This is a genomic window from Enterococcus sp. DIV1315a (assembly GCF_051712325.1).
Taxonomy (GTDB): Bacteria; Bacillota; Bacilli; order Lactobacillales; family Enterococcaceae; genus Enterococcus; species Enterococcus faecalis.
Window position 1 is genome coordinate 749,085 of record NZ_JBIOOS010000001.1, and the last position, 57,671, is coordinate 806,755.

Here is a 57,671-nt window from a genome sequence, read left to right on the forward strand (position 1 = left end):
TATTCAGAGATGCGTAAAGGAGAGGAATTTATGTCAATTTTTAACAAGGATGCGTTATCGAGCTTTTTTGGCTTATCTGGCGAAGAAGATGATTATTATGATAACTACGAAGAATATGAAGAGCGCAAAGCAGTTAATGAACCACCGCGTCGTGCAGCTCGGCCTAAACCACAACGCCCTGTTCAACAACAGGAAAGTTACAATCAGCCAGCTTATACACAACAAAGTGAGCCTGTAGTTGAAAAACCTTCTGCACGCTATCGTTCTGCTGAAGCGCATCAAGAAAGAGACACACAACAAGCTGCTTACACAGAGAAAAAAGTGGTTTCTATGCGTAGTTCTAATCAATCAGCGACTACGAATACAAGACGAGCACAAGAAAGCACCGCCAATGCAAAAACACATAAAATTACTATTATTGAACCACGTGTGTATTCAGAAGCAATGAGCATTGCGAAACATTTATTTGCTGAAGAAGCTGTGCTAGTTAATTTTACATTAGTAGAAGAAGACCAAGCACGACGCATCGTTGATTTCTTAACTGGTACTGTGTATGCTTTAGACGGAGATATTCAGCGCGTTGGCAATGAAATCTTCTTATGCACACCAGCGAATATGGAAATTGATAGTGCGACAGCACAATCTTTAGCCAACAAACAATTCTTTGATTTCTAAGCCTTAGGGAGGTGTTATTATCGCAACACTGATTACTCTATTATACAAAGGCGTTCAAATCTATTCAGGATTACTAGTGATTTACGCGCTACTTTCATGGTTTCCAGGAGCATATGATTCTGCTTTCGGGCGTTTGCTCTCTAGAATTTGTGAACCATACTTAAGTTTGTTTGACCGTTTGAATTTAAGGATTGGAATGGTTGGATTTAACGTAATGGTAGGGATTATTGTCCTTAACCTAGCAGCGGGTGGCTTAGCAGTCATTTTACGAGCTATTGTTTATTAATAACTTTTAGAAAGGATGATTTATCTATGAACGCAAATGTGTATCAACATTTCCGCAAAGATGAACATCCTTTTATTGACACTGTCGGGGATTGGCTAGAGCAAGTGGAGATGCAATACGCGCCTTATTTGACAGACTTTCTTGATCCTAGACAGGCGTATATTTTGGAAACGTTGATTCGACAAAACAGTGATTTATCGTTTACTTTTTATGGTGGTTATGAGCAAGCAGAACGAAAACGCTGCTTGATTTATCCAGCGTATTACATACCAGAAGAGACAGATTTTGGTGTTGTATTATTTGAAATTATTTATCCATCTAAATTTGCGACATTATCTCATGGGAAAATTTTAGGCACCTTGATGAATGTTGGGGTTCGTAGGGAAGCCTTTGGAGATATTATTTCCGATGGTGATAAGTGGCAGGTTTTTATAGCACAAGAAGTAGCTGGCTTCGTTGTTAACCAAGTCGACAAAATTGGTAAAATTACTGTTCGTTTAGAAGAGCGTGATTATACACAAATTTTGATACCGAAGGATGGTTGGCAGGAAGAGCGAACGACTATGAGCTCTTTGCGGCTGGATAGTGTGATTTCCGCCGTATTTAATATTTCAAGGCAGCGATCAAAACAATTGATCGAATCTGGTAAAGTAAAAGTCAATTGGACAGAAACGACACGACCAGATTTTGCTTTAGACTTATTAGATATTGTTTCGATACGGGGATTTGGGCGCCTTCAGATTCAAGAATTAGAAGGAAAAACAAAGAAAGAAAAATTTCGTGTCCTCTTAGGGGTATTGAGAAAATAATCTCGAACTTTTGTTTAAGAAAACCATTTTGGCTGTTCATTCAGACGAAGTTGTGTATAATAAAAAAAGTAAGATATTTGCTATTTCAGGATTAGTATGAGAATGTGTTCATAAGGGGTTTTACAAAAATAATCCAAAGAGGTGAAGGAATATGGCATTAACTCCATTAGATATTCAAAACAAAGACTTCTCAACAAAAATGAGAGGCTATAACCAAGACGATGTAGATGACTTTTTAGATCAAGTCACACGTGATTATGAAGATGCATTACAAAAAAATCGTGAACTTGAGAAATCATTAAAACACGCAGAAGAAAAATTACAATACTTCAATGAATTGAAAGATGCATTGAACCAATCAATTATTGTTGCACAAGATACCGCTGATAAAGTGAAATCAAGTGCCAACAAAGAATCAGAAATGATTATCACTTCGGCAGATAACCAAGCCAAAGAAACCTTGGTAGAAGCTGAACGTAAATCAAATGCAATGATTGCAGATGCTGAAGCGAAATCAACACAAATCTTAGCAGAAGCAATTGAACGTGCTCGCCAATTAGCTGGGGAAACAGAAGACTTGAAGAAGAAAACACGTGTCTTCCATCAACGCTTAAGCTTAATGCTTGAAACTCAATTAGAGCAAGTGAAGAGTGAAGAGTGGGAAGAGATTTTAAAGCCTTTTTCTAGTTATGTCGGAGACAAACATACAGCAGTTAAGGAAATTCTTGATGAACAAGACCTTGACAACGAAAATGAAACTGTTGTAAACTCTGAAGAGAACACAGATGCTGTAGTAGAAAAAAAGCCTGTAATTGAAGTCACTGAAGAAACAATTGAAGAAGAATCAAAATAGATAGAACAGAACGTTTAATGTTTATTCTTAGCAGCGAGTCAATGATAGTGAAAGTTTGACAGACACTGGCATTAAACAGATCCTCTATCCTAGATGCAGTTCTGAACACTTGAGTAGGAACTGCCGGATAATTACCGTTATCAATTTCAGAGAAAGTAGGGGCAACTCTACTTTGAATTTGGGTGGTAACACGAGTACTTCGTCCCTTGGGATGGAGTACTCTTTTTTTATCTACTTTTATCAGCTATCGTTCATCTTTAGTATGAACTAACACAATTAAATCGATAAAATGAAAGCGAGGCAAATGCATATGAAAATGAAAGAAACATTGCAATTAGGAAAAACAGCTTTTCCAATGCGTGGGAACTTGCCAAACCGTGAAGCAGAATGGCAAAAAGACTGGGAAGAAAAAGGCTTATATGAACAACGTCAAAAATTAAACGAAGGAAAACCAACCTTTGTTTTACATGATGGCCCTCCGTATGCAAACGGAAATATTCATTTAGGACATTCTTTGAATAAAATCAGTAAAGATATTATTATTCGTTCAAAATCAATGTCTGGTTTCCGTTCTCCTTATGTGCCTGGTTGGGATACCCATGGTTTACCAATTGAGCAAGTGTTAACCAATAAAGGGGTTAAACGTAAAGAAATGACTGTCGCTGAGTATCGCGAAAAATGTAAAGAGTATGCCTTATCACAAGTCGATAAACAACGTAACGATTTTAAACGTTTAGGTGTGTCAGGCGATTGGGAACATCCATATATTACGTTAGATCCAGAGTATGAAGCAGCAGAAATTCGTGTTTTTGGTAAGATGGCAGAAAAAGGCTATATTTATAAAGGCTTAAAACCAATTTATTGGTCTCCTTCAAGTGAATCTTCTTTAGCAGAAGCAGAAATTGAATACAAAGATGTAAAATCACCTTCTATTTACGTAGCTTTTAATGTGGCCGATGGTAAAGGTCTTTTAGATAACGAGACAGCCTTCGTCATCTGGACGACAACCCCTTGGACATTACCAGCCAACTTAGGTATTTCAGTTAATCCTGATTTTACGTATGTTGAAGTGAAGGCAGACGGTCGTAAATTTGTAATTGCTAAAGATTTATTAGCAACAGTTAAAGAAGCGATTGGTTGGGAAGAAGTAGAAGTCTTGCGAGAATTTTCTGGTGAAAAATTAGATCGTATGACAGCTCAACATCCATTCTATGATCGAACATCACTTGTTATGCTAGGCGACCACGTGACGCTAGATGCCGGAACTGGCTTAGTTCATACCGCACCAGGACATGGTGAAGATGACTATATCGTTAGCCGTAAATATGATTTACCTGTTATTTCTCCTGTTGACAGTCGTGGGGTCTTTACAGATGAAGCACCTGGTTTTGAAGGAATTTTCTATGACAAAGCGAATCCAATGATTACTGAGTTATTAGAAGAAAAAGGCGCGTTATTAAAATTAGATTTCTTTACGCATAGTTATCCACATGATTGGCGTACCAAAAAACCAGTTATCTACCGTGCAACGCCACAATGGTTTGCTTCAATCTCTAAATTCCGTCAAGATATTTTAGATGAAGTTGAGAAAGTTGACTGGCTAATTCCTTGGGGAAAAACACGTTTGTATAATATGATTCGTGACCGTGGTGATTGGGTAATTTCTCGCCAAAGAGCGTGGGGTGTACCATTACCGATCTTCTATGCTGAAAATGGGGAAGCCATCATTACGCCAGAAACAATTGAACATGTAGCGAATTTATTTGCAGAACATGGATCAAATATCTGGTTTATGCGTGAAGCAAAAGAGTTACTACCAGCAGGCTTTACACATCCAGGTTCACCAAATGGCGAGTTTACCAAAGAAACAGATATCATGGACGTTTGGTTTGACTCAGGTTCTTCACATGAAGGAGTTTTACGAGAAAGAGAAGAGTTAACTTTCCCAGCAGATATGTATTTAGAAGGTTCTGACCAATATCGTGGTTGGTTTAACTCAAGTATTACAACAAGTGTTGCTATCAATGGGGTAGCGCCTTATAAATCAATCATTTCTCAAGGGATGGTTCTCGATGGCGAAGGCCGTAAGATGAGTAAATCGTTAGGCAATACCATCTTACCTGAAAAAGTTATTAACCAAATGGGGGCAGATATCTTACGCTTGTGGGTAAGTAGTGTTGACGCGGAAGCTGATGTGCGTGTCTCAATGGATATCTTAAACCAAGTATCTGAAGTGTACCGGAAAATCCGTAATACTATGCGTTTCTTGTTAGCGAATACGAGTGATTTTAATCCAGCTGAGCATACTGTAGCTTATGCTGATTTACGTTCTGTAGATAAATACATGACGGTTCGTTTAAATCAAGTCATTCAAGAAATCCGTGAAAATGGTTATGAAAAATATAATTTTATGCATATTTATCGGACAGTTATGAACTTCTTAACGGTAGATTTATCTTCTTTCTATTTAGACTTTGCGAAAGATGTCGTTTATATTGAAGCAGAAAACGATTATCAACGTCGTTGTATGCAGACTGTTTTCTATCAAACATTGGTTTCATTAACAAAATTATTGACACCAATTATTCCACATACAGCGGAAGAAATTTGGAGTTTCTTACAAGAAGAAGAAGAGTATGTGCAATTAGCTGAATTCCCAGGTTACGAAACGTTTACTAATGAAGAAGAATTGATGGATACATGGGCAGCCTTTATGGATTTCCGTGACAATGTCTTAAAAGCGTTGGAAGAAGCTCGTCATTCTAAATTAATCGGTAAATCGTTAGAAGCCAAAGTGACCGTTTATCCAAATGAACAAATTCGTCAATTAATGACAGCTGTTGATGCAGATATTGCTCAATTACTAATTGTTTCCGACTTTGAAGTATCAAAAGAAGTAGCACCTAGTGAAGCTGTTCAATTTGAAGACATGGCTATTTTAGTTGAAAAAGCAGAAGGCGAAACGTGTGACCGTTGTCGTTCCGTTCGTCAAGATGTCGGCTCAGATGAAAAATTACCAACACTTTGTGGCCGTTGCGCACACATTGTTGAAGAAAATTATCCAGAAGCGGTTGCTGAAGGATTCGAATAAACAAGAAAAAAGATCCGCTAGTTAACGACTAGCGGATCTTTTTTGGCTTATTTATTGATCAAGTTGACCGCGGTCACGGTACCAGTTATCTGGTTGCCATTCCCAAGTAAAGCCATCTTTTTCTAATAAGTCGAAGGCAGCTTGCGGGCCCATTGTGCCAGCGGCATAATTAGGGAAAGAAACGTCTGTTTTATCCCAAGCATGTCGAATAATGTCAACAATGCGCCAAGATTGGGCAACTTCGTCCCAATGAGAGAAGTTTGTACTATCGCCATTTAGGCAGTCTAATAGAAGTTTTTCGTATGCTTCTGGACTATTTTCAGTCATTTCAGCACTTTGACGGAAATCAAGTTTCACTGGAGTTGTATTGAACCCTTGACCGATTTCTTTTCCATTTAAGGTTAATGAAAATCCTTCAGTTGGTTGGATATAGATAGTTAAAACATTCGGTGGTAAATCGGTTTTATCGCATTCTTCACACGTATCATCTTTGAAGACATTAATAGGTACTTGTTTAAAGACGATGTTAATACGTGTGCCTTTTTCAGTTAATCGTTTACCTGTGCGAACATAGAAAGGGACGCCAGACCAACGGAAATTATCAATTAAAAATTTACCAGCAACAAAAGTTTCAGTGGATGAAGTTTCTGCCACATTCGGTTCATCACGATAGGCTGCAAATGTTTGATCAGCTAGCTGACCTTCGCCGTATTGTCCACGCACGAAATTTTGAAGGGCTTCTTCTTCAGAATAAAGGCGGATGGCACGTAAAGCTTTTACTTTTTCAGTCCGAATTTCTTTTTCAGAAAAAGCAACAGGAGGCTCCATAGAAAGCAATGCAACGACTTGTAAAATATGATTTTGAACCATATCTTTTAGTGCGCCACTGTGGTCATAATAGCCGCCACGATCCTCGACACCTAAGCTTTCAGCGAAGGTGATTTGGACATTATCAATGTAACGATTGTTCCATTGTGATTCAAAAATATTATTGGCAAAACGAATGGCTGAAATATTTTGGATCATTTCTTTGCCTAAGTAATGGTCAATTCGGAAAATATCTTGTTCAGGAAATGCAGCACGAATTTCTTCATTTAATTCGTAGGCAGATTCATAATCAGAACCAAATGGCTTTTCGATAATTAGACGATCAAAGCCTTCTTCCGAAATAATATGTTGTGATTTCAAGTGATTAACAATGGTTCCAAAGAATTGAGGGGCCATAGCTAGATAGTAAATGTGATTGCCTTCTAAGTGGTATTGTTCATTTAGGCGATCAGATAATTCTTTTAAGGTATTATAATGTTCCGTATCATTCACATTATGTGATTGGTAATAGAAATGACTAGAAAATTCAGTCGCCTCTTCGGCCGTGGGATTTAAGTCTTGAATGGTTTCACGAACGATTTCACGATAGTATTCGTCTGTCCATTCCCGACGTGCGGTACCAATCACCGCAAAACGCTCAGCTAATAATCCTTTTTTATATAAGCGGAACAGGGAAGGATACAATTTGCGTTTGGCAAGATCACCTGTCCCCCCGAAAATAGTAAATAATGCTACTTTTTCATTCATTAGTTTTCCTCACTTTCTCTAATCAACGGCTCAACAAAAATTGTGTTTGCTGCTTTAAAGCTGACGGATAATTCTTTGTTTTCATTATAAATGGTGATTGGTCCTTCATATGCAGCAATTTCTTTAATCGTATATTCTTCTTGAATATTTAAATCAATGGAAACTAAATAATCCAGTAATTCTTTTTCGTCTAAGACACGTGCAATCCGAATTTTTGTGCCAACAGGGTAGTCTGTTAACGTTTGGCGTTTCTCCTCATGAATGGGTTGATTATCTTCGGGAATAACACCACCGTGTGGACAAAATTCTGGATGATTTAAATAATCCGCTAAACGGTTCACAAGCGTCTGTGAAGTGACATGTTCTAAAACTTCTGCCTCTTCGTGCACATCATTCCAAGTGTAATTTAAGTGCTCTACTAAAAAGACTTCCCAGATTCGGTGTTTGCGAATTAACGTACTCGCTTTTTTTAAGCCTTTTTCAGTTAATTGTACCCCTTGATAAGGAGAATGCTCAACCAAATCTTCTTTTACTAACTTTGAAATCATCTCACTAACCGAAGCTGCCGAAACATCGAGTCCAGAAACAATTTGTTTATTATTCACTTTAACTTCGTCGCCACCTAATTCAAAAATTAATTTTAAATAGTCTTCGCGATTTGGTGTCATAGGGGCTCATCCTTTCAAAAAAACATCATCCTAAGTTTATCAGAAAAAGGCGCATTTGACTATTTAATAATATTCAAGTTGTAAGAAAACTTTCTGAATGCTTTTGCAAGGGATGTAAAAAAATAAATCACCCACCGCACATACTTCATTTTATGTGTCGTGGGTGATTTATTAATTGTAAATGGCCCGTTCTAGTGTGTAGGTTTCATCGTCGGCTTCATCGTAAAGCGTTGCAGGGACACCATTTTCACATTGAATGATTAAATGGTAACCTAACTTGTCTAAGATAACTAAGCGTTTAGGGGTTAATTCAACAAGCAAGGCATGCGTTTGTTTGCCATCAATGAAAACATTGAAAGATGAGGTGATTTCCAAGGTGTGTTGCGTGGCTTTCTTCACGTCTACAAACCACCAATGCCCAGTATAGTTGTGTTGAAGCTCCTGTGGGGAAGGGAGCTGTTTATTTTTTTTCCAGAGGATAGAGCCTGCTAATCCAGTAAGTAAAGATGCACCAACCAAGAAAGTCCAATGTTTTTTCAAAGAAATTCCTCCTAACCTTCATTTTCATTTATTCGTCTTCGTTACCTTTATTATATAGAACTTGTCTAAAATATTCGACTAAATCGCTGAGAATTGACAAATATTTAATGATTGACACAAGATAGTAAAATTGTTGGTTTTGGTCTATACTTTTCCTTGTTTTTTTATGGTATAGTGTGTAAGAAAGGAAGTCTGTGTATGAAGTACCCGAATGTCCAACTTGCTTATTTTATCGAACGACCCAATCGGTTTATTGCACACTGTCGTTTAATGGAAACGAATGAAGAAGTGGTCACACATGTCAAAAATACTGGCAGAGGGAAAGAAGTTTTTTTACCAGGTGCTATTGTGGCGCTTAGTTATCAACCATCGCCTAAAAGAAAAACAGATTACGATTTGATTGCAGTAAAAAAAGGTTCTTTTTGGATTAATATTGATAGTCAAGTACCGAATACATTAGTCAATGAAGCGTTAAAAAATGGTCAAATTGTGCTTCCTGGTTTAGTTGGTACGATCCAAACTGTTAAACGTGAGCAACGATTTGCACATTCAAAATTTGATTTTCTAGTGGAAACGGATGCGGACGAACAAGCTTTTGTCGAAGTGAAAGGCATGACTTTAGAAAATAAAGGCATCGGTGCTTTTCCTGACGCGCCAACACTTCGTGGCTTGAAGCATGTCACTGAACTAATGGCTGCAACTAAAGCGGGTTACCGCTGTTACATTTTGTTTGTGGTCCAATTTGAAGAAATTAAGCAAGCAACGATTCACCAAGAGATGCAACCTGCCTTTGCTGAAAATCTGGGTGCTGCAATTGATCAAGGTGTGCAAGTCCTTGCTTACAATTGCCACGTAACACCAGCAACGATTGAACTTAAGTCACAGGTAACCTTTGATTTATTACAGGCATTTGATGATCCTAATAAATAACTTGAAGAACTCCTAGCGCTTTAAGGCAGGGTAATTACGTGACTTTTGTACGAGAGATTACTATTATAAAGAGAGTAAATAAACAAAAAATGGAGGTTTTTGATTATGATACATTTAGGCGTAATTGGTACCAATTGGATTAGTCATCAATTTGTTGCAGCAGCTTTAGAAACGGGTGCGTATGATTTAACGGCTGTTTATTCTCGGAAACTAGCAACGGCACAAGAATTTGGTTCTCGCTATGGGGATGTGGAATATGCAATTGATTTAGAGACGTTTTTTGGTATTGCACATATGGATACGGTTTATATTGCCTCACCAAATTCATTACATTTTGAACAAGCGAAACAAGCAATTTTAGCGAAAAAAAATGTAATTGTTGAAAAACCAGCTTTTTCAACACCTGATGAGATGGCAGAAATTATTGAATTAGCGAATAAAAATCGTGTGTATTTCTTTGAAGCGGCCCGTAATATTCATGAGCAAAGTTTCCAAAAAATTGCTGAATTATTGCCATTAAAAAACCAAATTTTAGGTGCGAATTTTACGTATATGAAATATTCTTCTCGCTATGATCAAGTATTAGAAGGCAAAGAGCCAAATATTTTTTCTCCTCATTTTTCTGGGGGAGCCTTAGCAGATTTAGGCGTTTATTTAGTTTATGCAGCCTTGGGCTGGTTTGGCGTACCAAACGAAAGCCATTATTTTGCTAGTAAAATTGCGACAGGTGTCGATGGCTTAGGAACAATTATTTTACGTTATGATCAGTTTGACGTGACGTTAAACACTGGAAAAATTAGTGGTTCTTTTGCGCCATCCGAAATTTACTTTGAAAACGGGACCTTGATTTTAGATAGTGTCAATGCTATTTCTTCGGCTGAGTACCATGATCGCGCACATGAAGAACGTGATGTCTTAGATATTCAAGTAGCCGATAATCCAATGATTGAAGAAGCCCGTGATTTTGCAGCAGTTTTAAATAACCCAACAGATAAGTATTGGGGCACCAAGTATGAAGAATGGGTTGAGCTTGCTCGAAATGTCAATAAAGTAGTCACTGATTTACGTCATAGTGCCGGCATTATTTTTGATGCTGATAAATAAGAATTAAGCGATAGGAAAGGAACAATATGAGATTTTTAGAACAACTTCCAGAGGCTTGGCAAGAACAGTGGCAAGCTTCTGGCTTTAACGAACCATCAACAATTCAAGAAAAAAGTTTTACGCCCCTTCGCGAAGGAGAAAATGTTTTAGGAATTTCGCCGACAGGAACTGGAAAAACACTTGCTTACATGCTGCCTTTACTATTAACTGTTGAAAAAGGACAGGGAAATCAATTGTTGATTATTGCTCCGTCTCAAGAATTAGCTATGCAAATTGCTGAAGTTGCTCGGACTTGGGCTAAGCCACTTCAATTAACGGTTCAAACGTTAATCGGCGGGGCAAATGTTTCACGCCAGATTGACAAGTTAAAAAAACGTCCCGAAGTGTTAATCGGAACACCAGGTCGAATTTTAGAGTTAATGAAGAATAAAAAAGTCAAAGCTCAGTTGTTAAAAACAATTGTAATGGATGAAGTTGATCAACTTTTCCAAGAGGAAGAGCTAAGTTTAACCAAGCAAATTTTGACACACACACCAACCGAATACCAACTTGTTTTTTATTCAGCGACTGCTGATCGTGTCGTGAATCAAGCGCAATCTTTAAGCCAAAAATTACAGGTGATTGATGTGACGGAAGAAGATACTTCAGCAGGTCAAGTCGCCCACTACTTTATTCGGTTAGCACCAAGAAAAAAAGCTGATTACTTACGTCGTTTGGCCCATACAGAAGCATTCAGAAGCATGGTCTTTTTCAATCAAGTTGCTGATTTAGGTGCAGCAGAAGAAAAATTAGTTTATGAGAATGTGCCGGCTATTGGTCTGGCTTCAGATCAAAGTAAACAGTTGCGTAAATTGGCGATCGATCAATTTAAAGCAGAACGAGTGAAGTTGTTACTAACCACGGATATTGCGGCACGGGGCTTAGACTTCACAGGGGTCCCTTACGTCGTAAACGTAGATGTTCCTTTAACCGAAGAGAGCTATATTCATCGTTCTGGTCGCGTTGGCCGGATGGGTGCACAAGGGGCAGTGATTACGTTTATCAACGATGGCACCAAAAGGGATTATCAACGTTTGATGAAACAATTGGCCATTCCTTATCAGGAAATCTTTTTATATGATGGTGCACTTCATGAGCAGCCAAAAGCCAAAGATGAACTAGAAAAAAAGAACGTAGCCAAAGATACGTATTCAGAAAAAAAGAGTACGAAAGAAAGAAAACCAGAAACAGTAAATTCTGTTGTCAAAGAACCACAAGAAACACGCAAAAAGAAGAAAAACAAAAAGAAAAACACGAAAAACAAAGGAGCTCGTAAAGCGAAGAAATAACGCTTTACGAGCTTCAAGCAGAACGTTGTATCGAGGAGGATTCCATGAAATCTCGGAAGGAAGAAATCTTAGCGTTACTTCAAAAAAATGAAACTGGCTTAACGGCAGGAGCGGTAGCAGAACAGTTAATGATTGATCGCAGTAATGCCAGCCGTTATTTAAATGAATTATTCAAAGAAAAGAAAATTACTAGAAGTACTGGACGTCCTGTTATCTATTCAGTGCCAACAATCAATGAAGGAGAACAAGTCCATGTAGATGAGTCTACCTCTGTTAGTTTTGACACATTAGTAGGTGCCAATGATTCTTTAAAAGTGAGTATTCAGCAGGCCAAGGCGGCTATTTTATATCCACCAAGAGGTTTGCATACGATTATTTTTGGGAAAACAGGAACAGGGAAATCTCTTTTTGCTGAATGTATGTACCGTTTTGCCATTGATTCAAAAACCTTAGATGAAGATGCCCCTTTTGTCTCTTTTAATTGTGCTGATTATGCACAAAACCCACAATTATTATTTGGTCATATCTTTGGCGTAAAAAAAGGCGCCTATACTGGTGCGAATGAAGATAGTCCAGGCTTAATGGCAAAAGCAGATGGCGGGATTCTCTTTTTAGATGAAATTCATCGTTTACCGCCAGAGGGTCAAGAAATGCTCTTTACGTTTATTGATAAAGGCGTGTACCGTCCATTAGGAGAAAGTGGCCAAACCTATGAAGCCTCTGTTCAAATTATTGGTGCGACAACGGAATCCTCAGAAAACTTTTTAACCACTTTTAATCGGCGGATTCCGATGTCGATTACATTACCATCTTTAGATGCACGGACGCTAGATGAGCGTTATGCCATCATTTCGTTATTTATTCAGCAAGAGGCAACACGTTTGGGCCAACAAATTGATATCGAACGCGAAGCAGTTTTGGCGTTCATGTTATACGATGCAGAAGGAAATATTGGTCAGGTGAAGCGGGACTTAAAATTAGTTTGTGCTAAGTCATTTCTTTATTATCGGACGCACAATTTAGAACATTTGGTTATCCGTAAACGGGATTTGTCGTTACCTGTCCAAAAAGGATTATTAAAAATTAAAGAAGTACCTGAGCGCTTGGATCAATTTGTCGACAGTAAAAGTAATTATTTATCTTTCCAACCAGGTACCAACAAAATTGTTTGGTCGCAAGATCCAGCTAGAGACATGCAAGTTTACAATGAAATCGAAGAAAAAGTCGCTGATTTGTCCGAAGCAGACTTAGAAAATGTTGATTTAGAAGAATTGATTTCTAAAGATATGAATGCGTATTTTAAAAATTATGTCGAAGAATTAACCCAACATTCTTTACATAAGGAGTTATTACCAGAAGCTATTTGGGACTTAACGAATCGTCTTTATGATATCGCAGAAGAGCGTTTGGAACACACGTACAACGAAACAGCGCGCTTTGCCTTTGCGCTTCATTTACAAAGTACGATTGAACGTGTCAAAGAAGGTCACGTGATTGTCCATCCTGATTTAAATAATGTCCGTAAAAATATGAAAAAAGAATTTCAAGTAGCCTTAGATTTATCTTCTATTATTGAAGAAGAGAACAACATAGAGATTCCTTTCGATGAAATTGGCTTTATTAGTATGTTTTTATCTATTAATGTCGGTAAAGAAGAAAGAACTCCAGAAAATAATGTTGGTGTGTTCGTCTTAATGCATGGGGATTCTACTGCCTCAAGTATGTTGAAAACCGCCCAAGAACTTTTAGGAACGTCAATCGGAACAGCGATGAATATGCCGTTAACGATGGAAGTTCAAACAATGTATGAACAATTACGAAACCAAGTAATTACGCAAAAAGAATCGTTAAATAATGGGATTTTATTACTGACCGATATGGGTTCATTAAATTCGTTTGGAAATATGTTGTTTGAAGAAACAGGTATCCGAACGAAGGCGATTACAATGACGAGCACAATGATTGTCTTAGAAGCTATTCGAATGGCAAGCGTGGGACGAAGTTTAGAGGACATTTACCAAAATATTCAACTTTCTTTTGAAAGCGTTGTGAGAGAACAATTTCGCTCTAGTCTGCAAAAACGTCAAAACGTAAAAAAAGCAGTAATCGTGACGTGCTTTACAGGAGAAGGGGTCGCCGCAAAACTATACCAACGAATCTTACCGGTTATTGATGAAACAAAAGTGGAACTGATTCAAATGCAATTTATTGAACGAGAAACATTTAAAAAGCATATCGACAATTTGATGGAAGAATATGAAATTAAGGCCATTGCGGGCACTGTGGATGTTGAATATCAAAATATTCCCTTCTTTTCCGTCTATGATATTTTTGATGATGAAAAATTAAATGTACTGAAACGGATTGCTAGTGATGAAGTGGCGATTGATACAATTGTTCATTCACTAAGTGGCGTCATTACTTCTGTGGACTCCTTACAAAAATTAATTCTCATGTTACAAAAAACAGTTCATCAAATACAAACAGACATGCATATTATTGTTGAACCAGGGGTGGATGCCGGAATCATGATTCATTTGGCTTTTCTGGTAGATGCTTTAATTAAAGGAGAAGAAGCAAGAACTTTTCCAAACTTAGCGGAATATGTTAAAACACATCGTTTAGAAATCGATGTCGTACGCACGAATTTTATGTTAATTGAACGGGCGTATCGTGTGACGATTCCAGAAGCGGAAGTTGCGCATGTTACCCAAATGTTTTTAGAAAATGAAATTAAAAGTAAACAATAATAAATAAAAAAACATCAAGAAATGAGAAAACGCTCTCTTTTTTCTTGATGTTTTCTTTTTGTAAGTTACACACAATTTCATGTGTGTAAGCGTTTTCTTTTAGTGTGTACACGCTTTTTTTGATGGTGAAAGCTGTTATATCAGCATTTTAATAAGGAAAAAACTTGGCACAATTATTGCTATAAATAAAGTGTATAACGTCATAACTTTTAAGGAGATGAAGAAAAAATGGCAAAAAAAACAATTATGTTAGTTTGTTCCGCAGGAATGAGCACAAGTTTATTAGTAACAAAAATGCAAAAAGCAGCAGAAGATCGTGGCATGGAAGCAGACATCTTTGCAGTATCGGCTTCTGAAGCAGATACAAACTTGGAAAATAAAGAGGTGAATGTTTTACTTTTAGGTCCACAAGTTCGTTTCATGAAAGGGCAATTTGAACAAAAATTACAACCAAAAGGGATTCCTTTAGATGTAATTAACATGGCAGATTATGGCATGATGAATGGCGAAAAAGTTTTAGATCAAGCAATCTCATTAATGGGATAAGGAATTAAAACGTTTAAGAAAAGTGAATAGCAAACAAGGATAGTGCATGTTACCAAAGGTTTTATTTTGTACGCTCGATTCATTCGTTTAATGAGGCTACTGCCTTTTTAATAAATATAAATGGATACAGGAGGAATAAAAATGAACGGATTAATGGCATGGATGGAAAAATATATCTTACCAACTGCCGCAAAAATTGGTGCACAGAAACATCTGGTGGCACTAAGGGATGCTTTTATTGGTACATTACCTGCGACAATGGCTGGATCAGTCGCCGTAATGATTAACGCAATTATTCGAGATCTTCCCCAAGAGTTTGTCTCAACTTATGCGGCAAGTTTGGAAGCAGACAAAGGTATTTTTGCAGTATTGAATGTCATCATTGGGATTAATGGTTTTGTTTGGAATGGTACATTGGCTATCGCTGGTTTGATTTTCGCTTTTTCTTGGGGCTATAACTTAGCGAAAGCATACAATGTGAATGAGCTAGCTGGTGGGATTGTTAGTTTAGCTACCTTAATTTCAGGTGTTGCTTTTGCACCAAATAACACAGCTGAATTAGCTGTGAAAGTGCCAGAAAAGATTGCCAACGCAATTAATGGGGCAGAAATTGGTGCGTCAATTGCTAATAATCAATTGACTGTCAATCCATGGGGTTGGTTAAATCTCAACCATCTAAATGGTAACGCTTTCTTTACGGTGATGATTATGGGCGCTTTATCAACCATTATTTTTTGTAAATTAATGCAAGCGGATTTAACAATAAAAATGCCTGATTCTGTTCCGCCAGCAGTTTCAAAAGCGTTTGCGGCAATTTTACCAGCAACAATCGCATTGTATGTCGTAGCAATTATTAACTTTACGGTGTCAAAACTTTCAGGCGGTCAATTATTAATTGACTTAATTCAAAAATATATCGCGGAACCGTTCCTTGGGTTATCACAAGGACTAGGCGCTGTGTTAATCGTAACAGTTTTTGTTCAAATTTTCTGGTTCTTTGGTATTCACGGGCCAAACGTTTTGGCACCAGTTCTTGAAGGCATTTGGGGACAAGCACAATTAATCAATATTGATATTTTCCAAAAAGGTTATGAAGGAAAAACAGGAACAGCTGCGGTTTTAGCCGCTATTGACGACGGTAAAGCCTACATGTGGGTCCGTGGTTCGTTTGATGCTTTCGCTTGGTTTGGTGGTTCAGGCGGTACAATCGTCCTAATTATTGCAATCTTGTTATTCTCCAAACGAGCAGATTATTTAACAGTCGGTAAATTATCATTAGGACCTGGGATCTTTAATATCAATGAACCGATTATGTTTGGTTTACCAGTTGTTCTTAATCCAATTATGTTTATTCCATTTGTAATTGCGCCATTAGTTGCTACTACAATTGGCTGGGTTGCAACGTATCTTGGGCTAGTCGCCCCAGTTTCTCAACAAGTCGCATGGGTGACACCGCCGTTGCTATTATCTTTCTTAGCGACAGGTGCCGACTGGCGCGCACCAATCGTAGCGTTGGTATGTATGGTAGTCACTTTCTTGATTTGGACACCGTTTGTTATCGCTGCTAACAAAATGGATCCTGCATTAGGCGAAAGTGAGCAATAGGCAATAAAAACAGCAATTACTTGTATAGAAAGGAGCGAGCGGCATGATTTCGATTGCAAGTGCAATGAAGCAAGAGGAAATTATTACTTTATTAGAGGCATATCAAGGGGAAAATGAAACATTTACTTTTAAAGAAAAGAATGGTATTAAGTTATTTTTTGAAGTTGAAGGAGACCCTGAAACTGCTGCACAAGTAGCAAAACAGCTGATTAAGGAACAACCTTGGGGAGGCGTTTTATACTTCCAAGCAACGGTAGTCTAAAAAGATAGGATGGATGAAAATGATTAGAAATGGATTATTTTTATGTAGTATTGGCTTCTTGATTGTTTTGTATTCGTTGAATCCCAGCTCCTTAAACTATGATTTATTAAGTCTGACAACGGGGATTTTTTTCATTGGACTTGGTGGTTACCTGTTTTTTAAAGGAAAAAAAGTTGCTGAAGAAGAGGCGACAAAGGATGAGGTGAAACGGTAATGGAAATTACGAAAACATTAACTATTTCAGCAGATGAATTTTACACGCAATTAATGAATTCTGTTATTTTTGATATCCGTAAGCAAACAGGCAAAACTCTTACAAGAAAGCAGTTGCGTAAGTTTGAATATATCAAAGAATATAGTAAAAATAGTCGCGCGAAAATAGTTATTGAAGAAGCTGTAGAAAATAAGACCTATCAATTTCGAACATCCACAACTAAAAATGATTTCTCGGTGCGGTATGAGCTCCAGCCAATTGATGAAAAAAGCTGTGAACTGCGTTATACAGAAACAATGGTTTCTTATGGGGCGTTACAAAAACTGAATGATGCAGTATTAGGTATCTTTTTAAGTTATTTTAAAAAGAAACAGTTTTATAAAATGCTTAAAATGATGGAAACTGCTTAAAGGGAAAAAGTGGCTTTTGTCCAGTTGATTCTCTTCAGCTTTAGAAAGTGAGCGATGAGTCGTTTCGACTTATCGCTCACTTTTTTTTGTTGCCCTATTGTTTTGGAAACGCACACAAAAAAGCTGTGTGTAATCGTTTTATTTTTAGTGTGTACACGCTTTCCATGTTGAAAAACGTTGTCATATCAAGGTTTCCAATGTGTTAAAACTTGGCACGCTTCTTGCTTATATAAAGGTGTAAAGCAAAACAAAGAGAATTTAGGAGATGAAGGAAAATGGCAAAAAAAACAATTATGTTAGTTTGTTCCGCAGGAATGAGCACAAGTTTATTAGTAACAAAAATGCAAAAAGCAGCAGAAGATCGTGGCATGGAAGCAGACATCTTTGCAGTATCGGCTTCTGAAGCAGATACAAACTTGGAAAATAAAGAGGTAAATGTTTTATTATTAGGCCCACAAGTTCGTTTCATGAAAGGGCAATTTGAACAAAAATTACAACCAAAAGGGATTCCTTTAGATGTCATTAACATGGCGGACTATGGCATGATGAATGGCGAAAAAGTTTTAGATCAAGCAATTTCATTAATGGGATCATCAAACTAGAGCAGAAAATGGGGTAGAGGTAATGGACGGACAACAGAACTTAGAAGCAATCATGGGTTTAATCATGTATGGCGGAAATGCTAAAAGCGATGCAATGGAAGCGATTGCCGCAGCAAAATCGGGGGATTTTGAATTAGCAGACAAAAAAATTGCAGATGCAGAAGAATCACTTGTACATGCACATCATTCGCAAACAGGAATGTTAACAGAAGAAGCAAAAGGCAATAACATGCAAGTAACATTGTTAACAGTGCACAGTCAAGATCATTTAATGACTGCGATTGCATTTACAGATTTAGCAAAAGAAATTATCGATCTTTATCGCCGTATTGATAACGAGTAATCTCGTTGTCAATGCGTCTTATAAGAAAAACGCGCTTGAGAAAGCGTTAATTAGGAGGAATAACAATGGACGGATTTGTTCAATGGATGGAGAAACACTTTATGCCGAAAGCGTCAGTAATCGCAGCGCAACGGCACTTGGTAGCAATTCGTGACGCGTTTGTCGTAACGATGCCATTAATGATTTTAGGGGCTTTGGCGGTATTAATTAATAATATTCCAATTCCAGGATATGAGGACTTTTTAAACAAAATTTTCCCAATGATGTATAACGATGCACCAATTTGGAAAAGCTTTGGTGGTAACATTTGGAACGGTACATTCGCAATCTTTGCCGTTTTAGTAGCCTTTTTAGTAGCACACAATTTAGTTAAATCTTATGGAAAAGACGGCATTGCAGCCGGTACAGTTTCTGTAGCTTCATTCTTCGCAGTTGGCGGCTTAGAAGGCATGGGCGCAACTGGATTATTTATTGCTTTGATTATTGCACTTATTTCAGGAGAACTATTCCAACGTTTATCTGGCAATCCTAAATTAGTTATCAAAATGCCTGATGGTGTACCACCAGCAGTAGCAAAATCATTTGCGGCATTATTACCAGCAATGATTACAATCAGTTTATTTAGTTTAATTACATCAATTCTATTTGCTTTAGGAATTGACAATATCGTTATTTCATTCTATGAAGCAGTTCAACAACCATTTATGGGACTTGCAAACAGCTACCCATCAGCATTATTGTTAGCTTTCATTACACCATTCTTATGGTTCTTTGGTTTACATGGTGCCAATATGGTTGACCCATTAATGCAAACAATCAACGTACCAGCGATTGATGCGAACATTAAAGCTTTAGAAGCAGGTAAAGCAATTCCTTATATTGTAAACAAACCTTTCTTTGATTCATTTGTAAACTTAGGTGGAACAGGAGCAACATTAGGTCTGTTAATTGCTATCTTTATCGTAGGTCGTCGTAACAAACCATACAAAGTCATCACAAACTTAAGTTTAGCACCAGGACTATTTAATATTAATGAACCAGTCATGTTCGGTTTACCAATTGTTTTAAACCCAATTATGTTTATCCCATTCATTTTAGTCCCAATGGTTCTTGTAACTGTTGCGTATGTGGCGACAGCAACTGGTTTAGTACCAGCTGCAACCTTTATGCCACCTTGGGTAACACCACCAATTATTGGCGGATTTTTAGCAACGAAGAGTATCGCCGGCGGAGTTTTAGCAGCTGTTAACTTATTGATTTCTATTTTGATCTACATGCCTTTCGTAAAAGTAGCAACAGATCAATACTTGAAACAAGAAGCAGCCGCAGAAGCAGCCGAGTAAAAAATCGAAGGATTGAATCGTCCGGACTCTTACGGAGGGTTCAATCCTTTTTTTAATGATTAAATCGTAAAGGAGCAAACAACATGAAATATCAATTTCCAGAAAATTTTTGGTGGGGTTCTGCAGCCAGCGGTCCTCAAACAGAAGGCGTTTTTGAAGGTGATGGTAAAGGTCAAAATATTTGGGATTTTTGGTATCAAGAAGCGCCAGAAAAATTTTTTCAACAAGTCGGTCCAGATAAGACCTCACAATTTTATAAAAAATACCAAGAAGATATTCAGTTAATGAAAGAAACGGGACATAACTCTTTTCGAACATCCATTCAATGGAGCCGTTTAATTCCAGATCCTACAACAGGAAAAGTCAATCAAACAGCAGTTGATTTTTATAATCAAGTGATTGATGATTTATTAGAACACGGGATTGAGCCCTTTATGAACTTGTATCATTTTGATATGCCGATGGTACTTCAAGAAAAAGGCGGTTGGGAAAGCCGTGAAGTGGTTGATTTGTATGTTGACTTTGCCAAAACCTGTTTTGAATTGTTTGGCGATCGCGTGAAAAAATGGTTTACGCACAATGAACCAATTGTACCAGTTGAAGGTGGTTATCTCTATGGCTGGCATTATCCTGATAAAGTGAATCTAAAAGAAGGGATTCAAGTACTCTATCATGAAGCTTTAGCTAGTGCCAAAGCGATTGCCGTCTATCATTCTATGAACTTATCAGGTGAAATTGGCATTATTTTAAACTTAACGCCGACTTATCCTCGTGATGAGCACAACGAAGCCGATGTAAATGCGGCTAAATTTGTCGATGGTTTCTTTAACCGTTCGTTTTTAGACCCGGCTGTTAAAGGTCATTTTCCAGAAGATATGGTTGCTTGGGCGAAAGCAAATGACTTATTGCCAGAAACAACGCCAGAAGATTTAGCAATAATTGCTGAAAATACTGTGGACTTATTAGGAGTAAACTACTATCAACCACGTCGTGCCAAAGCAAAAGAAACACCTGTTGAAACACGACCAGAAGGCTTACTTCCAGAAGATTTTTATGATGTCTACGATATGCCTGGCAAAAAAATGAATCCTTACCGTGGCTGGGAAATCTACGAAAAAGGTATTTATGATACATTAATGAATTTAAAAGAAAATTATGGCAACATTCGCTGCTACATTTCAGAAAATGGCATGGGCGTAGAAGGAGAAGAACGCTTTGTCAATGAACAAGGAGTCATTGAAGATGATTATCGGATTGAATTCGTGCAGGATCACTTGAAATGGGTGCATCAAGCGATTCAAGAAGGTAGTAATGTTCAAGGATATCATATGTGGACGTGTATGGATAACTGGTCTTGGCTTAATGCCTATAAAAATCGTTATGGCTTCATCGCTGTGGATTTAGATGATGACGCGAAACGGACCATTAAGAAAAGCGGTCGTTGGTTCAAAGAAATGACAGCAAATAACGGCTTTTAGAAAGAGAACCGTTTCTGTGATAAAATGAATTGATACAATGTGCGAGGAGGAAAGAAAATGACAACTAAAAGAGTCAAAAAAATGGGCAAAGAAGAAATGAAAGAGATGTTTGATCTTGTCATCTATGCTTTTAATCAGGAACCCACGGCGGAACGCCAAGAACGTTTTGAAAAATTGTTGTCACATACGCAAAGCTATGGCTTCCTAATTGATGAGCAATTAACAAGTCAAGTGATGGCGACACCTTTTCAAGTGAATTTCCATGGTGTCCGCTATCCCATGGCTGGAATTGGCTATGTGGCTTCTTATCCAGAATATCGTGGTGAAGGCGGCATCTCTGCTATTATGAAAGAAATGTTGGCTGATTTAGCGAAACAAAAGGTTGCCCTTTCTTACTTAGCACCGTTTTCATATCCATTTTATCGTCAATATGGCTATGAACAAACATTTGAACAAGCGGAGTATACAATTAAAACGGAAGATTGGCCACGTGTTAAACGAGTTTCAGGTACCATTAAACGAGTTTCTTGGGCTGACGGTAAAGAGGTCATTAAAGACGTATACCTTGAAAATCAAAGAGCGCACTCTGGTGGTGTGATCCGTGAAACTTGGTGGCTGGATTATACGCTGAATCGTGCCAGTAAACCAAATAATCAAGCGATATATTATTCGTCAGAAGGGAAAGCAGAAGGCTATGTGATTTATCGGATAGCTGCTGGCACCTTTGAAATCGTAGAATGGAACTATTTAACTAATACAGCTTTTAAAGCTTTAGCTGGGTTTATTGGCTCACATAGTGGTTCCGTTCAATCGTTCCATTGGATTAATGGTTTTGCTGGAAAAGATTTAAATGATTTAATGCCAACGCCAGCAGCTTCTGTAAAAATTTTACCTTACATGATGGCACGAATCGTTGAGTTACAAACATTTCTGGAAAAGTATCCATTTCAATCAGGAGAAAAAGAAACGTATTCTTTAGAGATTGAAGATTCCTATGGGCCATGGAATGAAGGCATTTGGACAATCACAATTGACGAACAAGGAAAAGCAACAGTGACTAAAGGTGCTGTGGAAAAAGAAGGGACTGCTGCTTTGAAAGCAGATATCCAAACGTGGACGCAACTATTCTTGGGCTATCGTTCAGCAGAAACGTTATCTTTTTATGAACGCTTGCAAGGAGATGCAACGACAGTTCAACGTTTAGGCCAACGTTTAGTCAAAGGCATGCCAATTTTAGAAGATTATTTTTAAAAGTGTGTTTATTCGCAAAAAATGACAGAACCTACTATAATAAAAATGTAAAAAGAATTATTTTAGAAAGGTGATGGGGACAATGGCGAAAACGAAACAAGAAAAAGTTGCACGCAATAATAAAATTGGGCAATATATAGCTATTGCGACAGGACTTTATTATTTAGGAAAAATGATTCTTGATCGGCGGCAAAAAAAATAATAGATAAACGAACGACGTGTTTCACTGAAAGAAAGTATCTCGCATAATTATTTATGCAGGATACTTTCTTTTTGTCTATTGACAGATGTAGTGAAGACTTCTAAAAAAATACATGTTGTGGAAAGGAAAAGGCTTTTATAGAGATAAAACAAAAACTGTCAAGAAATGAATTTAAGTATTATCCGGCAGAACCCAAGGTAAACCTCTCCGAATATTGGTAATATTCTCGGCGTAAATATTATAACTTTATGGCGTATAGAAGAAATAGTAATAGTAACTTCTATATTTTTTGATATACTTATTAAAGTAAGGAGAGGAAAGTATGAATATAAGTATAGATTTAGGCAATTTCTGGGAAATGCTGAGCGGGTTAGGTACATTTGGAGCGGTTTGTTTATCAATGTGGATTGTTAGAAAAGAAAGCAAAGTGAAAATTCGCTTACTATTGAAAGAAGAACTCAAAAAAAATAAAGATAACCATAGTTCATTTAGTAATGGTGATAGTTTATTAAAAATATGTGCATATAATTCTGGAAAAACAACCGTAGGAATTGCTTTTATAGGTTTTGGTGTGGGAACTAAAAAGAAATCATTTTCAATAAAAAATCTCATGAAAAATAAAAAGGAAATAAAAACTTATATTAAATATGTAGATCAAATATTTGATATACCTAAATTGGAATTGATAGAACCAGGTCGTATTACGGAAGAATATACTATAGATAAATTGTATTTATATAATACAGGCAGAAAATATGTTGAAGAAAGTGGAAATTTAAAAGTGTATGCAGAATTTTTAGATTTCAACGGAAAACAGTATATAAAAGAAATTGAAATCGAAAAACCTGATCTTTAATTGGAGGAGGTACTTTTGTGTAGAATTCTACATTTTAGAGATAGCTCCTAACATTTGTCGTTACGACAGTAAATATATTTTATTCTACATACTATAAAGGCAAGCACAGAAGAATACAAAATAAGTATTCTAAAAATAGAAAACAATATGTATGATAATAGAAATCGCTGGAGACGTAGTAACGCTACTTAGAAAGTATCCTTATTCAAAAAGAGGTTTGAGATAATAGTATACGAGGCTATAATAAGGTTTAAGAGGACATTTTAATTTAGTAATAGCTGTGTTTTAGATGGAACTATAAATGAGGATTCGAGTTTGAAAGAATTGTAAAACACGATCAATATGTTATTAGTTTTTATCAGATTTTAGATGAATATACTGAAGAATATAGAAAGCTAAATAATAACTTAATATGAAACAGAGTTCTTTAGAAGCATCTATTTGGTATAGAGATATTTGTCTATGAATTTAACCATAAGTATTTAAGTAATAATCGTTTAGTACAAATTTTTATTATATTGAGTGAGTATGCCTTTGTTACTAAAAAACTTAGGTTGTTTTCGTGGATTAATTAAATATTTTAAAATTATTCTATATAGGAGGCAGTTATGAATTATGATGATGAATTGTTTTTTGTAGAGCATTTAGTATCAAACGTAGATACAGAATTGTATCTTATTCAGAGAAAAAAAGATGGAGTACAGTTAAAGCTACATGTGGGTGGAACTGCGTATCGAGTTGTTGATTTAAACAGTAATATTCAGAAGTTCTTAAAAAAACAAATAGAGTATGGAAAAAGATTGATAGATATTTTGAATGAAGATGCAGAAGTTGTAATTAAATCATTTGATGTTGAAAATAACATGTATAAACCATTAAATGATGAGCTGCTTAAAACTATCACAAATAAATTTAAGTAAACAAACGATTAATATAGCTATACCCCATTCAAAATGTAAAATGAATTTTAAAAATTTTTAACTTAGCACGTCCATTATGGTCGTGTTTTTTTATAATTTGTATCACTTTCTATTGTTGAAGAGTGTCAAATTATTCGTTGAAATATGCAAATTTGCATTTTATTTTATTGTATATAAATTGTTATAATTCAAACAAAAAGGAGTTTATAAAAAAGTGGATAAATACTGGGATATTTTTAAGGCACTATTTTCTATTGGTGCAGTTGGTACTGGTCTGAAATTCTTGATAGATAGAATTTGGTCTACGGATATAGAATTTGATTTAGAAAACAACTATGGTCGAGCATTTCGAGAATTGTTTAATTATGTTTTATTTACTTCGTACGTACTATTCATAGGAGCGCTACTGTTTTCTTATATGTTAGGTGATTTTTTTGGAAATAAAAAAATTGATGTAATTACTGGAGCTCATTATAGTTTTAATCAAATAGAATTAGACAAACTTTTAAAATTAAGGTATCGAAAACTACTCTATCTACTTTGTATATCATTAGCATCATTGATTTTTGGTATATATTATGCATTAAGAAATTTTTGGTATTATAATTATAGAAGAAGATCATATGTACTATTGGGAGGAGAAACTTATTTTGTTAAAAAAAGGATTTTAAAAAATAAAGTACTATTAACGAATGATAAAGGAAAATATAGGATTATAAATTTAGAGAATTTAGAGAAAACGGACTTTATAAAGGAAACATCTAGTGAACGTAATAATAAAAGGTATATCTCATATTATAATAATTTTCAGAAAAGAAAAAAATGGAGTGAAAAAGATGTATTAAGCAAGATATTTTTTATACTTCTTCTTTTATTTGTTGGAGTAATTATATATTTGTTTGATGTCATTCAAGAACACAATATTTTTTATAGAGTGGGCTTGGGAGTTATGTTTTCTGTGGTTGCTCTTTATAATTATTATCAATACAAATGCGGAAAGAAAAAATTAGAACATATGCAAACAGTTCATTTTATTTTATCTTTTTTACCTAAAAAAGAATAAAAAAATATTCTATTAATTATGTTTTTAAAAGACTATTGGTGTGGTGGATTTGTCTGTGTAAAGGTCTGTATCTTTAGTCAAAACTATGTGTATTTAATGGAATAGGCTAGTTTGCAAAATCCTATTGTATCAAGTAAAATGAGACTGTATATTGTTAATTAAACAAGGTACTTTGTTCTCGTAGCTCAGTAGGATAGAGCAACCGCCTCCTAAGCGGTAGGTCGCTGGTTCAATTCCAGTCGGGAACGTAAAAAGGCAAGTAAATTTAGGGGGGAAGACAGATGGCGATTACTATAAATATTTATTATAGTGGGACAAATGGAGGTGCAAGAGAATTTGCCAAAGAAATGATTGCCAGCGGAATTGTAGAGGCGATTCGTGCAGAAAAAGGGAATAGTCGCTATGAATACTTTTTTCCAATGGACGATGAAGAAACAGTTCTGCTGATTGATAGTTGGACAGATCAGGAAGCATTAGACAAACACCACGCTTCTCCAATGATGACCCGTATTATGGAACTTAGAGAAAAATATGATTTGCATATGAAAGTAGAAAGATATGTATCAGATGTAACAGACCCCTTGACAAAAGATGCCGCGTTTATAAGAAAATAACTAGAGTGCAATCATTGATCTTAAAATTTAGTGCTAGAAATATCAGCCGTTTCGACTGATGTTCCTAGCACTTTTTATCTTGTAAGGATGAATCATTTGTTACACACGTTAAATTAAAGAAGGACCATTTGTTCTTCAGTCACAGCCGGTTCGGTTAAAATTTTGGCTTGGGCAGCTGCGAGTTTCGCAATAGGTACCCGATAAGGTGAGCAAGAGATGTAGTTTAGGCCAAGTGTTTGGAAAAACGTGATGGATTGCGGATCACCACCGACTTCTCCACATACGCCAATACTCATGTTTGGTTTAGTGCGACGCGCTTTCTCTACAGCTAATTGAATTAGTTGACCAACACCTGTTTGATCTAATGATTGAAACGGATCTTGGGTAATGATTTTCTTTTCCCGATACGTATTAATGAATTTCCCGATATCATCACGAGAAAAACCATAGGTCATTTGTGTTAAATCATTTGTTCCAAAGCTGAAAAAGTCTGCTTCTTCTGCTAACTGATCCGCAATCAGACAAGCTCTCGGTAGTTCAATCATTGTCCCGATTTCGTAAGGGAAAGGAGTCATCTTATGTTCTTCAAAGAGACCGTCAATCGTTTCTTTTAAAATGCGTTTGAGATAGAGAAGTTCTTCTTTTTCGGCGATTAGAGGAATCATCACTTCTGGATAAACAGTAATTCCTTCTTTGACTAATCGAATGGCACTAGTAAATAAGGCTGTAACTTGCATTTTGTATATTTGTGGTTGGGTCACACCTAAACGACAACCACGATGGCCCAACATTGGATTGGTTTCTTGTAACCGTTCAATTTGTTTGGCGATGGTCACCGGGAACCGTTGTAGTTGCTTCGCCAATAATTGAATATCATTCTTTTCATGAGGTAAAAACTCATGCATCGGCGGATCTAACAAGCGGACCACCATGGGCTTGTCTTGAACTACTTTCAGCATTTGATAAAAGTCTTCCTGTTGAAAATGAAGAAGTTGCTCCAACGCATAGGTTGCTTCCTTTTCAGACTCTGCTAAAATTAGTCGACGCATTTCCAAGACACGCTCTTCACCGAAAAACATATGCTCTGTTCGCGCTAAACCAATCCCCGCTGCGCCAAAACGGATAGCAGTCTCTAAATCTTGTGTAGTTTCTGCATTGGCACGAACAGTTAAATCAGCATACGCATCTGCCCAAGACAAGAGCTCTTGAAGGTCATCGTTATTATCAGCAGAAATTGTAGGAATTTCGCCAAGATAAATTTCCCCCGTTGAGCCATCGACGGAAATGATTGTTCCTTCTAAGATGACTTGTGGCCCGCAGTGTAGTTGTTTGGTTTCTTCATTGACGGTTAAACTTTCACAACCAGTCACACAGCAAGTTCCCATTCCTCGTGCGACCACAGCGGCATGAGAAGTCATTCCGCCACGACTGGTCACAATTGCTTCGCTTACAACCATGCCTTCAATATCTTCTGGTGAAGTTTCTTGACGAACAAGAATGACTTTCTTTCCTAGATTGGTCAGTTCTTTGGCTTTTTCTGCTGTAAAAACAATTTGGCCACTTGCTGCACCAGGACTAGCAGGAAGTCCCATAGCTAAACGTTCCATGTGTTGTCGTTTCTCTTGATCAAACACGGGATGAATTAATTGATCAATCGTATCAGGTGTCACACGCAACAGTGCTTCTTGTTTAGTAATGCGATTTTCTTTGGCTAAGTCTAAAGCAATTTTAACCGTAGCTGCGGCGGTTCGTTTCCCGTTTCTTGTTTGTAAAATATATAATTTTTCATTTTCAATGGTAAATTCAATATCTTGCATGTCACGATAATGATATTCTAAAAGTTCTGCGTAATGGCGAAAATCTTGATAAACTTTTGGCATAGTCAAACGTAAACGACGAATGGGTTCTGGCGTCCGAATACCAGCCACTACATCTTCTCCTTGCGCGTTCAAAAGAAACTCTCCAAACAGTTGATTTTCCCCTGTGACCGGATTTCTAGTAAAGACAACGCCAGTGCCACTGTCTAGTCCACGATTGCCGAAAACCATTTCTTGAATGTTGACAGCTGTACCTAAATCATGTGCAATATGATGTAAGTTTCGATAAACCACCGCACGTTGATTATTCCATGAATCAAAAACAGCTTTGATTGCTTCAAAAAGTTGTGCGACAGGGTCTTGCGGGAACACCACCTGATGTTGTTCAAAAACTTCTTGGTAGCGGACAATCAAGGCGAAATGATCTTCTTCTTGAAAAGCGGTAATTTTTTTGTTGAGCTCTTGTTCCAAGCGCTCTTTTTGTTGGTCAAATAATTCTTTGGGAATGTGATAGACGACGTCTCCAAACATTTGAATAAGTCGGCGATAACAATCAAAAGCAAAACCAGGAGAGGTTAAGGTCGCAAATTTTTTCACACGTTGATCATTTAAACCTAAATTTAAAATAGTATCCATCATACCAGGCATCGAGAAGGCAGCACCGCTGCGAACGGAAACTAAGAGAATCTCATTGTCTGCGGTAAAAGATTTGCCTGTTTCAGTTTCTAGATTTTTAACCGCTTTCAAAATTTCTGATTGTAAGTGTTCTTCAAAGAAAGTAGCATCTGCCAAATAGTCCATACAGCAACGGGTTGTAATCGTGAATCCTTGCGGAATCGGCAAACCTAAGCGTGTCATTTCTGCCAAGTTCGCCCCTTTACCACCAAGAGTCTCTTTACCTTCATTGTGTGTTTCGTTAAAAGAATAAATAAACTTTTTCATGCGTGACCTCCGTTTAATATGTGTCTTATATGTTCAATAAACATCATAATAGACGGAAATAAGTTTGTCAATAGAAAAAGTTTCTTGTCAATATGTTGAAAAAACAATAAATATGTGTATAATTGTAAGCGAATGCACAATTTGTTTAAGAGGAATTGAGGAGGAAATGATGAAATTAAGTAAACGACAAGAGCAAATTATCGCTGTTGTAAAAGAGCATCAGCCAGTTAGTGGTGAACGCATTTCGGACATACTAGCCGTTTCACGTGCGACATTGCGTTCTGATTTGTCTTTTTTAACACTTTCAGGAATTTTAAAAGCAAGTCCGAAAGTTGGGTATACTTACGAAAGTGATAATATGGAGGCTTTTTTCTTTTTTGATGTTTTTCAAACAAAAGTTCAGGAGATCATGAGTCCACCATTGATGGTTGCCCAAGACACCTCAATTCGAGATGCGATTACCAACTTGTTTATGTATGATGTCGGTTCTCTTTATGTCATGGATGAAGCAAAAGAATTATTAGGGGTTTTGTCACGAAAAGATTTATTACGGGCCTCTTTAAATACAAATATTGATGGCACACCTGTTGCTGTTTGTATGACAAGAGTGCCACATGTGAAAACCTGCACACCAGAATTTACTATTCTTGAAGCTGCTGACACTTTGCAAAAATACGAAGTGGATTCTTTGCCAGTCGTTGAAAAAGAAAATCCTAAAAAAGTTATTGGAAAAATTACGAAAACGAAAATTTTAACCTATATTACGCAACAAGCGAAAGAAGCCGCACAAAATAGATAAGGGAGCTTAATTATGAAAAAAGAGATCATTGTTTATACTATTTCCGATTCACTTGGAGAAACATCACAAAAATTGTTAGCTGCAGCAAGCGCACAGTATCCAGATATTTCTTTTCTTAATCGATACAATTTTTCTTTTGTCACAACAGAAGAAGAATTATTGGAGATTTTAAAAGATGCCTTAAAAGATAAAGCCTTAGTTGTCAGTACATTAGTCAGTAAACAACTAATCACAGCGGCGAAAGAATTTAGTGAACGAACAGGGTTGTTATATTTAGATTTAATGGCGCCATTTTTTGAATTAATTCAAGCGAAAGCCGGAGTAGATCCTATTGAAGAGCCTGGACGACGCCACCAGCTAGATCGTGCCTATTTTGATAAAATCTCAGCGATTGAATTTGCTGTAAAATATGATGATGGCAAAAATCCTCAAGGGTTTCTTGATTCTGATATATTGTTGTTAGGCGTTTCGCGGACCTCAAAGACGCCAGTCAGTATGTATTTAGCAAATCAAGGCTACCGCGTTTCTAACTTACCATTAATTCCAGAAGTTCCATTGCCGCCAATTTTGGAAGAAATGGATCCACAAAAAATGATTGGTTTAGTTTGTTCGCCAGAAACATTAGGACAGATTCGTAGCAGTCGGTTGGCTTCCTTAGGTTTAGGTAATGAGACCAGTTATACCAATGTTGAACGGATTGAACAAGAATTAGCCTATGCCGAAGAAATTTTTGCGAAGTATGGTATCCCAGTGATTGATGTAACCGCAAAATCTGTCGAAGAAACAGCCTTTTTAATTAAAGAAAAACTAGATGAAAGAAATTAAAAAGCTTGGCAACCTCACTAAATTTCAGTGAAGTTGCCAAGCTTTTTATACTTAATTGGGCTTCTTTTTGTTAGTCAATATTTTTTTGATCGACAATGAGTAAAGCGATCATAACGTAGACAATCCAGCTACTTTTAGAATAAAGTGTATAGCGGGGTTGCCATTTGCTAGCAAATTTTTCCTTGTATTCGCGTAATCCTTGGAAGGAGTAAATTTCTGAACCAAATTCATAAATTAACGCAGCAATCCGTTCTTGAATAAAACTTTTTCTTGATTGACCAACGTTGGCTAACGGAGCCATCCCTAAATTGAAATAATGAATATTTTCTGTTTTCATATATTCAAATAAATGAATAAATAGGAAATCCATACTTCCAGAAGGGGCTTTTTCTTTATGGTGACGCATCAAGTCGATGGTACCAACTTCATTTGTGTAACTAGGAATGATGTTAGCGAAAGAGACCATTTCTCCTTCAGCATTTCGGACAACAGCAATTGGGTTTCTTTGAAGATACGCTTCATCGAAAAATCCTAGTGAAAAGCCTTTTTCTTTTCGATTGTCTAACCAACTATCCGAAATAGCTTTTAATTCGTGCATTTGTTCGGCACTAAAAGGAGGTTGGAGTACGTCAAATGAATAGCCGGCTTTGGTAATTTTATTAAACACTGCGCGGGTACCTTTGAATTTTTTCCCAGACATCGTAAATGTTTCTAGATTAACTAAGGCTTCTTCGCCCATTTTGATAAATTCGTAGCCGTATTCGTGTAGTAACATCACGCTGTCCTCATTGGTTTCGTAAAAGACGGGTACATAGCCGAAACGATCTGTTTCTTTAAGGAATGCATCAATCGCCGCAGGAAAATCTTCTTTGTTCCCCGAAGGATTGCCCATCACAACGCATTTATTATTAATGGTGTTGAATTGTAAAAAGACAGTCGGTTTTTCTTTGGGATATAAGAAAACCTGTTTATCATGAAGAAAGACAAGTTCACTGTCAATATTCCCGCCATAAGTTGTTAAGATATTATGCAAGATACTATCTTCTGGAAACTCACCCACTTGGTGTTTTTTCCCTTGGAGGTAGCGAACAAATAGAAAGTTAAAACTCATAACTAAGAGGATAGCGATAAATCCTGACAACCAGATCCGTTCGGAAGGGAACAAGAAAAATTCCACAAAATGATGACGATGGTGTGGGAAGTTCGGTAAATTATAAACACCAATTACCAGGTATAACAAAGTCAACAAGCCAAAGATAAACCCATCAATCGTCATCCACTCCCAAGAGTAAACCAGTTGTTCACGGTACAATTCTGATTTTGAAAAAATAACGATAAATAATAAAATAGCTAAATAGAAAATGGAAAACATACTAAAGTCAACAACAAATGAATACAAGATAGCACCAATTAATAAAATAATCGTTGGATAATAGGCTCTTTTAACACGATCAGCAATCCCACGTCCCATAATTAATAATGCAAAGCCTAAAACAATACTCGGAATTTGAATAATAATATGAGAACGGAAGGGGTTAATATCTCTTAACCAATGCACTTGAGTGAAGGCTTCTGGAATAGTGGCTAGGAGCACCATCATGATTCCTGAAAAATAAAGTAAAACCACTTCCAGCTTGTGGGCAATTTCCAAAGTAATTTGTTTTAGCAATTGACGATAATGAGTATCCAACTTTTGGCTTAAGTGTTTTGTAAAGAACAAACAGCCAATTAAGAAAGGAATAATATAATAGAATAAACGATAGAGCAATAACCACAAAACAATAATTTCACGATCGACACCTAAGTTGCTCAGTCCTAAAATCATCATGACATCAAAACTACCTAAAGCCCCTGGAATCATCGAAGCAATCCCAATAATCGAAGCTGCTACATATAAAGGAACAATATCAATTAAAGGAATCGGTACATCTAATAAGTAACCAATACTGATAAAGGTAATTAAAACACCTGTCCATTCTAAAAACGAAGAAACAACTAAAGATAAGCGATTTTTTGCATCGAGGTTACCAAAGGAACTATTTTTTTGGAAATGTAAAATAAGATAAAGTAATGGGAAATAAAGACCGCCACCTAATAACCAAATCCAATATTGCTGTAAATAAGCCATCTTTGGATCAAACTGAACAAGGAAAAAGCAAAGAATACTATAAATAGATAGACCGGATAACACAAAAAGTAAAATATGGGTTAACGCAGGTAAAATTTTCTTTTCCTCTGTTTTATTTCCATAAAATTCAGAACGAAGTCCCATGCTGACCAAACCACCGAATCCACCAATATTATTGATGGTATTGACAATCCAGCTAGATTCAAGGAGTTCCCGTTTTGAGACTTTCAAGTTTAAAATGCGATTTAATGTTAAGTCATAATTTAGCATCGGAGTAACGGAAACTAAACCGATAACCATCATCAATAACAATTTCCATAGCGGAATCTCATCAAAAATCTGTTTTAACTGTTCAAATGAGATCGTTTTACCAATTGATAAAAGTTGGGCAACAACAATAATTGAGACCGCAATAACAAACAGTGTTTTTAGTAATCCTGTATGCGTTTTGATCCAATGAATAATTTGTTTCATTTAGACACCTTCATTTCCTTTAAGAATTTTTCGATTGTTTTATTAAAAATATCTGGTGAGTTTTTGGCAAATAAATGACCCTGTTTATTTACCAAGACCAATTTACCATCAGGAATGGCATCAGCAATCGCCCGTGAATGGGAAAGCGCAATTAAATCTCGACTGCCAGTAATAACAAGAGTAGGACAGGGGATGTGTTCTAAATCTTGTTTTGTCAGTCCAGTATCTTCAAATAACAGAGCCACGATAGGGAGCCGTGCGCGCAATTTTTTTGAAAAAAAGGCGCCAATACGACAAAACCAATATTGAAAATAAGTGGCAATCGTTACATATTTTTTCAGACCAGACATGGTGACATTTCCAGAATTTAAGACGAGTTTGTTGACGAAATCAGGATATAAATGGGTAAAAACCATGGCAATATTTGCTCCGTCACTAAAGCCCAATAAATTAATTTTTGTTAAGTGTTCTTGTTGAATAATACCAGCTAAATCTTCTGCCAAAAGCGGAAAAGTTAATTGACTTTGTGTATTGGTGGAACGTCCATGTCCGCGGGTATCCACCGCAATAACTTGATACTCTTTGGAGAAATAAGAAATTTGATAATTAAAAAAAGTATGATCATTGCCATTACCATGAAGTAACACAAGGGGGTAATTTGTTTCTTTGCCAAAAATTTGATAAAAAATTTGACTGCCATCTATTGTTTGAAAATATTTTTCTATTGCCATTCTCCGTCACCTATCTCATCTATAATCAATCGAGTCCTCTCTCATTATAGAGTCTTTTGTCTTTTTTTTGTAATAAAAAACAGAAAATTTTCCGAACAGTTTTGTAAGGTGTTGTAATATAGTGTGATATAGTAGAAGATAGCCACCTAAAAATTAGGCTAGAGGAGGAGAAGTTGATGTCTTTAATCGTTTTAATTGGTGCCCAAGCTGTCGGGAAAATGACCGTTGGCAAGGCTTTAGAAAAACAGTTAGATGCTAAATTACTATTTAATCATCAAACCATTGACTTATTTGCAAACTATCTTGGGTATACGGAACGTGCGTTTCAATTGTCTGATTCCGTTAGAAAGGGACTTTTTCAGGCCTTTGTAGAAAATCCAGCCACAAATACAACAAAAAATATTATTTTTACAGTGGTGATTTCTTTTGATCAAGAACAGGATTTTCAATTTTTAGAAGAAATATCAGAAATTTTTCTTAATAAACATGAGTCCGTTTATTTCGTCGAACTCGTCTCTTCAACAGCAATCCGCCTAGAACGAAATGTTCATCCAGAGCGGCTAGAGGCAAAACCTTCAAAACGCGATGTCGACTTTTCTCGAAAAGAATTACTCAATACCTTTAAAGAACATCGATTAGTAAGCCACGAAGGTGAACTAGAAAGTACATTTCCAAATGTAAAAATAACGAAAATAAATAATTCAAACATGACACCAGAAGAAGTAGCAACGAAGATAATTGCTACTTTTGGTTTGACATAATGTGAAAGGAACATCGGAATCAATGAAAAAGTTTTTTAAATATCTCGGTAGCTTGATGGTCCTTCTTTTAAGCATAGCTTTAATTTTGATAGGATATTTAACCTTTCGAGAGTTTCGACCACGAGCGGTTGAACCAGTTGCTATAAGTAAACAATTTTCAGAGCAAACCATCGAAAAAAAGCAATCCATTTCTTTAGTCACGTATAACATAGGCTATGCTGGCCTAGGACAAACAGAAGATTTTTTTATGGACGGTGGCAAAACTGTCCAACCAGTTAATAAGGCAATGGTCCAACAGAATTTAACGGGCATTGAAGAAACCTTGAAAGAATTACCAGCGATGATTTACTTATTCCAAGAAGTCGATCGTCGCTCGCAACGTTCTTACGAAGTCAATCAAGAGGAAGAATTACAAAAACAGCTACAGCTGAACAGCGCATTTGCTTATAATTTTAAGGTAGATTATGTGCCCATTCCTTGGCCGCCGATTGGACGAGTAGAAAGTGGTTTATTAACATTATCAAATGAAAAAATAACAGAGGCCAAACGCATTGCTTTACCCAATCCCTTTCGTTGGCCCGTTAGCATTAGTAACTTAAAACGAGCGCTTCTAGAAACGCGCTTTCCAATTAAAGGCACAGACAAAGAATTAGTGGTTTTTAACTTACATTTGGAAGCCTATGACAATGGGGAAGGGAAGATTGCTCAAAGCAAAAAGTTAGCTGACGTATTATCCCAAGAATACGCTAAAGGAAACTATGTAATTGCTGGAGGTGACTTTAATCAAGTTTTCAAAGGCAGTCATCGATATCCTGACTTAGGGGAAGCTGGTTGGGTACCAGGAGAAATTGATCCAGCAGACTTACCTAAACATTTTTCACTTGCTTATGATGATCAACAGCCGACTGTGCGGGTGCTTAATAAGCCATACACTGGCTCTTATGAAACATCCCAAGTGTATGTAATTGATGGTTTTATTGTTTCTGATAATGTGGCTGTTCATAGCGTGAAAACAAAGGACGAACAATTTAAATATACAGATCACCAACCTGTGAAGATAGAAGTTGGGTTGAAATAGAAAAAGGAGGAGATAGATGAAATTAGGGATTATTGCCGCAATGGATTTAGAGCTTCAAAAATTATTGGAATATTTTCCACCACAACGAAAGATACAGCTAGCAAAAAATACATTTTATATTTATGAACAAAAAACATCGCAAGTCATTATGGTTTGTGCAGGACAAGGAAAGACGAATGCTACGCTATATAGTCAAATACTTATTGATTCATTTCAAATAGAACAACTAATTAATATCGGTATTTGTGGCTGTTTAAATGAAAAACTGCAACTCTTTGAGATGGTGCTAGGTGAGGAATACTGCCATTACGATATTCGTGAAAGACAGTCAATCAATAAATTTCCTTATCAGCTGTACTATAAAGGAGATAAAGGAATGCTGGCCGAACTTCAACATCTAGATGAAAAGATAAAGTGTGTTCGTTTTGGAACTGGAGAAAGCTTCGTTTGTGACACAACTGAAAAAAGAAACTTAATTGAACAATTCTCTATTGATTGTGTGGATATGGAATCCGCAGCTATTGCACAATGCTGCTTTTTAAATGATTGTGCTTTTGTTTCTATAAGAATTATTTGCGATAGAGCGGATGCTAACGCAGTCAAAGTAACAGAAGATACGCAAACACAGGCAATGGAAAAAGTATTTGAATTGGTCTGTGCATATATAAATTAAAAAAGAAAGAGCTTGGAACAAAAATCCAGAAAGATTTTTGTTCCAAGCTTAAAAAGTAATATAGATTGGGGATAAAAGTAACATTGTTATTGTTCCAATTATTTTACAGATAGCCTTTAGTAATAGAATGAGTGGAATTTAGCATATTTGCTGGGGTTCCTGTAAAAAGAAGCTGTCCGCCATTTTCTCCACCTTCGGGACCTAGTTCAATCAACCAGTCGGCACTTTTAATCACGTCAATGTGATGTTCTAATAAAATTAAGCTGTTTCCTTCTTCTACCATTCGATTGAAAAGTTGAAGACTTTGTTGGATATCAATTAAGTGTAAACCATCTGTAGGTTCATCCATTAAATAGATAGCTTTTTTTTGGTGAAGTGTGTCTGCTAATTTTACCCTTTGCAATTCGCCACCAGATAATGTTGAGAGCGATTGATTGAGTTTAAGGTAGCTTAAGCCAACTTCCAGTAAATTTTTTAATGAAAGAGCAAAAGGCTGGTCTTTGAAAAAATCATAGCCATCTTTAACGCTTAAAGCTAGTACTTCAACGATATTTTTTCCGTTATACAGATAATGAAGCACCTCTTCTTTGTAACGCGTTCCGTGACAGGTTTCGCAAACACTAGTAACATCCTCCATAAAAGACATATCGGAGACAATTATGCCTTTCCCCTTGCAAGTAGGACAGGCGCCTTTGGAATTATAGCTAAATAAAGCTGGACTAACATGATTTTCTTCCGCAAACAGTTTGCGGACCTTATCAAAAATATTAAGATAGGTCATAGGTGTGGATCGTAAATTTGCGGTAATGCTTTTTTGTGAAAGATGAATAATTTCTTGGTTATCAGCCTGGGCTTTTTGATAAATTTCTTCCGCTAATGATGATTTACCTGAACCAGCGACCCCACAAATAACAGTCAAAACTCCTAACGGAACTTCGACAGATAGATTGTTTAAATTATGCAGTGTCGCATGTTCGATTGATAAAGACTTCCTTGCTTTTCTTGGTTGGTCGTTTAAAGGGAGCGGCTCTTGAAGCGCTTGACTAGTCAAGGTTTTGGAGGCTAAAAATGCGTCATACGTTCCTGAAAACTGGACATGGCCACCATTTTCGCCTGCGAAAGGTCCGATATCGATGATAAAATCAGCTTCTCTAATTAATTGTGGATTATGTTCCACGAGAACCACGGTGTTTCCTTTATTTTTTAAATTGAGCAATGCACGACTGATCCGTTCGATGTCCTTTGGATGTAAGCCAGCACTTGGTTCATCTAAAATATACATAATATCATTTAAGGCGCTGTTTACATACTTAGCAATTTTAATCCGCTGTGCTTCACCACCAGAAAGTGTTTCAGTTGCTCGTCCTAATGTGAGGTAGGAGAGACCGATATTAATTAATGCTTCTAGACGTACAAGTAGCTCTTCTTGAATAGTTTTTATTAAGGATAGGTCCATTGAACGAATAAAAGAATGTAATTCAGTGAGTGGCATGTCAACAGCATCAGCAATACTTTTCTGATTAATTTTGCAGCTACGAACACGTTCATTGACTCTACTTCCTAAACAATCAGGACATCTTTTTACGGTAACAAAGTGATTAAGGTATTTTTGATGACGTTTGCCTTCGTCTGTATGCAATATGCTACGTTGCATACGCGGGACGATTCCTTCATACAAAGCTGTATGAGGCCACTCTTTGGGTGGATTAGCTAGTTTTTGTTGTGGAGCATATAAAAATAATGCTAACTCTTCAGGAGAATAGTCCTTGATTTTTTTATCCAAATCAAATAGACCACTATGGGCATAACGCTTCCACCGCCAGTTGCCAACTGTAAATGTGGGGAAATCGATAGGCCCTTCGTTTAATGATTTGTCATAATCAACTAGCTGATGAAGATTGATTTCGGTAATCTTTCCTAAGCCATCGCATGTTGGACATTTTCCATCCGGATGATTAAACGAAAAAGTATCTGAATAACCAACAAATGGAGAACCTGCTCGTGAAAACAGCAAACGTAAAAACGTATAAATATCTGTGTACGTTCCCACTGTCGAACGAGAATTACCTGCTACTTTTTTCTGGTCAATGACAATTGCAACAGGAAGATTCTCGATTTTTTCAACTTCTGGACGACCATATTTGGGTAAGTAATTTTGAACAAACGAACTAAATGTATCATTTAGTTCACGACGTGATTCAGCGGCTAATGTGTCAAATACTAAGGAGGACTTTCCTGAACCCGAAAGTCCAGTAACAACAGTTAGTTGCTTTTTAGGGATATTGACAGAGATATTCTTCAAATTATTTTGTGTTGCGTGCTTAATTTCAATCCATTCCATTAAAAAACCTCCGTTTCTATTCTATTTTAGCATATAAAAAGAACCTAGCCTAAAAGTTGAACATGGGAATTTTCAAGAGAACTTTACTTTTTAATCGCTTTCATTTATGCTATAAGTAATACAGATTTTTTAACTGTATTAATAGATAAAGGATGTGACTTATGAAGAAGTCGATTTTGTTCAAAAAGTTAGGGATTATTTTATTAATTAGCCAAACACTGGTAGGGGTACCAATGTTGGCACAAGAAAGTATACTAGAAACAACCGTTCAAACAGAGACGGAATCAGTAACAACAGAAACCAGTCAGACTGTAGCTAACTTGGAATCTGAAACTACTAGCCAAACGGTGATGCAGGAAAAAGAATCCTCTTCGGCAATCGCCGAAAGCAGTAGCGGAAATGCGGTTGCAGTAACTACTGAAACCACAAATGAGATACAAAATAGTGATACAGATGGAAAAGCTGTTTCTGCAGAGAGTGTTTTTTCAGAAGCAGATTATAAACAAGCAACTGCACTGGAGTTAGCAACTTTAGTAAGAGAAAAAAAGGTGACGAGCGAAGAATTAGTAAAAATTGCGTTGGCCATCACTAAACGTGAAAATCCTACATTAAATGCGGTCATTACTTTACGAGAAGAAGCGGCTTTGACAGAAGCAAAAGCTTTACAAGATACAGGTCAACCATTTCTAGGTGTGCCGCTCTTACTAAAAGGGTTAGGACAATCCTTGAAAGGTGAAAGCAACACGAACGGTTTTGGTTTTCTCCAAGATCAAGTAGCTGGTGGGACATCGACCTTTGTCAAAGCACTACAAAATGCCGGATTCATAATCATTGGTCAAACGAATTATCCAGAATTAGGTTGGAAGAATATTTCAGATTCAAAGTTATATGGCGTTTCCGTCAATCCATGGAATCCTAACCATTATTCAGGTGGTTCTTCAGGCGGAGCGGGTGCTAGTGTCGCCGCGGCATTTGTTCCCATTGCTTCTGGAAGTGATGCTGGTGGCTCTATCCGCATCCCTGCTTCTTGGACAGGCACCGTAGGCTTGAAACCTTCTAGAGGAGTAATCATTGGTAATTCTAATAGTGCAAAAGGTCAAACTGTTCACTTTGGTTTAAGTCGAACCGTGGCGGATACAAATGCATTATTTGAAACCTTATTAACCAAAAAAGATCTTCCTGCGGGACATTTAAGTCAAGCGCAACCCATTGCTTATACAACAGAATCCCCTGCCGGAACGCCTATAAGTGCCGAAGCAAAAGAGGCGGTCGCTGAAGCTGTTGCTTTTTTAAAAGACCAAGGGTACACATTGGTTGAAGTGAAGCACCCTGTTGATGGGGAACGTCTAATGAAAAATTATTATACTGTAGCTGCTGGCTCAGCAGGAATTGCCGATTTTATGGCGCGGCAGAAATTGAAAAGACCGCTTGAACGAAATGATGTAGAACTGTTAACATGGGCGCTTTTTCAAACAGGAAAAAATATAACGAGTGAAGAGACAACTGCGGCTTGGACAGATATTGCTTTACAAGCACAAGCGATGGACGAATTTTATCAACAGTATCCTATCTTATTAACACCAACGACGGCTGCCACGGCACCTAGTATTGATAATCCGTTACTAAAACCAGAACATGCAGCACAGATGGAAAAAATTGATCAATTGTCACCAGCAGAACAAAAACAATTGATTTATGACCAATGGCTGACGGCGTTCACATATACACCGTTTACACAACAAGCAAATTTATTTGGACATCCAGCATTAAGTGTACCAACTTACGTTTCAAAAGAAGGACTGCCTTTGGGGATTCAATTTAATAGTGCATTAAATGAAGACCGAACATTGCTACAATTAGGTGCTTTATTTGAAAATAACCACAAGATAAATCAACCACATGTAGAAGAACCAGACAAAGACAAAGAACCAGATACAAGTGGCGAACCAGACAAAGACAAAGAACCAAATGCAAGTGGCGAACTGGATAAAGATAAAGACCCAGATGCAAGTGGCGAACCAGACAAAGATAAAGACCCAGATGCAAGTGGCGAACCAGATAAAGATAAAGAACTAGATACAAGTGGCGAACCAGATAAAGACAAAGAAACAAAAACAAGTGAAGGACCAATCGAAGGAAAAGATCAAAACCAAAACCAAAACCAAAACCAAAACCAAAACCAAAACCAAAACCAAAACCCAGACAAATCTGGAAAAACTACTAGTGAGTCATCCTTAGATAATTCGCTGAATTCATCAGCAAATCAGGGAACCAAATCAACAGAAAGTACTCATGCTTTTTCTGATAAAAATATGATTGGGAAAAAAGAACAGCTTCCCAAAAAAGTATTACCAAAAGCAGGTGCAGAAGTACCTAGTACTTTCTGGGTTGTTTTAGGAGGAGCTTTCTTAGTAACGAGTGGAACGATTTATATAAGGAAAACTAGAAAATGATAACCAGTGAAGGCTAGAGACAATTTATCCCCAATTGTCTCCAGCCTTTTTTCTTTGGTATACTAAAACCAATAGGGAAATGGAGGCGAAAGTAATGAGGGCGTTTGAGAAGATTCCAGCGTTTCAGCAATGGCAAAAAGTTGAAGCTATTCACCGTGGTTGGTCAACTGATTTAAAGTTTAAAGTTACCAAAAATCAAGAAACCTTTTTATTGCGAATTTTTCAACAAGAAGAGTTATTAGCCAAACAACAAGAATATCAATTTATCAAAAAAGTAGCGGCGTTAGGATTTCCCAGTTCTAAACCTTTTTTATGTGCACCTATTCCTGAAAGTGAACAAGGATACATGTTATTAACGTATCTAGAAGGTGAAGACTTAAGCGATGTTTTACCCGCTCTTTCTCCCAAAAGACAACTGAACTTAGGCGTAGAGGCAGGCCGCTATTTAAACAAAATCCATAAGCTTTTGTTGCCTGAAAGGATTAGTCAAAGAGAGATTGCGCGAAATTTATACGAAAAAAAGCAGAGCCAACTAAATAAGTATAAGGAATCTCAATTTTGTATGCCGTACCAGCAGCCAATAATTTCATATTTAGAAAAACAATTACCGTTATTGCAACAACGGCCTGTGGTTTATCAGCATGGAGATTTCCATGTGGGAAATATTATTTACTTGCCAACTAGGCAGGTCGGTGTGATTGATTTTAATCGATGGGATTTTGGGGATCCTTATGAAGAATTTTACAAGTTACAATTTTTTTCAAGAAATGTTTCGCCATTGTTTGCTTATGGTCAATTACAAGGTTATTTTGCTGGGAAAGTTCCTACCTTATTTTGGCAGTTTCAAAAGCTTTATACTTTTCACGCAGGACTCTATTCTTTAGTTTGGGCACTGAGCTTTGGTGAAAAAGAAATCAGGACTATGGAACAGCAATACCAACAATTACTAGAGGACCATAATTGTGGAGAATTACTAGTTCCCAAATGGTTTTCAACTATCCAAAGAAAGGGATTGAGATTTTAGGTTTATTTCGATAGAATAAAAATAAAAACAGGAGTTTAAGGAATGAAACTAAACGGGATTATTATGATAGCAGTTTTTGGAAGCGTTTTATCTGGCTGTGGTTGGCAAAAATCGAAAGAGGAATCACAGAAAGTACAAACCGTACAAACCGTACAAACAAACAATGTAAATACTGAAGAAACAAGAGCGATTTCAGCAACCGAAGTTAGTCAAACCACGGCGTTGGAATTAGAGCAAACAACGCAAACACAAGAATTAACTGAATTAGTTACAGAAGAAGGGACGATTTGGAATCAGCAAAAAGCAAAACAGTTAGGACAATACATGGAAACCTGGGGTCAAGAACGCAATCAGAACTATCAAGCGTACCAACCAGGTCACTCTGTAGCTTTTTACACGATTCAAGTGCCTGATGATTTATTGAGTTATGAACCTAAAATACAACCAGCTATTGGGAACAATCCCGTTTGGTTAAATTGGTCAGAAACAGGCAGCGAAGGGGGTTATTGTCTGGTGGCAGTATACTCTGACAGTGCGACACAAGTTGCCCAGAAGCATGTCTATTTATTTACTTTAGTGAATGGTGAAGCCAAAGTCTATGTGAGTAAAGAACAGCCAGTAGAAGAGCAACCTTATTTGTTTTTAAAAGAAACAAGTAATACAGAACTGAAAGAACAATTCACAAACCTTGTGAATAATCTTTAATTTTTTATTTAATCAAAAGGAAAAGAAGATTTATCATTGACAAAGTATCCGCTTTCATTTTATTCTGTAGCTACCCCTTGGGAAAGGGCAAAAGGAAGTTTTGAAAGGGATGGAAGAAAAAATGAAGGAAACAAGTTTAGTAATTATTAAGCCAGATGGCGTTGAACGAAAGTTAGTTGGCAAAATCATTCAACGTTTTGAAGATAAAGGTATTGACTTATTGCACCTTAAATTCGAACGACTAACAGTAGAAACAGTGAAGGAACACTATGAGCATTTAAAAGATGAACTATTTTTCCCTGAATTATTAGCCTATATGACAAGTGGCCCAGTGGTTGTGATGGTCGTTGTAGGGGACAATGTGGTTAAAAAAGTGCGTAAATTAGTTGGAGCAACGAATCCGTTAGATGCTGAAAGTGGCACCTTACGAGCGGATTATGGGTTGTCTGTCACCAAAAATTTAATCCATGCTTCTGATTCTGTTCAATCAGCAAAAATTGAGATGCAACGGTTCTTTGGTTAATCAGCGAAAAAGAAGCAATCCTTTATTTTTTATAAAGGAATGCTTCTTTTTTATTAATTGTCAGAATATTCCGCTTAAATGGTTGACATCTGGAGGTAGAAGAGTAGTATAGACTACATACTAAATACTAAATGACTGCGTGTGCTTCAGGAGGATAAAATGATAACAAGTGATGAATTGACAGAAAACCTTAGTCCGTTTGAATTAAGTCTATTTTTAGAGAAGAAATTACATGAAGAAAATCATAATTTAGAAACATTGTTAAATGCAGGGCGAGGCAATCCTAATTGGACGGCGCCAACACCAAGGGAAGCCTTTTTTTTATTAGGTCAATTTGCTACAAAAGAAACCTTAAGAGAGGGGAGCGAACAAACGGCTGGTATGATTCAGCCAAGCTTTGGTAGAACGCAACGCTTCTTAAACTTTTTAGCAGAAAATCCTAGCAAAGGGGCAACTTTCTTACAAGAAATTTGGACAGCAGAGCATAACTATTTTGGGATGGATAAGGAAATGTGGTTAGATGCCATGTTAGACTATGTGATTGGGGATAATTATCCGAATCCTGTTCGTTGCTTGAAGGCGTGTGAACAACCGATTAAAGCATATTTAAATCAAGAATTATTTTCCAGCGAAGCACAACCGTTTGATATTTTTGCCGTTGAAGGTGGTACAGCAGGGATTTGTTACTTGTTTGATACGTTGGCAAATAATTATTTACTAGAAAAAGGTGATCGTATTGCGTTGTTATTACCAACGTTTGCTCCTTATCTAGAAATTCCAGAACTACCACGTTATGATTTTGACGTGGTTAAAATCAAAGCAGAGCAAATGATCATTGATGGAAAAACGACGTATCAATACTCAAACAAGGAAATTGATAAACTAAAAGACCCGTCCATCAAAGCGGTTTTTGTCGTAAATCCCAGCAATCCAACTGCCAATGCTATGGGAAAACCTACCATTGAACAAATCAAACAAATCGTTGCAGTGGATAACCCTAAGTTAATGATTTTAACAGATGACGTTTACGGAACCTTTGTGCCAGCTTTCCGTTCACTATTTACGGAGTTACCTTACAATACAGCTTGTATCTATTCTTATTCTAAATACTTTGGCGCTACCGGTTGGCGTGTGGGGACCATTGCGGTCAGCCAAGAGAACATCTTTGACCAATTATTAAAAGAATTGCCAGTGGCTCAAAAAATGGAATTACAGGCACGTTATGCTACATTGAATGCAGACACAAGCCAAATTAACTTTATCAGCCGCTTAGTCGCAGACAGCCGCGATATTGCGTTGAACCATGCAGCGGGACTTTCTTCTATTCAGCAAGCGATGATGGCTTTATTTAGTTTGTATGCTTTGTTAAAAGACGGTCAAGCTTATAAAGACGAAGTGATGGATATTTGTCATACGCGTGAAAAGCTCTTGTTCCGCACCTTAGGCATTGAAGAGCCTTTAGCAAGTTTAAATACAGCATATTATTGTGAAATTAACTTTAGAGATTGGACAGAAAAACGTTATGGCCCAGAATTTTCAAGTTATTTAACGAAATCTTGGACGATCACAAAAGTATTAACCTCTTTAGCAGAAAAAGAAAAATTAATGCTTTTAAAAGCGGATGCTTTCGGGAGTGACAAATGGTCAGTTCGAATTTCTTTAGCCAATTTAGCTACTAACCAATATAGTGAAGTTGGTAAACGAATGATTCGCCTATCTGAACACATTAAAGAAGAGTGGTTGCGCCAAAAGCGCCAAGCAATTAAATAAAAAAACGCTAAGTCTCTTAAGCTGCAGGAGGCTTAGCGTTTTTGTTTATTATTTATTCATTTTTCCGTCAGTTTTGGTTTATAAATGTTTGCTACACTGGAGATAAGAGGAAGTTAAGCGTCTATAAAAAGGAGAAAAGTGAATGAAACATATTAAAGGAATGTTGGTTTTTATCGGATTATTTATTTTGGTTGGTTGTGCGCCAGATCAAGAGCTAACGAAACAAACAACAAGTGGTCCGCAAGAGACAAAGCAAGTGAAGCAAGTTACCGTCACCAATCAAACGACTTCTGCGGTGGAAAAACAAGCGCCGACTAAAAATGACGAACTGATTGCTAATCAATTGACTTTTGATTCTCATGAATACACGTACGAAGTGGTTACAGGAGCCACACAAACGACATTTGGGACAACCCCACCAGCAAAATATACACCAGAAGAAAAAAAGGAAAAAATGTTTTGGTCCAATCAACCGCCTTTGGGATTAATGACGGGTAACTATTATAAAAATGAAGGTGTATTTACTGGCGGAAATTACGGCATTGTAGAGATTATTACGGAACCTGAAACGCAACGGATTCTGAATGTTGAGTTTACAGAGTTTGCTAGTGATCCTTATTACGATACACGATATTCGGGTGTCAACAAACGCCTGTCGGATTATCCTGAATTTCAAGCAAGCAACACGCGTACAGACGATACGTTAGTCACCGTTGTTAATGGTATTACTTATGTAGAAAAACAAATGCGTGACGAAAATCGTGTCACAGGTAATTTTTATACGGTACGCGGTTCATCAACTTCTGCGCGTGAAGGTTTAATGCCTTTAGCAGCAGAGATGGACACTTGGCTAAAAGAGCCAGCGAAAGAAACGTATATCGGTTACGCAGAAGATTTAGGCAATGGCCTAATCGCTCGACTTCAAGTGATAACAGAAGAGCAGAAAATAAAACATGTCAGCTATGATGAATACTTTTCAGATGAACAGGAAAAAATCACAGAAACAGCTCTGCGGCCTTTTTATCGTCAATCGAAATATTATTCACCAGGATATAATAAACAAACCAACAATTCTTTTATTCATTTTGTAGATACACTAACAAAGGCCATTACGACACAACAAACTTTATCCGTTAACGAAGAACAAGAGCTAAAGCATCCGTCTTTTACTACTTATCAAAGATTGGCTGAAAAAATCAGCACGTTTCAAAATTCATTGAAGGAATAAAAAAAATGAAAGTAGGGCATAAGTCGTTTCGACTTATGCCCTACTTTCGTAATCTTAAGATTATCAGCTAAACCAAAGCAAGTTCTTTTTAAAGAAATACTTTTATCTTAGCCTTTTATAGATCTAAATAATTTTCTAAGTAATCTGCTAAACCATCTTGATCATTTGTTTTTTCAGTGACATCGTTGGCTACGGATTTAATTTTATCCGTGGCATTGTTCATAGCAACACCCCAACCAGCATAACTTAACATTTCTTCGTCATTATGTTCATCGCCAAAAGCAATGATATCAGCTGGTTTGACAGATAAAAAGTTCGCCACTTGATCAACGCCATGGGCTTTTTGAATTCCTTTTGCGACCATTTCTAAAATAGGCATTGGACCGCCCCAAGTGCGGACATCAATATAATCACCATATTGTTTTGTCAATGTATCAGCAACTTTTTCAGCTTGGTTTGGTGTGGTCCGAACCATCATTGAGGTAGGATTTGTTCGTAAATTTTTAGCAGTAAGTAAATTATCTAAGGTTGCTTTGGAAGCAAAAAATTTCGGATCGAACCCATCTAACGTATCGATATAAAATGTTTCTTTGTTTTCAGCAGCAACAAAATCTAATTGTAATTCTTTTTTCTGTGCCAAAATGTCAAAGACTAGGTCACGTTCAATATTGGCTTCGCTTTCCAAGTCCCATTTTTTCTCTGGAATGTGGACTAAAGCGCCGTTAAAGTTAACCATAGGGGTCGTTAGGCCAAGTTGTTGGTAAAATTGATGACTCATTCTATAGGGACGTCCAGTGGCAATACTGACGTAATGACCGTTGTCAATCGCTTTTTTTAGTGTTTGTTCGGTTTTTGGACTGATTAAAGACTGTGCATTTAATGTTGTGCCGTCTAAATCAATAGCAATTAATTTTTTCAAGTAAAAATTCCTCCTAAATGCCTTTTACTCAGTCTAGCATAAAACCGAAGATTATCAAGGGGAGAAGCATGTTCATTTATAAGGTTTAAAAAAAAGCTTAAGAAGTATGCTACACTAAAATAAACCGTTTGAAAAAGGAGCGCAGAGCATCTTGAAAAATTCTAGAAATTATTTACGAGTGATCACCTTAATCTATTGTATCTATATGTGGTTATTTGCTACGCATTTTCATTTTATGGCGTTGAACGTGTTGTTAGCCTATATTCCAATTGAACTTAGTTATCTTTTAAGCGCAGAAAAACGTAAAAGGGATTGGTTGATAGGTTTTGCTTGGTTAATTTTTTATCCTAATGCGCCGTACCTATTTACGGATTTTTTTCATTTAGAAACGCTATCTATTTATCGAGGCTTTAATACGATTTTTGCAAACCAAATTGGTGATTGGTGGGCGTTTGTTTGCTTAACTAGCGGGATTGTTATATATGGACTTTTAGGGATGAAAACAGTAACAACTGTTAGCCAGAAATTGCAAAGTTATTGCGGCTATAGAACAATTGTAGTCTTTCAAGCCAGCCTTCATTTCTTGTCTGCTTTGGCGATTTATGTTGGACGTTTTGATCGATTACACAGTGTCTATCTTTTCATGAATCCAATTGAAACAGTGAAAATTATCTTTTTTGACTGGTCCCTTCAAAAATTAATGTTTATTTTATTAATGATGTTTCTACAGATGCTGTTGTTTGGGCTAATCCAATTATTAGGAAAAGAAGAAGCAATGTAAAGCTTTTTCTTTTTTTATATCTGAAAAACACGAACATTATATAGAAAAATATATATAATAGTTAATATTTTGTTGTAAAAAGATAGCGATTCTCTTATAATCAAAGAGTAATTATTCGAAAACATGGATTTTAAGGGAGAGAAGTGCAATTATGAATACGTTTTTCAAATTAAAGGAAAACAAGACAACGGTATCAACTGAAATAATGGCGGGGGTTACGACCTTTTTTGCAATGAGTTATATTTTATTTGTTAATCCGTCCATTCTTTCAGAAACAGGGATGCCTTTTCAGGCTGTTTTTTTAGCGACCATTATTGCTTCAATCATCGGTACATTAATTATGGGGCTGTTTGCTAATGTACCTTACGCTCAAGCACCGGGAATGGGACTCAATGCTTTCTTCACGTTTACGGTCGTTTTTGGGATGGGGTATACTTGGCAACAAGCATTAGCAATGGTTTTTATTTGTGGTTTGATTAATATTTTGATTACAGTGACAAAAATTCGCAAAATGATTATTAAAGCAATTCCAGAGAGTTTACAACATGCTATTGGTGGTGGGATTGGAATTTTTGTCGCTTATGTAGGGTTGAAAAATGCTGGCTTACTAAGTTTCACAGTACAAGCAGAACCTCAAAATGGTGTTGTGAATGGTTCGAGTATCGTGCCCGCTTTAGGAAATTTTGATAATCCAGCCATTATTTTGGCGGTAATTGGGTTAGTTTTAACAACGATTTTAGTTGTCACGAATGTTCGTGGGGCTATTTTAATTGGCATTGTGGTTACTACGTTAGTCGCAATTCCAATGGGGGTGGTAGACACTGCTTCGGTTGATTGGCATGCTAATTCGTTGGGCAATTCATTTAAAGAATTAGGTACAACTTTTGGCGCTGCTTTTGGTGCTGAGGGCTTACAGTCATTGTTTAGTGATTCTTCAAAAATTCCTCAAGTTTTAATGACCATTATTGCCTTCAGTTTATCAGATACGTTTGATACAATTGGAACATTTATCGGTACAGGACGTCGAACAGGGATTTTCTCTAAAGAAGATGAATTAGCTTTAGAAGATAGTAAGGGTTTCAGCACTAAAATGGACAAAGCTCTATTTGCAGATGCTATTGCAACATCTATCGGTGCGATTTTTGGTACATCGAATACGACAACTTATGTAGAAAGCGCAGCAGGAATCGGTGCGGGTGGTCGAACAGGTTTGACATCGGTAGTGGTAGCAATTCTATTTGCCCTAAGTAGTCTTTTTTCACCACTTATTGCTATTGTGCCGGCACAAGCTACGGCTCCAGCGTTAATTTTAGTGGGAATTATGATGTTAGCTTCTTTCAAAGACATCAATTGGACGGATTTAGAAGATGCGATTCCAGCATTTTTTGCTTCAATTTTCATGGGATTATGTTATAGCATCTCTTATGGGATTGCTGCTGGGTTCATCTTTTATGCAGTGGTGAAAGTAGTCAAAGGAAAAGCCAAAGAAGTTTCACCAATTATTTGGGTCATTGATGCGTTGTTTATCTTAAACTTTGTAATCTTAGCTATTTTATAGTAAACAGAAGTGAGGCTGAGATAACAGCGGTTAGCTTCGAAGGTGTTGCATTTGTTCAGCTATTTATCTTAAGCCCAAGTGTTAAGAAGTCTGGCAGATTGGTCGTTTTGGCCGGTCTGCCAGACTTTTTTTAAAAGAATTTTCTTTTGAGAGATTCACTCTTTTAGAGTATAGTGGTAGGTGAAGAGGTGATAAGGTGGATAAAAGTATGAAAATAAAATGGAAGCAGAATTTATTAGTCGCATGGATTGGTTGCTTTTTTACAGGGGCGAGTATTAGCTTAGTTATGCCGTTTATTCCAGTATATGTTGAACAATTAGGGACGCCTAAGAGTCAAGTAGAGTTGTTTTCTGGATTGGCAATTTCCGTCACGGCATTTGCTGCTGCGATTGTTGCACCGATTTGGGGAAATTTAGCTGATCGAAAAGGTCGGAAAATTATGATGATTCGGGCTGCAGCAGGAATGACGATCACAATGGGGGCGTTAGCATTTGTCCCTAATGTTTACTGGCTGTTGATTATGCGTTTTATGAACGGGATTTTATCCGGCTATATTCCTAACGCAACAGCGATGATTGCGTCGCAGGCGCCAAAAGAGAAAAATGGCTGGGCTCTAGGAACATTATCAACAGGTGCAATTGCTGGGACGTTAATTGCGCCATCGATTGGCGGTGCGTTGGCACAGTGGTTTGGAATGGAAAATGTCTTTATTATTACCGGCGTTATTTTATTCATTACAACGTTGTTGACTATCTTTTTAGTTAAAGAAGATTTTCAACCAGTTGAGAAAAAGGATTTATTAACGACGAAAGAAATTTTTAGTAAGATGGATCATGTTTCAGTATTGATTGGTTTGTTTGTGACTACGTTAATTTTACAATTAGGAATTACAAGTATCAGCCCAATCTTAACGCTATATATTCGATCTTTAAGTGGCGATACAGAGAATGTATTATTTGTTAGTGGTTTGATTGTTTCGATTGCCGGCGTTTCAGCAATTATTTCTTCTCCAACTTTGGGAAAAATTGGGGACCGCATTGGGAACCAAAAAGTTTTATTAGGCGGATTAATTCTTTCTTTTATTTGTTACATTCCCATGGCGTTTGTGCAAACACCTTTTCAGTTAGGCGTTTTACGATTCCTTTTAGGTTTTTCAACAGGCGCATTAATGCCATCAATTAATACGTTAATTAGTAAAATAACGCCAACGGAGGGCGTAAGTAGAGTTTATAGTTACAATCAGATGTGTAGTAATTTCGGTCAAGTTTTAGGACCGATGGTAGGGTCAACAGTTGCCCATGGTTTTGGCTATTCTTCTGTTTTTCTGGTAACCGCTTGTTTCGTTTTAGGAAACATTGGGTTGTCCTTCTTTAATTTCCGAAAAGTTTTAAATAAAAAGCTCTAAACAGTTGAAAAGATAAAAAAACCAGTTACAATAACTTTAGTAACTGGTTTTTTCTTATTTAACAGGTTTGGTTTCTTTCGGTACTGCAAAGTGTGCAATTAATAAAATAATAACGGCTGTTGCCAACGATAGAATCGTTGTCATTTTAAAGTCGTATGAACCACCAGATAATGCACCGCCGATATATCCAACGACTTGGCCTAATGCGAAGGTCCAGAAAAATACAACAAGATAACGCATATGAGCACCTCTTTTCTAGCTCTTAGTTTAGCATATTTTCTTTAAAAGTAAAGAATCCGCGATAGGAAAATAAGAGAAGAGGAAAAAAATAGCAAGGATTCAAAAAGGAGCTGTCCAATGTCATTTCCACAATTACATACCGTTACTTCCTATTCGCTTTTATCTAGTACGGTTAGGATTCGTTCCTATGTAAAACAAGCGAAAGCGTTAGGTTATCAAACATTAGCGATTACCGATATCAATGTCTTGCATGGGGCGGTTGAATTTTATGAAGCATGCCAAGAAGCGGGAATTCAACCAATTATCGGTTTAAGATTAGAATATACCCCAGCAGAAAAAGAAGGGCATTCCGAGTTGCTTTTATTTGCTAAAAATTTAAAAGGGTATCAGCAATTAATGCAACTATCTAGCAGCAAAATGACGACAGAGGGTCCCTTTTACTTAGCAGAACATCAATCCTTATTAAGTGATTTATTTGCCGTGACTTTGTCAGCCAAAGGAGAAGTCGCCCAAACATTTTTTGAAGATGAACAACAAGCGGTTCACGCTTTCCAACAACTTGCTTCATATTTTGATCCCCAGTCGTTATTTGTTGAACATTCTTTTTCAATGAATCAACAACGCAATCCAGCGCTCTTTTCTTTTTACCAAAGAGAACAATTACCTGGCGTGGCTTTGCAAGAGGTACGTCATTTAACAAGGGAAGAAGGCTTTGCCGTTACTGTTCTTGAGAGCATCAAAGAAAATAATCAATTGAATATTACAAGCCAAACACCGGAAATAGAAGGTCTGAATTACTTGCGTGAAGCAGAGACGACGATGGAACAAATGCTTCAAATAGCTGGTGCAGAAGTGGTCCAGAATACGATTCAGCTAGCTGAAAATTGCCGAGTTGACATTCCTTTACATCAAAAATTATTACCGCATTTTCCTGTGCCTGATAATCAAACGGCTGGTTCTTATTTACGCACATTGTGTTTAGAAAAATTACCAGAAAGAGTGCCTCATCTAAATGAAGTTTACCAAAAACGATTAGAAAAAGAGTTAACCATCATTCACAATATGGGTTTTGATGATTACTTTTTAATCGTTTGGGATGTGATGGACTTCTGTCATAACAATCAAATTGTTACAGGCGCTGGCCGAGGTTCAGCTGCAGGCTCTTTAGTGTCCTATGTGCTATCAATTACAGATGTAGATCCAATCAAATATGATTTGCTTTTTGAACGTTTTTTGAATCCAGAACGCTACACGATGCCCGATATTGATTTAGATATTCCTGATAATCGGCGGGAGGAAGTTTTAGCTTATGTCAGTCAAAAATATGGTCATTATCATATGGCGCAAATTGCCACGTTTGGTACGATGGCTGCGAAAATGGTTTTACGGGACGTTGCACGTGTTTTCGGGTTGTCCCAGAGTGAAGCGAATCGTTGGTCGGCAGCTGTCCCCAACAAGCTGAAAATTACGTTAGAAGAAGCATACCAAGAGTCAAAACGGATGCAAGAATTGGTCAATTTTTCACCAAATAATCAATTGCTCTATAAAACAGCTGTTCAGCTAGAAGGATTGCCTCGCCATGTTTCTACGCACGCAGCAGGTGTGGTAATTAGTGATGAAAATCTTTTGAATTTGGTTCCGTTACAACCAGGATCGAATGAAATTTTATTGACCCAATTTACTATGAATGATGTTGAAAAAATTGGTCTTCTGAAAATGGATTTCTTGGGCTTAAGAAATTTATCCATCATTGATGATACCCTCACAGCTGTTAAACGCGTCTATAATCAAACCATTCGTTTGAATCAGATTCCATTAGATGACGAAACAACGCTGGCTTTATTTAGAAAAGGGGAAACAAGTGGCGTTTTCCAGTTTGAATCTGCTGGAATTCGGAATGTATTAAGAAAATTAGGACCAACTAGCATTGAAGATATTGCTGCTGTCAATGCCTTGTATCGTCCTGGTCCGATGCAAAATATTGATGTTTTCATCCGCCGGAAAAAAGGCTTGGAACAAATTAGTTATCCAGAGCCTAGTCTCGCCCCCATTTTAGAAAATACGTACGGAATTATTGTTTACCAAGAGCAGATTATGCAAGTTGCTGCGAAAATGGCAGGCTTCTCTTTAGGGCAAGCTGACATTTTACGTCGGGCCATTAGTAAAAAGAAAAAAGATGTGCTAGATGAAGAACGGAATCATTTTGTTAATGGTGCGTTACAACAAGGCTATCCCCAAGAAACAGCTAACCAAGTGTACAATTATATTGAGCGCTTTGCTAATTATGGCTTTAACCGCTCGCATGCATTTGCCTATTCCTTTATTGGTTTTCAAATGGCTTACTTGAAGGTTCATTATCCAAGTGCTTTTTATGTCGCATTGTTGCACTCTGTTCGTCATAATCCAACAAAAATTAAAGAATATATTGGCGAAGCTAGAAAAAACAAGCAGACGATTTTGCAGCCGTCAATTAACCAAAGTCACTACAGCTTTTACCTAAATCAGCAACAGCAAATTTTATTTGGTTTTAGTTCTTTAAAAGGAATCCGCCGAGACTTCATTCAAAATATTTTAAATGAACGCCGAGAAAATGGACCGTACAAAACGTTCGATGAGTTTCTTTTGCGAATTGACCGTAAGTGGTTGAAAGTTGAAAATATCGAACCATTGATTGCCATCGGTGCATTTGACGAAATTGCGCCTAATCGCCGTCAATTAGCAGTAGGTTTAGAGAGTAATATCCAAAGTATTCTTCTCAGCGGTGGTAGTATGGATTTGTTAGAAACATTGAAGCCAAAGGAAGAAGAAATTGCCGATTATCCGCTAGAAGAGCGACTAGAACAAGAAGAACAATATTTAGGGGTCTATTTATCAGGACATCCGACAGAAGAGTTCAAAAAAACACGCTTAGCCAAGCAAACGCAACTTGTTCATGAACTTGTTGAAAATCAGCCCACGAAATTATTGATTTATGTCAAAAACATTCGGACGATTCGGACCAAAAAGGGAGAACAAATGGCCTTTGTTGATGGGGATGATACAACAGGAAGTATTTCACTAACGTTGTTCCCAACCGTTTTTCGCCAGTTAAGACAGAGTGTCGAGAAAGGGCAAGTTTATTATGTGGAAGGAAAAGTGGAGCGCAGTACGTACAATCAAGAATTGCAAATATTGGTTCAACGAATAGAAAAAGCGCAACAAGTAGAAACATCAATTAGTGACGAAACGTGTTTTATCAGAATTACAAAAGATGTCGAACAAACGGACGTTTTTCAGAAAATGAAAGAGGTACTCAGTCGTCATGCTGGACACATTCCAGTGATTGTCTATTTTGAAAAAACAGGAAAGAAAATAGTATTAAATGAAGAAAATTGGGTCGCTCATACAAGCGCTAGTCAGCAACAATTAGCTTACGTTTTAGGCGAGCAAAACGTCATTTTCAAATGATTTACGGTAAAAAATACTAGTTGTTTTCAACTTTTTTCATTTTTTTCTTCTTAACTCAAGACATTTTGGTTCTTTAATGGTAAAATGAATGACGTAATATTTTTGTATATCAATTTTTGCGAAAAGGTTTCTTTTGGCAGTTGAAAGTATATTATATGAGGTGAAATAGCGAATGAAACGCATTGGTATTTTAACCAGCGGGGGAGATGCCCCTGGAATGAACGCTGCAATTCGTGCAGTCGTACGCAAAAGTATTTTTGATGGAATCGAAGTTTACGGTATTAACTATGGATTTGCCGGTTTAGTCGCAGGCGACATCCGTCGTTTAGATGTTGCTGACGTTGGCGATAAGATTCAACGTGGTGGAACATTCTTGTACTCTGCTCGTTATCCTGAATTTGCTACTGAAGAAGGGCAATTAAAAGGAATCGAACAATTGAAAAAATTCGGTATTGAAGGCTTAGTTGTTATTGGTGGAGACGGTTCTTATCATGGCGCAATGGCTTTGACAAAACGTGGTTTCCCCGCTGTTGGAATTCCTGGAACGATTGATAATGATATTCCTGGAACAGATTTCACAATCGGTTTTGATACAGCGATTAACACTGTTTTGGAATCAATTGACCGAATTCGTGATACAGCGACTTCTCATGTTCGTACATTCGTTATCGAAGTAATGGGACGTAACGCTGGTGATATCGCATTGTGGTCAGGCGTGGCTGGTGGAGCAGATGAAATCATTATTCCTGAACATGATTTTGATATGAAAAACGTTGCCAAACGTATTCAAGAAGGCCGCGACCGCGGGAAAAAACATTGCTTAATCATTTTAGCAGAAGGCGTAATGGGCGGAAATGAATTTGCTGATAAACTTTCTGAATACGGTGATTTCCATACGCGTGTATCAATTTTAGGACACGTGGTTCGTGGGGGCTCGCCAAGTGCTCGTGACCGTGTATTAGCAAGTAAATTTGGGTCATATGCTGTTGAACTTCTAAAAGAAGGCAAAGGCGGTTTATGTATCGGTATGTTAGATAACCAAGTAGTTGCAGCTGATATTATTGACACGTTAGAAAACAATAAACACAAACCAGATTTATCTCTTTATGAGTTAAATCATGAAATTTCTTTTTAATCTTGTATATTAGCTAATCTTATTAGCTTTGTATAAACAAATTTGGAATAGGAGCGTTTTAGTAATGAAAAAAACGAAAATCGTATGTACGATTGGACCAGCTAGTGAATCCGTTGATATGCTAGTAAACTTAATTAATGCAGGTATGAATGTTTGCCGTTTGAACTTTTCACATGGTGACTACGAAGAGCATGGTGCTCGTATTAAAAACATTCGTGAAGCTGTAAAAATTACAGGGAAACGCGTAGCGATCTTACTAGATACAAAAGGTCCTGAAATCCGCACAAATGACATGGAAAATGGCGCAATCACAATGAAAATTGGTGATTCAGTACGTATTTCTATGACAGAAGTTTTAGGAACAAATGAAAAATTCTCAATCACTTATCCAGAATTAATCAATGATGTAAACGTAGGTTCACACATTCTTTTAGATGATGGTTTAATCGATTTAGAAGTAACTGATATCGACCGTGATGCAAACGAAATCGTAACAGTTGTTAAAAACGAAGGCGTCTTGAAAAACAAAAAAGGCGTTAACGTACCAGGCGTTTCTGTAAACTTACCAGGGATCACTGAAAAAGATGCTAACGATATCCGTTTCGGAATTGGTCAAGGAATTGACTTTATCGCAGCTAGCTTCGTTCGTCGTGCTTCTGACGTTTTAGAAATCACTAAAATTTTAGAAGAAGAAAACGCAACACACATCCAAATCATTCCTAAAATCGAAAACCAAGAAGGTATCGATAATATCGATGAAATCTTAAAAGTTTCTGATGGTTTAATGGTTGCTCGTGGTGACATGGGTGTTGAAATTCCAACAGAAGATGTTCCAGTTGTCCAAAAAGCTTTAATTAAAAAATGTAATGCTTTAGGTAAACCAGTTATCACTGCAACACAAATGTTAGATTCAATGCAACGTAACCCACGTCCAACACGTGCGGAAGCAAATGACGTAGCAAACGCAATCTACGATGGAACAGATGCAGTAATGTTATCAGGCGAAACTGCAGCAGGGGATTACCCATTAGAAGCTGTTCAAACAATGGCTCGTATTGCAGTTCGTACAGAAGAAACATTAGTTAACCAAGATTCATTCGCATTGAAATTATATAGCAAAACAGATATGACTGAAGCAATCGGACAATCTGTTGGCCATACAGCACGTAACTTGGGTATCCAAACAATCGTTGCGGCAACAGAATCAGGCCATACAGCACGTATGATCTCTAAATACCGTCCAAAAGCACATATCGTTGCAATTACGTTCTCAGAACAAAAAGCACGTAGCTTATCATTATCATGGGGTGTTTACGCAACAGTTGCTGACAAACCATCAAGCACAGATGAAATGTTTAATTTAGCTTCAAAAGTATCACAAGAAGAAGGTTATGCTTCAGAAGGTGATTTAATCATTATCACTGCTGGTGTTCCAGTTGGCGAAAAAGGCACAACAAACTTAATGAAAATTCAAATGATCGGTTCTAAATTAGTTCAAGGTCAAGGTGTCGGCGAAGAAGCAATTATTGCAAAAGCCGTTGTTGCAGGAACTGCTGAAGAAGCAGTTGCTAAAGCGACTGAAGGAGCTATTTTAGT

At 37.0% G+C, this 57,671-nt stretch carries 50 protein-coding genes and 1 tRNA gene (2 of these 51 cut by a window edge); 42 read left to right on the forward strand and 9 right to left on the reverse strand.

Annotated features, from left to right (window positions below):
- From IGJ03_RS03625 to ileS, 6 genes are all read left to right on the forward strand, one after another.
- Positions 1–17, forward strand: the 3' portion of a protein-coding gene (locus IGJ03_RS03625) for a YggS family pyridoxal phosphate-dependent enzyme (protein WP_002358890.1). Its footprint begins 661 nt before the window's first position; the window shows 17 of its 678 coding nt (coding positions 662–678); its start codon lies off the left edge, out of view; the stop codon is at positions 15–17.
- 13 nt (positions 18–30) lie between these two features.
- A complete protein-coding gene (locus IGJ03_RS03630) occupies positions 31–675 on the forward strand; it encodes a cell division protein SepF (protein ID WP_002358891.1) in 645 nt (214 codons plus the stop codon).
- A 28-nt stretch (positions 676–703) separates the two neighbouring features.
- Positions 704–961 (forward strand): YggT family protein, encoded by a 258-nt coding sequence (locus IGJ03_RS03635; protein ID WP_002355902.1) that lies wholly within the window; start codon positions 704–706, stop codon positions 959–961.
- A 26-nt stretch (positions 962–987) separates the two neighbouring features.
- Positions 988–1,770 (forward strand): RNA-binding protein, encoded by a 783-nt coding sequence (locus tag IGJ03_RS03640; RefSeq protein ID WP_002355903.1) that lies wholly within the window; start codon positions 988–990, stop codon positions 1,768–1,770.
- 151 nt (positions 1,771–1,921) lie between these two features.
- Complete coding sequence (gene divIVA, locus IGJ03_RS03645) at positions 1,922–2,623, forward strand: cell division protein DivIVA (RefSeq protein ID WP_002355904.1); 702 nt, start codon at positions 1,922–1,924, stop codon at positions 2,621–2,623.
- Between the two features lie 310 nt (positions 2,624–2,933).
- Positions 2,934–5,714: an isoleucine--tRNA ligase gene (ileS, locus tag IGJ03_RS03650; protein ID WP_010712188.1), complete on the forward strand. Its 2,781-nt coding sequence runs from the start codon at positions 2,934–2,936 to the stop codon at positions 5,712–5,714.
- A gap of 51 nt (positions 5,715–5,765) precedes the next feature.
- Here the strand turns inward: ileS and zwf are convergent, their stop codons facing one another.
- The 3 genes from zwf to IGJ03_RS03665 form a co-directional block, all read right to left on the reverse strand.
- Positions 5,766–7,289: a glucose-6-phosphate dehydrogenase gene (gene zwf / locus IGJ03_RS03655; protein WP_141417176.1), complete on the reverse strand. Its 1,524-nt coding sequence runs from the start codon at positions 7,287–7,289 to the stop codon at positions 5,766–5,768.
- The gene (locus tag IGJ03_RS03660) at positions 7,289–7,957 is read right to left on the reverse strand and encodes a metal-dependent transcriptional regulator (RefSeq protein ID WP_002358896.1); all 669 of its coding nucleotides are present in this window, start codon (positions 7,955–7,957) and stop codon (positions 7,289–7,291) included. The genes zwf and IGJ03_RS03660 overlap by 1 nt, the downstream gene beginning before the upstream one ends.
- Before the next feature lie 171 nt (positions 7,958–8,128).
- The gene (locus tag IGJ03_RS03665) at positions 8,129–8,497 is read right to left on the reverse strand and encodes a DUF4828 domain-containing protein (RefSeq protein WP_002355908.1); all 369 of its coding nucleotides are present in this window, start codon (positions 8,495–8,497) and stop codon (positions 8,129–8,131) included.
- 198 nt (positions 8,498–8,695) lie between these two features.
- On the opposite strand from IGJ03_RS03665, the gene sfsA reads away from it, so the two are divergent.
- The 19 genes from sfsA (at position 8,696) to IGJ03_RS03760 (ending at position 26,318) form a co-directional block, all read left to right on the forward strand.
- A complete protein-coding gene (gene sfsA, locus IGJ03_RS03670; protein ID WP_002368247.1) occupies positions 8,696–9,427 on the forward strand; it encodes a DNA/RNA nuclease SfsA in 732 nt (243 codons plus the stop codon).
- Between the two features lie 105 nt (positions 9,428–9,532).
- Positions 9,533–10,531, forward strand: a complete 999-nt coding sequence (locus tag IGJ03_RS03675) for a Gfo/Idh/MocA family protein (RefSeq protein WP_438711074.1) — start codon at positions 9,533–9,535, stop codon at positions 10,529–10,531.
- A 26-nt stretch (positions 10,532–10,557) separates the two neighbouring features.
- On the forward strand, positions 10,558–11,859 hold the full coding sequence (locus tag IGJ03_RS03680; RefSeq protein WP_002366395.1) for a DEAD/DEAH box helicase: 1,302 nt from the start codon (positions 10,558–10,560) through the stop codon (positions 11,857–11,859).
- A gap of 44 nt (positions 11,860–11,903) precedes the next feature.
- Positions 11,904–14,609 carry a sigma 54-interacting transcriptional regulator gene (locus IGJ03_RS03685; RefSeq protein ID WP_002355912.1) on the forward strand — a complete coding sequence of 902 codons (2,706 nt, stop codon included), beginning with the start codon at positions 11,904–11,906 and terminating at the stop codon, positions 14,607–14,609.
- Between the two features lie 228 nt (positions 14,610–14,837).
- Positions 14,838–15,155, forward strand: a complete 318-nt coding sequence (locus IGJ03_RS03690; RefSeq protein WP_002355913.1) for a PTS sugar transporter subunit IIB — start codon at positions 14,838–14,840, stop codon at positions 15,153–15,155.
- A 141-nt stretch (positions 15,156–15,296) separates the two neighbouring features.
- On the forward strand, positions 15,297–16,760 hold the full coding sequence (locus IGJ03_RS03695) for a PTS sugar transporter subunit IIC (protein WP_002364646.1): 1,464 nt from the start codon (positions 15,297–15,299) through the stop codon (positions 16,758–16,760).
- Between the two features lie 43 nt (positions 16,761–16,803).
- The gene (locus tag IGJ03_RS03700; protein ID WP_002355915.1) at positions 16,804–17,022 is read left to right on the forward strand and encodes a hypothetical protein; all 219 of its coding nucleotides are present in this window, start codon (positions 16,804–16,806) and stop codon (positions 17,020–17,022) included.
- A gap of 13 nt (positions 17,023–17,035) precedes the next feature.
- Complete coding sequence (locus tag IGJ03_RS03705; RefSeq protein ID WP_002355916.1) at positions 17,036–17,236, forward strand: DUF3188 domain-containing protein; 201 nt, start codon at positions 17,036–17,038, stop codon at positions 17,234–17,236.
- The gene (locus tag IGJ03_RS03710) at positions 17,236–17,646 is read left to right on the forward strand and encodes a DUF3284 domain-containing protein (RefSeq protein WP_002355917.1); all 411 of its coding nucleotides are present in this window, start codon (positions 17,236–17,238) and stop codon (positions 17,644–17,646) included. Before IGJ03_RS03705 ends, IGJ03_RS03710 begins: the two co-directional genes overlap by 1 nt.
- A gap of 275 nt (positions 17,647–17,921) precedes the next feature.
- Positions 17,922–18,248, forward strand: a complete 327-nt coding sequence (locus IGJ03_RS03715) for a PTS sugar transporter subunit IIB (RefSeq protein WP_002355918.1) — start codon at positions 17,922–17,924, stop codon at positions 18,246–18,248.
- 22 nt (positions 18,249–18,270) lie between these two features.
- A complete protein-coding gene (locus IGJ03_RS03720; protein ID WP_002355919.1) occupies positions 18,271–18,591 on the forward strand; it encodes a PTS lactose/cellobiose transporter subunit IIA in 321 nt (106 codons plus the stop codon).
- Positions 18,592–18,656: 65 nt separating this feature from the next.
- Entirely contained in the window at positions 18,657–19,934 is a 1,278-nt protein-coding gene (locus tag IGJ03_RS03725; RefSeq protein ID WP_002355920.1) for a PTS sugar transporter subunit IIC, read from the forward strand.
- A gap of 83 nt (positions 19,935–20,017) precedes the next feature.
- On the forward strand, positions 20,018–21,412 hold the full coding sequence (locus IGJ03_RS03730; protein ID WP_002355921.1) for a glycoside hydrolase family 1 protein: 1,395 nt from the start codon (positions 20,018–20,020) through the stop codon (positions 21,410–21,412).
- Between the two features lie 57 nt (positions 21,413–21,469).
- Positions 21,470–22,663 (forward strand): GNAT family N-acetyltransferase, encoded by a 1,194-nt coding sequence (locus IGJ03_RS03735; protein WP_375804816.1) that lies wholly within the window; start codon positions 21,470–21,472, stop codon positions 22,661–22,663.
- 524 nt (positions 22,664–23,187) lie between these two features.
- On the forward strand, positions 23,188–23,721 hold the full coding sequence (locus tag IGJ03_RS03740; protein WP_010824491.1) for a hypothetical protein: 534 nt from the start codon (positions 23,188–23,190) through the stop codon (positions 23,719–23,721).
- A gap of 608 nt (positions 23,722–24,329) precedes the next feature.
- Positions 24,330–24,641, forward strand: coding sequence for a hypothetical protein (locus IGJ03_RS03745; RefSeq protein WP_010824492.1), 312 nt, complete (start codon positions 24,330–24,332; stop codon positions 24,639–24,641).
- Between the two features lie 214 nt (positions 24,642–24,855).
- Positions 24,856–25,704, forward strand: coding sequence for a hypothetical protein (locus IGJ03_RS03750; RefSeq protein WP_375804817.1), 849 nt, complete (start codon positions 24,856–24,858; stop codon positions 25,702–25,704).
- A 174-nt stretch (positions 25,705–25,878) separates the two neighbouring features.
- Positions 25,879–25,952 (forward strand) — tRNA-Arg (locus IGJ03_RS03755).
- A 33-nt stretch (positions 25,953–25,985) separates the two neighbouring features.
- On the forward strand, positions 25,986–26,318 hold the full coding sequence (locus tag IGJ03_RS03760; RefSeq protein ID WP_002378143.1) for a putative quinol monooxygenase: 333 nt from the start codon (positions 25,986–25,988) through the stop codon (positions 26,316–26,318).
- A gap of 113 nt (positions 26,319–26,431) precedes the next feature.
- Here IGJ03_RS03760 and ppdK read toward each other — a convergent pair whose 3' ends face one another.
- Entirely contained in the window at positions 26,432–29,077 is a 2,646-nt protein-coding gene (gene ppdK / locus IGJ03_RS03765) for a pyruvate, phosphate dikinase (protein WP_002361422.1), read from the reverse strand.
- Between the two features lie 169 nt (positions 29,078–29,246).
- On the opposite strand from ppdK, the gene IGJ03_RS03770 reads away from it, so the two are divergent.
- Both IGJ03_RS03770 and IGJ03_RS03775 read left to right on the forward strand, forming a co-directional pair.
- On the forward strand, positions 29,247–29,876 hold the full coding sequence (locus IGJ03_RS03770; protein ID WP_002355926.1) for a helix-turn-helix transcriptional regulator: 630 nt from the start codon (positions 29,247–29,249) through the stop codon (positions 29,874–29,876).
- Between the two features lie 12 nt (positions 29,877–29,888).
- Positions 29,889–30,701, forward strand: coding sequence for a pyruvate, water dikinase regulatory protein (locus tag IGJ03_RS03775; RefSeq protein WP_002355927.1), 813 nt, complete (start codon positions 29,889–29,891; stop codon positions 30,699–30,701).
- Between the two features lie 70 nt (positions 30,702–30,771).
- Here the strand turns inward: IGJ03_RS03775 and mprF are convergent, their stop codons facing one another.
- Together mprF and IGJ03_RS03785 are read right to left on the reverse strand one after the other, a co-directional pair.
- Positions 30,772–33,303 carry a bifunctional lysylphosphatidylglycerol flippase/synthetase MprF gene (gene mprF, locus IGJ03_RS03780; protein ID WP_375804818.1) on the reverse strand — a complete coding sequence of 844 codons (2,532 nt, stop codon included), beginning with the start codon at positions 33,301–33,303 and terminating at the stop codon, positions 30,772–30,774.
- Entirely contained in the window at positions 33,300–34,034 is a 735-nt protein-coding gene (locus tag IGJ03_RS03785) for an alpha/beta fold hydrolase (protein ID WP_002361424.1), read from the reverse strand. The genes mprF and IGJ03_RS03785 overlap by 4 nt, the downstream gene beginning before the upstream one ends.
- Before the next feature lie 176 nt (positions 34,035–34,210).
- Here IGJ03_RS03785 and IGJ03_RS03790 point away from each other — a divergent pair, with 176 nt between their 5' ends.
- From IGJ03_RS03790 to IGJ03_RS03800, 3 genes are read left to right on the forward strand one after another with little or no spacing between them, the layout of a single operon-like run.
- Complete coding sequence (locus tag IGJ03_RS03790; protein ID WP_002368259.1) at positions 34,211–34,795, forward strand: hypothetical protein; 585 nt, start codon at positions 34,211–34,213, stop codon at positions 34,793–34,795.
- 22 nt (positions 34,796–34,817) lie between these two features.
- A complete protein-coding gene (locus tag IGJ03_RS03795; RefSeq protein ID WP_375804819.1) occupies positions 34,818–35,873 on the forward strand; it encodes an endonuclease/exonuclease/phosphatase family protein in 1,056 nt (351 codons plus the stop codon).
- 16 nt (positions 35,874–35,889) lie between these two features.
- Positions 35,890–36,546 (forward strand): 5'-methylthioadenosine/S-adenosylhomocysteine nucleosidase, encoded by a 657-nt coding sequence (locus IGJ03_RS03800; protein ID WP_109537797.1) that lies wholly within the window; start codon positions 35,890–35,892, stop codon positions 36,544–36,546.
- Between the two features lie 103 nt (positions 36,547–36,649).
- Here the strand turns inward: IGJ03_RS03800 and IGJ03_RS03805 are convergent, their stop codons facing one another.
- A complete protein-coding gene (locus tag IGJ03_RS03805) occupies positions 36,650–38,887 on the reverse strand; it encodes an ATP-binding cassette domain-containing protein (RefSeq protein ID WP_010821572.1) in 2,238 nt (745 codons plus the stop codon).
- Positions 38,888–39,048: 161 nt separating this feature from the next.
- On the opposite strand from IGJ03_RS03805, the gene IGJ03_RS03810 reads away from it, so the two are divergent.
- From IGJ03_RS03810 to IGJ03_RS03835, 6 genes are all read left to right on the forward strand, one after another.
- Entirely contained in the window at positions 39,049–41,340 is a 2,292-nt protein-coding gene (locus IGJ03_RS03810; protein ID WP_161325060.1) for an amidase family protein, read from the forward strand.
- Positions 41,341–41,419: 79 nt separating this feature from the next.
- Positions 41,420–42,364: an aminoglycoside phosphotransferase family protein gene (locus tag IGJ03_RS03815; protein ID WP_375804908.1), complete on the forward strand. Its 945-nt coding sequence runs from the start codon at positions 41,420–41,422 to the stop codon at positions 42,362–42,364.
- 42 nt (positions 42,365–42,406) lie between these two features.
- Positions 42,407–43,069, forward strand: coding sequence for a DUF4767 domain-containing protein (locus IGJ03_RS03820; RefSeq protein WP_375804909.1), 663 nt, complete (start codon positions 42,407–42,409; stop codon positions 43,067–43,069).
- A gap of 109 nt (positions 43,070–43,178) precedes the next feature.
- Positions 43,179–43,592, forward strand: a complete 414-nt coding sequence (ndk, locus tag IGJ03_RS03825; RefSeq protein WP_002383435.1) for a nucleoside-diphosphate kinase — start codon at positions 43,179–43,181, stop codon at positions 43,590–43,592.
- Between the two features lie 159 nt (positions 43,593–43,751).
- Positions 43,752–45,362, forward strand: coding sequence for an aspartate 4-decarboxylase (aspD, locus tag IGJ03_RS03830; RefSeq protein ID WP_010712264.1), 1,611 nt, complete (start codon positions 43,752–43,754; stop codon positions 45,360–45,362).
- 142 nt (positions 45,363–45,504) lie between these two features.
- The gene (locus tag IGJ03_RS03835) at positions 45,505–46,590 is read left to right on the forward strand and encodes a hypothetical protein (RefSeq protein WP_375804910.1); all 1,086 of its coding nucleotides are present in this window, start codon (positions 45,505–45,507) and stop codon (positions 46,588–46,590) included.
- Between the two features lie 115 nt (positions 46,591–46,705).
- Here the strand turns inward: IGJ03_RS03835 and IGJ03_RS03840 are convergent, their stop codons facing one another.
- Positions 46,706–47,509 carry a Cof-type HAD-IIB family hydrolase gene (locus tag IGJ03_RS03840; protein WP_002355941.1) on the reverse strand — a complete coding sequence of 268 codons (804 nt, stop codon included), beginning with the start codon at positions 47,507–47,509 and terminating at the stop codon, positions 46,706–46,708.
- A 205-nt stretch (positions 47,510–47,714) separates the two neighbouring features.
- Between IGJ03_RS03840 and IGJ03_RS03845 the strand changes: the two genes are divergently transcribed.
- The 3 genes from IGJ03_RS03845 to IGJ03_RS03855 all read left to right on the forward strand — a co-directional run bounded on the left by IGJ03_RS03845 (position 47,715) and on the right by IGJ03_RS03855 (position 51,253).
- Positions 47,715–48,290, forward strand: coding sequence for a DUF1361 domain-containing protein (locus tag IGJ03_RS03845; protein WP_375804911.1), 576 nt, complete (start codon positions 47,715–47,717; stop codon positions 48,288–48,290).
- Between the two features lie 151 nt (positions 48,291–48,441).
- Positions 48,442–49,848, forward strand: a complete 1,407-nt coding sequence (locus IGJ03_RS03850) for an NCS2 family permease (RefSeq protein WP_002355943.1) — start codon at positions 48,442–48,444, stop codon at positions 49,846–49,848.
- Between the two features lie 208 nt (positions 49,849–50,056).
- Positions 50,057–51,253, forward strand: coding sequence for a multidrug efflux MFS transporter (locus tag IGJ03_RS03855; protein ID WP_002381323.1), 1,197 nt, complete (start codon positions 50,057–50,059; stop codon positions 51,251–51,253).
- 54 nt (positions 51,254–51,307) lie between these two features.
- Here the strand turns inward: IGJ03_RS03855 and IGJ03_RS03860 are convergent, their stop codons facing one another.
- Positions 51,308–51,493 carry a YjzD family protein gene (locus IGJ03_RS03860; RefSeq protein ID WP_002355945.1) on the reverse strand — a complete coding sequence of 62 codons (186 nt, stop codon included), beginning with the start codon at positions 51,491–51,493 and terminating at the stop codon, positions 51,308–51,310.
- Between the two features lie 117 nt (positions 51,494–51,610).
- Between IGJ03_RS03860 and dnaE the strand changes: the two genes are divergently transcribed.
- The 3 genes from dnaE to pyk form a co-directional block, all read left to right on the forward strand.
- Positions 51,611–54,940 carry a DNA polymerase III subunit alpha gene (gene dnaE / locus IGJ03_RS03865; RefSeq protein ID WP_438711076.1) on the forward strand — a complete coding sequence of 1,110 codons (3,330 nt, stop codon included), beginning with the start codon at positions 51,611–51,613 and terminating at the stop codon, positions 54,938–54,940.
- 172 nt (positions 54,941–55,112) lie between these two features.
- A complete protein-coding gene (pfkA, locus tag IGJ03_RS03870; RefSeq protein ID WP_002355947.1) occupies positions 55,113–56,075 on the forward strand; it encodes a 6-phosphofructokinase in 963 nt (320 codons plus the stop codon).
- Between the two features lie 64 nt (positions 56,076–56,139).
- Positions 56,140–57,671, forward strand: the 5' portion of a protein-coding gene (pyk, locus tag IGJ03_RS03875; RefSeq protein ID WP_002355949.1) for a pyruvate kinase. Its footprint extends 226 nt past the window's final position; 1,532 of the gene's 1,758 nt are visible here — the first part of the coding sequence; it begins with the start codon at positions 56,140–56,142; its stop codon lies beyond the right edge, outside the window.

Excerpts from the sequence above, each read along its gene's own strand:
- divIVA (WP_002355904.1), top strand. The coding sequence starts at position 1,922 with ATGGCATTAACTCCATTAGATATTCAAAACAAAGACTTCTCAACAAAA.
- dnaE (WP_438711076.1), top strand. The coding sequence starts at position 51,611 with ATGTCATTTCCACAATTACATACCGTTACTTCCTATTCGCTTTTATCT.
- IGJ03_RS03630 (WP_002358891.1), top strand. The coding sequence starts at position 31 with ATGTCAATTTTTAACAAGGATGCGTTATCGAGCTTTTTTGGCTTATCT.
- IGJ03_RS03835 (WP_375804910.1), top strand. The coding sequence starts at position 45,505 with ATGAAACATATTAAAGGAATGTTGGTTTTTATCGGATTATTTATTTTG.
- IGJ03_RS03775 (WP_002355927.1), top strand. The coding sequence starts at position 29,889 with ATGAAAAAAGAGATCATTGTTTATACTATTTCCGATTCACTTGGAGAA.
- pfkA (WP_002355947.1), top strand. The coding sequence starts at position 55,113 with ATGAAACGCATTGGTATTTTAACCAGCGGGGGAGATGCCCCTGGAATG.
- ndk (WP_002383435.1), top strand. The coding sequence starts at position 43,179 with ATGGAAGAAAAAATGAAGGAAACAAGTTTAGTAATTATTAAGCCAGAT.
- IGJ03_RS03685 (WP_002355912.1), top strand. The coding sequence starts at position 11,904 with ATGAAATCTCGGAAGGAAGAAATCTTAGCGTTACTTCAAAAAAATGAA.
- IGJ03_RS03860 (WP_002355945.1), bottom strand. The coding sequence starts at position 51,493 with ATGCGTTATCTTGTTGTATTTTTCTGGACCTTCGCATTAGGCCAAGTC.
- ileS (WP_010712188.1), top strand. The coding sequence starts at position 2,934 with ATGAAAATGAAAGAAACATTGCAATTAGGAAAAACAGCTTTTCCAATG.
- IGJ03_RS03690 (WP_002355913.1), top strand. The coding sequence starts at position 14,838 with ATGGCAAAAAAAACAATTATGTTAGTTTGTTCCGCAGGAATGAGCACA.
- IGJ03_RS03815 (WP_375804908.1), top strand. The coding sequence starts at position 41,420 with ATGGAGGCGAAAGTAATGAGGGCGTTTGAGAAGATTCCAGCGTTTCAG.
- ppdK (WP_002361422.1), bottom strand. The coding sequence starts at position 29,077 with ATGAAAAAGTTTATTTATTCTTTTAACGAAACACACAATGAAGGTAAA.
- IGJ03_RS03740 (WP_010824491.1), top strand. The coding sequence starts at position 23,188 with ATGAATATAAGTATAGATTTAGGCAATTTCTGGGAAATGCTGAGCGGG.
- IGJ03_RS03805 (WP_010821572.1), bottom strand. The coding sequence starts at position 38,887 with ATGGAATGGATTGAAATTAAGCACGCAACACAAAATAATTTGAAGAAT.
- IGJ03_RS03745 (WP_010824492.1), top strand. The coding sequence starts at position 24,330 with ATGAATTATGATGATGAATTGTTTTTTGTAGAGCATTTAGTATCAAAC.
- IGJ03_RS03770 (WP_002355926.1), top strand. The coding sequence starts at position 29,247 with ATGAAATTAAGTAAACGACAAGAGCAAATTATCGCTGTTGTAAAAGAG.
- IGJ03_RS03730 (WP_002355921.1), top strand. The coding sequence starts at position 20,018 with ATGAAATATCAATTTCCAGAAAATTTTTGGTGGGGTTCTGCAGCCAGC.
- IGJ03_RS03795 (WP_375804819.1), top strand. The coding sequence starts at position 34,818 with ATGAAAAAGTTTTTTAAATATCTCGGTAGCTTGATGGTCCTTCTTTTA.
- sfsA (WP_002368247.1), top strand. The coding sequence starts at position 8,696 with ATGAAGTACCCGAATGTCCAACTTGCTTATTTTATCGAACGACCCAAT.
- IGJ03_RS03800 (WP_109537797.1), top strand. The coding sequence starts at position 35,890 with ATGAAATTAGGGATTATTGCCGCAATGGATTTAGAGCTTCAAAAATTA.
- IGJ03_RS03675 (WP_438711074.1), top strand. The coding sequence starts at position 9,533 with ATGATACATTTAGGCGTAATTGGTACCAATTGGATTAGTCATCAATTT.
- IGJ03_RS03820 (WP_375804909.1), top strand. The coding sequence starts at position 42,407 with ATGAAACTAAACGGGATTATTATGATAGCAGTTTTTGGAAGCGTTTTA.
- IGJ03_RS03695 (WP_002364646.1), top strand. The coding sequence starts at position 15,297 with ATGAACGGATTAATGGCATGGATGGAAAAATATATCTTACCAACTGCC.
- IGJ03_RS03640 (WP_002355903.1), top strand. The coding sequence starts at position 988 with ATGAACGCAAATGTGTATCAACATTTCCGCAAAGATGAACATCCTTTT.
- IGJ03_RS03850 (WP_002355943.1), top strand. The coding sequence starts at position 48,442 with ATGAATACGTTTTTCAAATTAAAGGAAAACAAGACAACGGTATCAACT.
- IGJ03_RS03680 (WP_002366395.1), top strand. The coding sequence starts at position 10,558 with ATGAGATTTTTAGAACAACTTCCAGAGGCTTGGCAAGAACAGTGGCAA.
- IGJ03_RS03725 (WP_002355920.1), top strand. The coding sequence starts at position 18,657 with ATGGACGGATTTGTTCAATGGATGGAGAAACACTTTATGCCGAAAGCG.
- IGJ03_RS03760 (WP_002378143.1), top strand. The coding sequence starts at position 25,986 with ATGGCGATTACTATAAATATTTATTATAGTGGGACAAATGGAGGTGCA.
- IGJ03_RS03785 (WP_002361424.1), bottom strand. The coding sequence starts at position 34,034 with ATGGCAATAGAAAAATATTTTCAAACAATAGATGGCAGTCAAATTTTT.
- IGJ03_RS03845 (WP_375804911.1), top strand. The coding sequence starts at position 47,715 with ATGTGGTTATTTGCTACGCATTTTCATTTTATGGCGTTGAACGTGTTG.
- IGJ03_RS03660 (WP_002358896.1), bottom strand. The coding sequence starts at position 7,957 with ATGACACCAAATCGCGAAGACTATTTAAAATTAATTTTTGAATTAGGT.
- mprF (WP_375804818.1), bottom strand. The coding sequence starts at position 33,303 with ATGAAACAAATTATTCATTGGATCAAAACGCATACAGGATTACTAAAA.
- IGJ03_RS03705 (WP_002355916.1), top strand. The coding sequence starts at position 17,036 with ATGAAAATGATTAGAAATGGATTATTTTTATGTAGTATTGGCTTCTTG.
- IGJ03_RS03735 (WP_375804816.1), top strand. The coding sequence starts at position 21,470 with ATGACAACTAAAAGAGTCAAAAAAATGGGCAAAGAAGAAATGAAAGAG.
- IGJ03_RS03715 (WP_002355918.1), top strand. The coding sequence starts at position 17,922 with ATGGCAAAAAAAACAATTATGTTAGTTTGTTCCGCAGGAATGAGCACA.
- zwf (WP_141417176.1), bottom strand. The coding sequence starts at position 7,289 with ATGAATGAAAAAGTAGCATTATTTACTATTTTCGGGGGGACAGGTGAT.
- IGJ03_RS03710 (WP_002355917.1), top strand. The coding sequence starts at position 17,236 with ATGGAAATTACGAAAACATTAACTATTTCAGCAGATGAATTTTACACG.
- IGJ03_RS03700 (WP_002355915.1), top strand. The coding sequence starts at position 16,804 with ATGATTTCGATTGCAAGTGCAATGAAGCAAGAGGAAATTATTACTTTA.
- IGJ03_RS03720 (WP_002355919.1), top strand. The coding sequence starts at position 18,271 with ATGGACGGACAACAGAACTTAGAAGCAATCATGGGTTTAATCATGTAT.
- IGJ03_RS03790 (WP_002368259.1), top strand. The coding sequence starts at position 34,211 with ATGTCTTTAATCGTTTTAATTGGTGCCCAAGCTGTCGGGAAAATGACC.
- IGJ03_RS03855 (WP_002381323.1), top strand. The coding sequence starts at position 50,057 with ATGAAAATAAAATGGAAGCAGAATTTATTAGTCGCATGGATTGGTTGC.
- aspD (WP_010712264.1), top strand. The coding sequence starts at position 43,752 with ATGATAACAAGTGATGAATTGACAGAAAACCTTAGTCCGTTTGAATTA.
- IGJ03_RS03810 (WP_161325060.1), top strand. The coding sequence starts at position 39,049 with ATGAAGAAGTCGATTTTGTTCAAAAAGTTAGGGATTATTTTATTAATT.